This window comes from Ferruginibacter sp., assembly GCF_049840995.1.
In the GTDB taxonomy this organism is placed as follows: Bacteria; Bacteroidota; Bacteroidia; order Chitinophagales; family Chitinophagaceae; genus Ferruginibacter.
Map to the genome: position 1 here is coordinate 56,137 of NZ_JASGIP010000002.1, position 45,263 is coordinate 101,399.

Annotated in this window: 40 protein-coding genes and 1 tRNA gene (1 of these 41 running past the window's edge); 31 read left to right on the top strand and 10 right to left on the bottom strand. The window is 41.7% G+C overall.

Going from position 1 to position 45,263, the window contains the following annotated elements; all coding sequences use genetic code 11:
- The 6 genes from QM738_RS01390 to QM738_RS01415 form a co-directional block, all read right to left on the bottom strand.
- A protein-coding gene (locus QM738_RS01390; RefSeq protein ID WP_462274887.1) for a hypothetical protein crosses the window boundary here: on the bottom strand, position 1 shows a 1-nt sliver of it. It extends 455 nt beyond the left edge of the window; just 1 of its 456 coding nucleotides falls inside the window; only part of the start codon is in view: it crosses the left edge, with 1 base visible at position 1; its stop codon lies off the left edge, out of view.
- A 276-nt stretch (positions 2-277) separates the two neighbouring features.
- Entirely contained in the window at positions 278-802 is a 525-nt protein-coding gene (locus tag QM738_RS01395; RefSeq protein WP_462274888.1) for a hypothetical protein, read from the bottom strand.
- 203 nt (positions 803-1,005) lie between these two features.
- Positions 1,006-1,620 (bottom strand): peptidylprolyl isomerase, encoded by a 615-nt coding sequence (locus QM738_RS01400; protein WP_462274889.1) that lies wholly within the window; start codon positions 1,618-1,620, stop codon positions 1,006-1,008.
- Between the two features lie 391 nt (positions 1,621-2,011).
- Positions 2,012-2,224 carry a hypothetical protein gene (locus QM738_RS01405; protein ID WP_462274890.1) on the bottom strand — a complete coding sequence of 71 codons (213 nt, stop codon included), beginning with the start codon at positions 2,222-2,224 and terminating at the stop codon, positions 2,012-2,014.
- Between the two features lie 168 nt (positions 2,225-2,392).
- Positions 2,393-3,694, bottom strand: a complete 1,302-nt coding sequence (locus tag QM738_RS01410; RefSeq protein WP_462274891.1) for a glycoside hydrolase family 28 protein — start codon at positions 3,692-3,694, stop codon at positions 2,393-2,395.
- A gap of 305 nt (positions 3,695-3,999) precedes the next feature.
- Positions 4,000-4,509: a toxin-antitoxin system YwqK family antitoxin gene (locus QM738_RS01415; protein WP_462274892.1), complete on the bottom strand. Its 510-nt coding sequence runs from the start codon at positions 4,507-4,509 to the stop codon at positions 4,000-4,002.
- Between the two features lie 269 nt (positions 4,510-4,778).
- Here QM738_RS01415 and QM738_RS01420 point away from each other — a divergent pair, with 269 nt between their 5' ends.
- From QM738_RS01420 to QM738_RS01430, 3 genes are all read left to right on the top strand, one after another.
- Positions 4,779-6,002: a multidrug effflux MFS transporter gene (locus QM738_RS01420; RefSeq protein ID WP_462274893.1), complete on the top strand. Its 1,224-nt coding sequence runs from the start codon at positions 4,779-4,781 to the stop codon at positions 6,000-6,002.
- Between the two features lie 131 nt (positions 6,003-6,133).
- Entirely contained in the window at positions 6,134-6,511 is a 378-nt protein-coding gene (locus tag QM738_RS01425) for a hypothetical protein (RefSeq protein ID WP_462274894.1), read from the top strand.
- A gap of 456 nt (positions 6,512-6,967) precedes the next feature.
- A complete protein-coding gene (locus QM738_RS01430) occupies positions 6,968-8,443 on the top strand; it encodes a peroxidase family protein (RefSeq protein ID WP_462274895.1) in 1,476 nt (491 codons plus the stop codon).
- A 435-nt stretch (positions 8,444-8,878) separates the two neighbouring features.
- Here the strand turns inward: QM738_RS01430 and QM738_RS01435 are convergent.
- Positions 8,879-8,950: transfer RNA gene (locus QM738_RS01435), tRNA-Cys, on the bottom strand.
- Between the two features lie 130 nt (positions 8,951-9,080).
- On the opposite strand from QM738_RS01435, the gene QM738_RS01440 reads away from it, so the two are divergent.
- From QM738_RS01440 to QM738_RS01495, 12 genes are all read left to right on the top strand, one after another.
- Positions 9,081-9,959: a nucleoside phosphorylase gene (locus tag QM738_RS01440; RefSeq protein WP_462274896.1), complete on the top strand. Its 879-nt coding sequence runs from the start codon at positions 9,081-9,083 to the stop codon at positions 9,957-9,959.
- Between the two features lie 2 nt (positions 9,960-9,961).
- Positions 9,962-10,744: a diaminopimelate epimerase gene (gene dapF / locus QM738_RS01445; RefSeq protein WP_462274897.1), complete on the top strand. Its 783-nt coding sequence runs from the start codon at positions 9,962-9,964 to the stop codon at positions 10,742-10,744.
- A gap of 69 nt (positions 10,745-10,813) precedes the next feature.
- Positions 10,814-11,752 (top strand): magnesium transporter CorA family protein, encoded by a 939-nt coding sequence (locus QM738_RS01450; RefSeq protein WP_462274898.1) that lies wholly within the window; start codon positions 10,814-10,816, stop codon positions 11,750-11,752.
- 2 nt (positions 11,753-11,754) lie between these two features.
- The gene (locus QM738_RS01455; protein WP_462274899.1) at positions 11,755-12,213 is read left to right on the top strand and encodes an NUDIX domain-containing protein; all 459 of its coding nucleotides are present in this window, start codon (positions 11,755-11,757) and stop codon (positions 12,211-12,213) included.
- Between the two features lie 7 nt (positions 12,214-12,220).
- Positions 12,221-12,823 carry a GNAT family N-acetyltransferase gene (locus tag QM738_RS01460; RefSeq protein WP_462274900.1) on the top strand — a complete coding sequence of 201 codons (603 nt, stop codon included), beginning with the start codon at positions 12,221-12,223 and terminating at the stop codon, positions 12,821-12,823.
- 204 nt (positions 12,824-13,027) lie between these two features.
- On the top strand, positions 13,028-16,864 hold the full coding sequence (locus QM738_RS01465; RefSeq protein ID WP_462274901.1) for a PAS domain S-box protein: 3,837 nt from the start codon (positions 13,028-13,030) through the stop codon (positions 16,862-16,864).
- A gap of 78 nt (positions 16,865-16,942) precedes the next feature.
- Positions 16,943-17,389 (top strand): hypothetical protein, encoded by a 447-nt coding sequence (locus tag QM738_RS01470; RefSeq protein WP_462274902.1) that lies wholly within the window; start codon positions 16,943-16,945, stop codon positions 17,387-17,389.
- A gap of 17 nt (positions 17,390-17,406) precedes the next feature.
- Entirely contained in the window at positions 17,407-17,790 is a 384-nt protein-coding gene (locus tag QM738_RS01475; protein ID WP_462274903.1) for a hypothetical protein, read from the top strand.
- 201 nt (positions 17,791-17,991) lie between these two features.
- Positions 17,992-18,351 carry a response regulator gene (locus tag QM738_RS01480; protein WP_462274904.1) on the top strand — a complete coding sequence of 120 codons (360 nt, stop codon included), beginning with the start codon at positions 17,992-17,994 and terminating at the stop codon, positions 18,349-18,351.
- Positions 18,352-18,395: 44 nt separating this feature from the next.
- Complete coding sequence (locus QM738_RS01485; RefSeq protein WP_462274905.1) at positions 18,396-18,971, top strand: biliverdin-producing heme oxygenase; 576 nt, start codon at positions 18,396-18,398, stop codon at positions 18,969-18,971.
- Positions 18,955-21,204, top strand: coding sequence for an ATP-binding protein (locus QM738_RS01490; protein WP_462274906.1), 2,250 nt, complete (start codon positions 18,955-18,957; stop codon positions 21,202-21,204). The genes QM738_RS01485 and QM738_RS01490 overlap by 17 nt, the downstream gene beginning before the upstream one ends.
- Positions 21,205-21,214: 10 nt before the next feature.
- Positions 21,215-21,640, top strand: coding sequence for a response regulator (locus QM738_RS01495; RefSeq protein WP_462274907.1), 426 nt, complete (start codon positions 21,215-21,217; stop codon positions 21,638-21,640).
- An 11-nt stretch (positions 21,641-21,651) separates the two neighbouring features.
- Here QM738_RS01495 and QM738_RS01500 read toward each other — a convergent pair whose 3' ends face one another.
- Together QM738_RS01500 and QM738_RS01505 are read right to left on the bottom strand one after the other, a co-directional pair.
- Positions 21,652-22,266, bottom strand: coding sequence for a response regulator (locus tag QM738_RS01500; protein ID WP_462274908.1), 615 nt, complete (start codon positions 22,264-22,266; stop codon positions 21,652-21,654).
- Complete coding sequence (locus tag QM738_RS01505) at positions 22,263-24,209, bottom strand: ATP-binding protein (protein WP_462274909.1); 1,947 nt, start codon at positions 24,207-24,209, stop codon at positions 22,263-22,265. Before QM738_RS01505 ends, QM738_RS01500 begins: the two co-directional genes overlap by 4 nt.
- 163 nt (positions 24,210-24,372) lie before the next feature.
- On the opposite strand from QM738_RS01505, the gene QM738_RS01510 reads away from it, so the two are divergent.
- From QM738_RS01510 to QM738_RS01565, 12 genes are all read left to right on the top strand, one after another.
- Positions 24,373-26,046 (top strand): hypothetical protein, encoded by a 1,674-nt coding sequence (locus QM738_RS01510; protein ID WP_462274910.1) that lies wholly within the window; start codon positions 24,373-24,375, stop codon positions 26,044-26,046.
- Positions 26,047-26,057: 11 nt separating this feature from the next.
- Positions 26,058-26,453, top strand: coding sequence for a hypothetical protein (locus tag QM738_RS01515; protein WP_462274911.1), 396 nt, complete (start codon positions 26,058-26,060; stop codon positions 26,451-26,453).
- 140 nt (positions 26,454-26,593) lie between these two features.
- Positions 26,594-27,973: a hypothetical protein gene (locus QM738_RS01520; RefSeq protein WP_462274912.1), complete on the top strand. Its 1,380-nt coding sequence runs from the start codon at positions 26,594-26,596 to the stop codon at positions 27,971-27,973.
- Between the two features lie 69 nt (positions 27,974-28,042).
- Complete coding sequence (locus tag QM738_RS01525) at positions 28,043-31,906, top strand: tetratricopeptide repeat protein (protein WP_462274913.1); 3,864 nt, start codon at positions 28,043-28,045, stop codon at positions 31,904-31,906.
- A gap of 68 nt (positions 31,907-31,974) precedes the next feature.
- A complete protein-coding gene (locus QM738_RS01530; RefSeq protein ID WP_462274914.1) occupies positions 31,975-33,054 on the top strand; it encodes a hypothetical protein in 1,080 nt (359 codons plus the stop codon).
- A gap of 31 nt (positions 33,055-33,085) precedes the next feature.
- Positions 33,086-35,182 carry a tetratricopeptide repeat protein gene (locus QM738_RS01535; protein WP_462274915.1) on the top strand — a complete coding sequence of 699 codons (2,097 nt, stop codon included), beginning with the start codon at positions 33,086-33,088 and terminating at the stop codon, positions 35,180-35,182.
- Between the two features lie 25 nt (positions 35,183-35,207).
- Entirely contained in the window at positions 35,208-35,741 is a 534-nt protein-coding gene (locus tag QM738_RS01540; protein WP_462274916.1) for a hypothetical protein, read from the top strand.
- A 175-nt stretch (positions 35,742-35,916) separates the two neighbouring features.
- Positions 35,917-37,098 carry a hypothetical protein gene (locus tag QM738_RS01545; RefSeq protein ID WP_462274917.1) on the top strand — a complete coding sequence of 394 codons (1,182 nt, stop codon included), beginning with the start codon at positions 35,917-35,919 and terminating at the stop codon, positions 37,096-37,098.
- Between the two features lie 129 nt (positions 37,099-37,227).
- Positions 37,228-38,163 (top strand): hypothetical protein, encoded by a 936-nt coding sequence (locus QM738_RS01550; protein ID WP_462274918.1) that lies wholly within the window; start codon positions 37,228-37,230, stop codon positions 38,161-38,163.
- 53 nt (positions 38,164-38,216) lie between these two features.
- Complete coding sequence (locus QM738_RS01555) at positions 38,217-39,431, top strand: hypothetical protein (protein WP_462274919.1); 1,215 nt, start codon at positions 38,217-38,219, stop codon at positions 39,429-39,431.
- A 77-nt stretch (positions 39,432-39,508) separates the two neighbouring features.
- Positions 39,509-40,294: a hypothetical protein gene (locus tag QM738_RS01560; protein WP_462274920.1), complete on the top strand. Its 786-nt coding sequence runs from the start codon at positions 39,509-39,511 to the stop codon at positions 40,292-40,294.
- A gap of 9 nt (positions 40,295-40,303) precedes the next feature.
- Positions 40,304-41,959: a lipocalin-like domain-containing protein gene (locus QM738_RS01565; RefSeq protein WP_462274921.1), complete on the top strand. Its 1,656-nt coding sequence runs from the start codon at positions 40,304-40,306 to the stop codon at positions 41,957-41,959.
- A gap of 12 nt (positions 41,960-41,971) precedes the next feature.
- Here the strand turns inward: QM738_RS01565 and QM738_RS01570 are convergent, their stop codons facing one another.
- Positions 41,972-42,307 (bottom strand): winged helix-turn-helix transcriptional regulator, encoded by a 336-nt coding sequence (locus QM738_RS01570; RefSeq protein WP_462274922.1) that lies wholly within the window; start codon positions 42,305-42,307, stop codon positions 41,972-41,974.
- A 90-nt stretch (positions 42,308-42,397) separates the two neighbouring features.
- On the opposite strand from QM738_RS01570, the gene QM738_RS01575 reads away from it, so the two are divergent.
- The 4 genes from QM738_RS01575 (at position 42,398) to QM738_RS01590 (ending at position 45,152) form a co-directional block, all read left to right on the top strand.
- Complete coding sequence (locus QM738_RS01575; protein WP_462274923.1) at positions 42,398-42,961, top strand: hypothetical protein; 564 nt, start codon at positions 42,398-42,400, stop codon at positions 42,959-42,961.
- A gap of 107 nt (positions 42,962-43,068) precedes the next feature.
- Positions 43,069-44,052, top strand: a complete 984-nt coding sequence (locus tag QM738_RS01580; protein WP_462274924.1) for a WD40/YVTN/BNR-like repeat-containing protein — start codon at positions 43,069-43,071, stop codon at positions 44,050-44,052.
- A gap of 171 nt (positions 44,053-44,223) precedes the next feature.
- Positions 44,224-44,439 (top strand): hypothetical protein, encoded by a 216-nt coding sequence (locus tag QM738_RS01585; protein WP_462274925.1) that lies wholly within the window; start codon positions 44,224-44,226, stop codon positions 44,437-44,439.
- Positions 44,440-44,666: 227 nt separating this feature from the next.
- Positions 44,667-45,152: a hypothetical protein gene (locus QM738_RS01590; protein ID WP_462274926.1), complete on the top strand. Its 486-nt coding sequence runs from the start codon at positions 44,667-44,669 to the stop codon at positions 45,150-45,152.
- The last annotated feature ends 111 nt before the right edge of the window (positions 45,153-45,263 follow it).

Genomic DNA, 45,263 nt, shown 5'->3' on the forward strand with positions numbered 1-45,263 from the left:
TTATCTTATAATTGAGCCTAAAGTTGAGGACCCGCTGCTGTGCTGGTATTTTATAACGTCCAGCCCGGAACCACTACCTGCTTTTTTATAAAGTTAAATATTAACAACGAAAGTGGGGTTTTAAGGTTAAGTATATGAAGATGGCGGAGGAGAAATTGGCCGCATTACTTTTGATCTGGTAAAGTTTTAATGATGGTGGCATTCGCCGTTTGTCGAAGCCAAGACGGCGGCAAAAAGACCAGACGGCGGCGAATTCTCACTGAGGCAAAATCCCATGTTATGTGCCGGCAGTCGAATTGTTTTTTGAATAGTAGGCCGGTTTAAGTAATTCTATGATTTGGATATTTCTTAAACGATTTTCCTTGTCAGAATAAAATTTTGAGTCTTTATTTACTTTGAGCCATGCAGACTTAAACGATGATAAAAATTTTTCCCGATCTTGCTTGGCCACAAAGAAATAAACAGTGTCCACTTTAAATAAATAAAAAATAGATTTCTTTTTCCTGCAATTAATAAGCGTAATATAATTTTTATTGTTATACCATTTTCCGCTATCAAAAAAACTACTGCCAAAGCAACCAGAGTGATATCTTCTAAATTTCATATTTGAGTCGAAGTAATAACTACCACTTAAAACATCTGCAAATACAAACGAAAATTTTCCAATTGCATCTCGGGATAAAATTGAATCGCAAAACCTTGGCTGACTTAAAGATGAGTTAAAGGTGTCTTTTAAAGGATTAATTTGACATTTGGCCAAAAAGGAAAGAAGAATGAATAATATGGTAGGTACACTTTTCATCTTAGAAAATGTTTCGAACGCTGGCACATAAAGTTAAACCATTGGCGATGTGGCGGTATTCTATGTTCCGTGTGCCCGGTTCCGCTGCTGATTAAAGATACAAAAGCTGATTGTAATTCTGTTGCTTGGCGTTATTCATCTGCCGAAGCCGAATAGCGAACCAAAGTTGATGCTTACAACGTCAAGCACAAATTGCAGCAAACCTAATTTTGGTTGCTGCTCTTCATTTTCAACAAAGTAACTTTCTTAATGTATGTATCGTCAAATGTCTTTAGTACAACGTGATACCAGTTTTGTTCGGGTGTGTCAACTGTGAAGATTTCATTTTTCTTATGATTTCTAACAGCTTGTTCAAAATTTTTAACCATCATATTCTCTGTAAACCATTTCGTGTCACCTGTAAAATTACCATCCATATTATACTGCTGAACAAGGTCAAAAAAGCTTGTACCAGTTTTAAATTTTGAAATTATTTCCTGCCTTAAGCTGTCAAGTTGCAGTTTGGAAAATTTGTCACCATTTAAATAAATATAGTTTACTCTAAATGATAAAGTAGAGTCTATACTTAAAATTTTAAAAGCGATATTATCTATGTAAAAAGTAAAGCCAATTTTTTTGTTATAAAGGGGCATAAGAATTTCTGTCGTGTCATTACTTGATTCTATTGTAAAAAGTTTACTGCCTGTTTGGGGATTTTTTGATATAAATGCTTCTGCTTCAGAAACTGTTTTAATCTTTGAAATATCATTTCCTTTCGATTGTCCAAAAGTGAAAGAGTAAAATAAAAATAGTATTGTTGTAATAATAAGTCTTGTCATTTTATGTTGCTATAGGTTTTGTGTCAGAGTATCAGCCAACACCAGGATTGCTGTTATTACACGCAATTCATCAAACCAAATATACGCTGGTAATCAACAAGCTAGTAGTATATATTTTAAATTGTTTATAGCAGCAATGGTATTTACGATTACTTACCAATGCTTAATTGTATAAAATCGTAATGGGGAAGCTTTAGCTTTATCAGGTGCGCCAAAGTAATCATTTTATTTACAAAATAAAATACGGGAAACCCGCAATTTTGCGGCTTAAGCCAGCATCAGGCAGCCCTGCATTGAAGGTTGCGATGTGTACGCCGTTGGTCGTACTTTGACGAGGCTCAGCACCCAGGCGGTGGCGAGGAATAATATTTTCCCTATGTTTTCTATGTGCCTATGTGGGTTTAATAGTTTGCTCCGTTGCTGCAGGTGCTTTTTCCTTTTGCAGTTTCAGCAACCGTAACGGTATCCACACCGTTTTCTTTTCGTTCTTTTTATTCAATCCTTCGCAAAGCGCTTCGCCCTTTACTTCATCTACCTGGATGATCTTTTTGTCATTTAATTTTTTAAATGCCACAGCATCGCCAACCTTGAATTTTCCTTCCATGTTTTTTTGATTACAATATAGTGAATTAAATGTTGCCGTTTGATGGTTCAGACCGCTCCCGCCTGGGGCGAGACAGGTTAGGGCCCCGACCGGGAGGAGATGGTTCAGGCCGCAGGAGCGTCCCGACCCACGATGATGGTTCAGGCCGCAGGAGCGGTCCCGACCCAATTACTGCTTTCCATCCAGCAGTACTTCGGCATTTACTGTGGCCAGTTTATTCACACCTTCTTTTGTAATGAATTTACAATGCTGCAGGGTAATGTTTTTAGCAAAGAAGATTCCGAAAGGATTGTCGGCGGTGATGTTTACATTCTCTAAAGAAATATTGGCAATGGCAGCTTCGGGCAGTCCCCAGATAAGGCCGGCACGCCTGCCGGCTTCGGCAGTGGCGGTAATGTTCTCAAATTTTATGTTGCTGTAAATGGGTGTTAAGTCGGTTACCGGTGCAGCTGGATAAGTCGATGCAATTTCGGGCGTAAGTTTTTGCAGGTTCCTGTATTGTTTATCGGGCGCCATATAAGTGGCATACATTAAAATGGGAATGCCCACGTTCGTCATGGTAAGATTGCGGTAGGTGAGGTTCTGCACCTGGCCGCCCCGGTCACGGTCGGATTTGATGCGGATGCCGCATTCGGTATTGGTAAAGCTGCAGTCTTCTATTAAAAAATTCGATACGCCTCCTTTGGTATAACTGCCAATAGATAAACCATGTCCGTAACCATATTTGCAGTGCATGATGTGTACATTAAAAGTGCCGCCGCCACAGGTAAAATTATCATCGCCGGTACTGATGTCGCAGTTCTTGATCAGGATATCTTTACCGGAAACATCGCAGGCATCGGTATTGTGGCTGGGATTCACCGGATCGGTGGAGGCAGGCGCACGGACTATTACACCACTTACCGTAACATTGTTCGACCTGCTGATGGCAATATGAAACATCGGTGAGTTCATCAAGGTTACATTCTCGATCAACAGTTTTTCACAATCCTTCAGCGAGATCATGCGGGGGCGTTTGGCATCTTTTTCTTTCGCGAAGGGCCACCAGGGCGATCCTTGCCCGTCGATGGTGCCTTTACCGGTAATGGCCACATCGTGCAGTTTGGTGCCGCTGATAAAATCGGTACCCGTTGTGGTGCCACCGGGATATTTATCGATCGGTAATAATTTTAGCAGTGCACCGGAATCCAGTTGAAAATTGAGGTTGTTCACAAACTGCAAAGGGCCGCAGAGAAAAACGCCTGCAGGCACCACCACTTTTCCGCCACCGGCGGTATTGGCTGCATCAATTGCTTTTTGAATAGCACTGGTATTGTCTGTTTGTGCATCGGCTGCTGCACCAAAATCTTTTATGTTGAATGTTTTATTGGGAATTACTGGGAGCGCCGGTGTTACCAATGCTGTCTGTGCCTGTAGTTGTTGTAATGCGAGGAAACTGATCATTGCGATAACGCTGCAACGTATTTTCATGCTGTTTGAATTTTAGCTGGTACAATGTAAACATTAATTGAAGGACTGACTTTGATTGGGTGCTAAAGTTTGTTAATGGGGAGTTATTGGAGATTGGAATAAGTCGCCTGCGGCGTCTTTTATGGGAACGCAGATTTTTATGATGGTGATGATATGTTATGATCTATCTGTGTAGATCATGATCATCTTAATGATCCGTGTTTCGTTATTTATCATCGATGATGATAGGAAATATGTCGTTTGTTGTACTTCGACGAAGCTCAGTGTCAAGACGGCGGCGGAGGTTATGAAATCCATTTTGGAATTTATTTTTTACCTTCTTCCCGGACGAAGTGCCCATTTTTATCAAAAAACTTTGCATCAATAACTTGGCCGCTGTCATTAAATAAAAGTGAGGACTTTATAATACCCAGTGAATCTTCCCAATAGTCTGCACCATAACTCACTTCTTTATCCATTCTGAAATATCTATGCCCGTTTAAAGTTCCGGTAGTATCATAAAAATAATAAGCATTTCCCCCGGCCAATCCATTTTGTACGGGTATTTTCCTGTCTAAAATACCATCATTATAAAACCATAATTGCTCGCCTTGAAATTGCCCTTCCTGGTTAAGTCTATGTATTTCCTTGACCTCTCCATTTTCGTAAAACGAGAGTTCAATCCGCAATTTATCTGTACCTGCGTTGTTGATAATGACAGATTTTATTTTGCCATTTTCATAATACGTGATTTGTTTGGATGATCTGCCAGCGCAGCTGCAAAATATTAATGCGAGTACTAACACGAGAAGTACCGGATAATTTGAATGCTTCATATTATATTGTTTTTATTGACTGGCCGCTGACGAAGATAGGTTAGATTTTATTTTGAAGGGGGATTGTTGTGTGATAGAGGAATACGCCGTTTGTCGGAGCCAAGACGGCGGCGAGTGTTTAATAACAATCAACATAATCGTACCTTTGCCGTTTAACAGGAGTTATAGTTGAAACGGATGGATACTGCTTTTAATAGTCGATACATTTTTTCCTATTGAGATAATTGCCTGGAAATGATTTTTTTAAAACTGTTTAACTATTAATTTCTATGGATGTTGTTCTCCCCTCTCCATCACCAGGTAAAAATTATGTACAACGCAGCAGGTGGCAAAACATCCTGCTGATCACCATCATTGGTTTACTCAATACGCTTACGCCGTTCTCTATTGATATGTACCTGCCCGCTTTTCCAAAAATTGCGCAGGAACTGCATACCGGTATTGGTAATGTGGCATTATCCGTCTCTACTTATTTTTTGGGATTTGCCCTTGGGCAAATACTATATGGACCTTTACTCGATCGCTTTGGAAGAAAGCGGCCTCTCTACATCGGGCTGTTTTTTTATATGATCGCAACCATTGGTTGTACGCTTTGTAACACGATCGAAATTTTCTGGGTCGCCCGTTTTTTACAGGCACTCAGCGGTTGCGTGGCTTCTGTTGCCGCCATGGCAATGGTACTCGATTTTTTTCCACCGGAAAAAAGTGCCCGGATCATCTCTTTGCTGATATTGATACTGGGTATATCGCCACTGCTGGCGCCTACAGTGGGCAGCCTTATTATTGCAAGCTGGCACTGGCATCTTGTTTTTGTTACGCTGGCAATTTTTGCGTTGCTGATGTTCTTAGTGTCTTTTTTCCTGTTGCCGGAAGGGCAGGAGCCTGATCTTTCCGTTTCATTGATGCCCCGGCCGATCATCAATAGTTTTAGACAGATATTGACTGACCGGCAATTTTATGTACATGCACTGGCAGGTACTTTTTCGTTTGCAGGCCTGTTTGTATACGTGGCAGGTTCACCGGCTATTTTTATGGATGAGTTCCAGATGTCGCCCAAGATCTATGGCGCCATATTCGCCGGGCTTTCAATAGGCTTTATCGGCAGCAGCCAGTTGAACCATTTTCTTACCCAACGTTTTACTGGAAAACAAATATTGCAAACGGTGTTGATCATCCAGTCTTTAACCGGGATCATTTTTTTTATTACTGTTTTTAGTGGATGGTATACTATGAGCTCAACGATCTTTTTTATATTTATTGTATTGGCCTGCTCCGGCCTTACTTATCCCAATGCTGCTGCACTTGCCATGACGCCCTTTACTAAAAATGCGGGAACTGCTGCTGCTTTATTAGGCTTCATCCAGATCGGTATCGGCGGGCTTATTTCTGCAGGCGTGGGCATGCTGCATTTTAAGGGCAGCTTTTCTGTTGCATTGATCATGGCAGTATCGGCATCTATTGCGTTGCTGATCTTTTTAAAGGGGAAGAAGTGAGGCAATAGTTTGTTTTTGTGTGTTGTGTAAACGGGGCACTTCTATTATAATTTGTTTTACACCCAATACATTGTTGAATAAATCCATGAAGCCTGGCAATACTTATATCAGCCAGGTTGCGTAAATAAAAAATGAACAAAAAATATCTGATTTTTTTCCTGCTGGTGTGCGCTGTGTTTTTTAACGCCTGTAACCGGTATTATGTAAGCAGTATGTACCCCATCCCGGCAAAAAAATTATATAAACGCTCCGTGAAATATAAAGAGCGGTATGGAAAAATAACCTATGCTGCAGATACCATACTCATTAAAAGGAATTTTTGCAGGATCTATAAAAAAGGACAGCTTGTAAGTGCGGGCAAATTAAATAATGGCAGGCCAACAAGCTATTGGATCACTTTTGATGATGCATTAGAGCTGGAATATATCATATCATATAAAGAGTTTAAAACAGATTCTTTTTTTCATCCCTTCGCAATAATAAATCAAAACTGGGGAAATGCTTTATAATAGGTATTATCCTGGATATTCATTCATTAACCGATTACGGATTTTATTTTAACCGGGGATTGTTGTGCGATTGAGGATACGCCGTTTGTCAAAGCCAAGACGGCGACGGAAGCCAGCATATTCTGCCTGCCTTAACAGTACTACTACGTACCAAAATCACGTAATACCCGAATTGCAGAAGTAAAAGATCAATTATATTTTTATCTGTCACCCCCAGATCTTTCAATATCCCCCGATTGATCCATCGCCGCTGAGATTTAACTGCACTGAGAGGAACCCTTGTATTGATAGTATAACCTGAACCTGGCTATAACCGGGCTGTATACCTTTTTTTCTGCTACAGGCTGGATACCCCTGCACCCGGGTTACACTACCTCTTCATTTCTACCTGGTCCAAAGTTTAAAACCGGAGTTTGCTGAAAATCCGACAAAGAGTAGGCATAAAACAACCACATTATGAGTAACAATCAAGCAGGGCGCCACGGTATAGTTCGTGGGCTCGATTCCGTTGCACGGTCATCGAGTTTTGAAGGCCGTTTTGGAAGAATGTTCCGCACCTTACCCGCCGCAACATGGCCAGAGGATGCATTAAAAAAACTGGCAGCTGCCATGAGCGCAGATGCAGAAGAAAGTCCAACCCCCGAAAATAAATCCGATGATGAAGAAAATTCGGGTATCAGTGCCGGGTACACGTATTTTGGTCAATTCATTGATCACGACATTACCTTTGACCCCAACAGTTCGTTGCAGAAAGATAATGATGTGAACGGCCTGGTTGATTTCCGTACGCCAAGGCTGGACCTGGATAATGTATATGGCAGGGGACCGGATGACCAACCCTATATGTATGATAATACCGGTATGAAATTTTTACTGGGTAGGCAACTTACCGGTGCCGAAGCATTTGCCCATAACGTAAAAGATCTGCAAAGGATCACAACCGAGCCTAAGCGTGCCATCATCGGCGATCCACGAAACGATGAAAATGTGATTGTTTCGCAACTGCAGGGAGCGTTCCTGCGTTTTCACAATTACTTGGTGGAAACGATGCCCGGTAGTAGCTTTTCTGATGTACAAAGGGAAGTGCGTTTTCATTATCAATGGGCGGTGCTGCACGATTTTCTGCCAACGATCATTGGCCAGAAGATGGTGGATGATATACTCTCCGGCGGTTTAAAATTTTATAAACCACGCAAAGAGGCTTACATGCCGGTGGAATTTTCGGTGGCAGCATACCGGTTTGGGCACAGCATGGTGCGACCCATATACCGCCTTAGCCAAACCATTCCCCGCTTTGCTATTTTTTCAAATGACCCGGGCAGTAGCCTGACCGGTTTCCGGGAATTCCCTTCCAACTGGGCCATCGACTGGCGGTTGTTTTTCAACTTCGGTAATAACCCGAATCCACTTTCGCCGGAACGTATTCAACCGGCGTATAAGATCGACACCTCGCTGGTGAATCCATTGGCCAACCTGCCTGCAAGTGTGGGAGGTAACATACCAAGCCTTCCATTCAGAAATTTATTGCGGGGGCTTCGTATGGGATTGCCCTGCGGCCAGGATGTGGCCTGTAAAATGAATGTAACCCCGATACCGGACAAAAATTTAAAAGTGGGCAAGGCTACAGAAGGGGATACGGCAACAAATAAAAGTATTGTGGATATAGATCCATCATTCAAAGGAAAGGCACCATTGTGGTTCTATATTCTTGCAGAAGCGCAGCAGCAATTTAAAAAGAATAATACGCCCATCAGGCTCGGCGAGGTTGGAGGAAGAATTGTGGGCGAAGTGCTGATCGGTTTATTACTGAATGACAGCCATTCGTATCTCAGCATGGCCCCCTGCTGGCAGCCCCGGCACGACCTGTTGCTCAATGGTAAATTCAGTATCGCCGCTTTAATTGCTGCCGCAGGCAAGAGCAGCAATGTCTGAGACCTGCTCTGTAATGTAAAACATGCAGCATGCGATCCGTTCTTGTTTGGAATGGATCGTATGCTTATTTTTTATACATAATATCTTTTTGTTGGAGTTAGTCTGTGTAATGACTTTGTTGATCGAGTGTAGTAGTGTTGGTTGTAAAAAGCGTGTATTCTTAATAGTTATAAATAAAAGTATTTGTGGTAAGTTGGGTGGCAATGGAGGTTAGTGGTATATTAGTTTGATCTGCTACCGTTTTATGATGGTGGGGTACGCCGTTTATCATACTTCGACAACGCTCAGTACCAAGACGGCGGCGGAGAAAGTTTGATTCTTAACTATTTTATGATGGTGGAGTGCGCCGTTTGCCGTGCTTCGACAAGGCTCCGTACCAGGACGGCGACGGCGAAAAATAAAAAAGGAACACCATCAATAGTGTTCCCGTATCGGAGGTCCCTAGCGGATTCGAACCGCTGTAGAAGCTTTTGCAGAGCTTTGCCTGAGCCACTCGGCCAAAGGACCGTATATAATTTTCTCAAAATAAATACTTTACAGTTTAGAGTTTCTTAGTAAAGTACTTTTTTAGTGTTGCAAAAATAGGGTATTTTTAGGCAAAATTACGCTTCTCACTAAATCTGTTATTAAAAATATCATGACCAGTATTGCTGCTTCCGAATTAATTATCAACAGCCGGGGCGCTGTTTATCATCTTGATTGCCTTGCCGAAGAAATTGCATCCACTATTATTACCGTAGGCGACCCCGACAGGGTAGCCGCTGTGAGCAAACATTTTGATACGGTGGAAGTAAAGAACCAGCACCGCGAATTTGTAACGCATACAGGCTATATCGGTAAAAAACGCATCAGTGTTGTAAGCACGGGCATTGGTACGGATAATATTGATATTGTGCTGAATGAACTGGATGCACTGGCGAATATCGATTTCGCTACCAGGACGATCAAAGAAAATCTTACCGCACTTAATATCATCCGCGTAGGCACTTCGGGTTCGTTGCAGCGGGATATACCGGTGGATAGTTATGTGGTGAGCACCCATGGCCTGGGCATTGATAACCTGCTGAATTTTTACCGGCACAACAGCAATGAAGAAGAAAAACAACTGGTGCAGTCTTTTATTACACAAACACAATTAAATAATAATTTTGCACAGCCCTATATCAGCAGTGCCAGCGGCGCCCTGATAAAGCATTTTGTAGATGGTTTTCACCAGGGTATCACCGTTACCTGTCCCGGCTTTTATGGTCCGCAGGGCAGGGTGTTACGACTGGGACTTGCCAACCCGGCGCTGATCGATAACCTTACTGCATTTACATTCGGGCAGCACCGCATTACCAATTTTGAAATGGAAACAGCGGGCATTTACGGGCTGGGTAATTTGCTGGGGCATCACTGCCTTTCCATCAGCGCTATTGTGGCCAACCGTATCTCCAAAGAGTTCAGTAAAGATGGCGGCGCAGTAGTGGAAAGCCTGATCAAAAAAACACTGGAGATCATCTCCGACAACATATAAACATGAAGATCGATTTTTATAAATACCAGGGAACCGGCAACGATTTTGTCATACTGGATAACAGGGATAATAAATACGAAAAACTTTCCACCAAAGTGGTGAAACATATTTGCGACAGGCGGTTTGGCATAGGTGCAGATGGATTGATGTTGCTGACATTGAAGAGCGGTTACGACTTTGAGATGATCTATTTTAATGCTGATGGTAATGAAAGCAGCATGTGTGGTAATGGGGGCAGATGCCTGGTAAAATTTGCGTACCATATGGGCATTCATAAAAGCACCTATCATTTTATTGCTACTGATGGCGAGCATTATGCGGATATCAATACCGATCAAACGGTTCGTTTAAAAATGAAAGATGTGGAAGAAGTAGATGAACATTCTACTTATGCGATACTGAATACCGGTTCGCCGCATTTTGTAAAATTTGCCAATAATGTAAAAGATATCGATGTGCTGGAAACAGGCCGTGAGATCCGCTACAGCAAAGAATTCAAGCAGGAAGGTATTAATGTGAATTTTGTGGAATCGATTGACGAAGATGGTATTTATGTACGTACCTACGAAAGAGGCGTAGAGGATGAGACCTACAGCTGCGGCACCGGCGTTACTGCTGCTGCATTGATGAGCGCCCACAACGATAATGGTTTTAACCGTGTGGAAGTGGATACACCCGGCGGCCACCTGAGCGTGGAGTTTGAAAAGATAGACGATGAACATTTTACCAATATATGGTTGTGCGGCCCCGCCGAATTTGTATATAAAGGCGAAATAGAAGTATAACAAATACATAAAGCCGTTGGTATTTCATTACGGCATTATCCAATTAATTTTGCAGCAGCTGCATATTATATGATACAGTATTTTAAGATCATAGAACATCAAACCATTGCCATCGACAAGCCCGAAGTGGGCAGTTGGGTGAATGTGCTGCCGCCTTTAAAGCAGGAAGAGTTCAATGAACTGAGTGAAACGCTGGATATACCCATCGACTTTTTAAAAGACTCGCTGGATATTGATGAACGCAGCCGTTACGAAATTGACGACAATGTAAAACTGGTGGTAATAAAAACACCTACCGAGAATAATTCCTTCAACGACAGCGATGCTTTTTATATCACCATTCCTATCTGTATCATTCTAACGCATAACCAGATCGTAACGGTGAATTCCTTCGAGAATGAGGCCATCAAAAAATTCCTGAACAGTTTTCAGAACCGTCATCCCGATAAAAAGAATATGATGGTACTGAAGATATTTGAAAAGATCACCGCCAATTTCCAGGAATACCTGAAGGAGATCAACCAGCGCAGGAATATACTGGAGCAGAAATTATATGATGCCAACCGTAATGAAGAATTGCTGCAACTGATGCGGATACAGAAAAGCCTGGTGTATTTTATTACCGCACTGCGCAGCAACGAATTGCTGATGATGAAGCTGGCACGTACCAATGTGATGCAACTGAATGATGATGAGAAGGATTTTTTAGATGATCTTATAGTGGAAACATCACAGGCATTGGAAACTGCCAATACTTATACTAACATACTCAGCTCTTCGCTGGATGCTTTTGCAAGCATCATCAGCAATAACCAGAACGAAGTGCTGAAAAGGCTCACCACGCTCACCATCTTTTTAAGTGTGCCGGTATTGATCGCCAGTATTTATGGTATGAATGTGCCTATTCCTTATAAAGATACTCACTACGCCTTCTGGGTACCCGTGATATTATCATTGGGTATATTAGGTGTGGTGATGTGGAACTATTTAAAACGGTTTAAAAGATAATTATGTTCTCAGTAAGGGTATACGGCATTTTGATGAATGATAAAAAACAGGTGCTGGTAAGTGATGAATTAATAAGGGGCATGCGGATTACCAAATTTCCCGGTGGCGGGCTGGAATTTGGCGAAGGCACCCGGGATTGCCTTAAAAGAGAGTTCATGGAAGAAATGCAGTTAGCAGTTTCCATCGGCGATCATATCTACACCACCGATTTTTACCAGATGAGTGCTTTTGACAGCAGCAAACAGATCATCTCCATTTATTATTTTGCAACAGCGCTGGAAGAAATTAAAGCGCCACTTCGTACTACCGAATTTGATTTTGACGCACAACAGCTACGCATATACGAAACAACCGGTGAGACAGAAACCTTCCGCTTTGTGGACTGGAATGATTTTTCGGGCGCTTCTGTAACATTACCTATTGACAAGATCGTAGCCGATCTTTTAAAAGAAAAATATTAACCGGCAAATGAACCAGGAGAGTTTTTTTGATCAGCATATTATTTTAGAAGATGCACTGGTGCGGCTGGAACCGCTGGAAGAAAGGCATTACGATGCACTACTGCCTGTGGCACTGCATAAGGACCTGTGGCTATACACCGGCGCCAAAGTAAATTCGGAAGCTGATTTTAAAAGATATTTTGATAACGCTTTACTGGAAAAGAAAAATAAGAAAGCCTATCCTTTTGCATATTATCATAAACAACAAAACAAGATAGTAGGCTGTACCCGTTTTGGTAATATCGATCTTGCCAATAAAAGATTGGAAATAGGCTGGACCTGGCTGGATCCTTCCCTGCACGGTACCGGTTTTAATAAACATTGCAAGTTCCTGCTCATCAGTTATGGTTTTGAACAACTGCAGCTGAACCGGGTTGAATTAAAGACCAGCCACCTTAACCTGCGCTCACAAAAAGCCATGCGCAAGATCGGTGCTGTAGAAGAAGGCACACTCCGCCGCCACAGCATCAACGAAGATGGCCTGGTAAGGGATACGGTGTATTTTAGTTTTATTGCGGAAGAATGGCCTGCAATAAAAGCCCGTATATTTGACGACCTCATAAACTCATAACTCCCTCATTTTCATACCCAATTGCGTTGTATTCCCGGGTGCTCCCGGTTGGTTTCCCGGCAATCGGTTTTCAAATTATAATGCCTGTCATATAATACCCAGAGCCTGGTTTATCCATGTTTTTGTAGTAATATATATGATACATTTCATATTAATTAGTCTACAGCTTTTATAGCCTTTTGTGTATTTATTTGTGGCCTGTTTATGAACCCAGGTAATACTTCACATAAAACACCGACCAGCGCTGATCTTGGGATGATCTTTGAAAATCTCCCGGGGTTATATCTTGTGCTATATCCCGATCTTACTATTGCCGCGGTGAGCAATAGTTACCTGCGTGCCACGCTTACCTGCAGGGAGCAGATCGTGGGCCGTCATCTCTTTGATGTTTTTCCTGATAATCCTGCTGACCTGCATGCAGATGGTGTTTCAAAATTGCAGGCTTCGCTTGATGTTGTAATTGCAAAAGGCATTCCTCATAAAATGGCCGATCAGCAATATGATGTGCGCAGGCCCGATGGTGTTTTTGAAGAAAAATACTGGCGACCATTGAACACACCAGTTTTTAACGAACAAAAAGAATTGATCTATATCATTCACCAGGCAGAAGATGTAACGGTAGAGAAAAAAACAGAAAAGAAATTACTGCAGAGCCAGAAAGATTTTCAACGGCTGGTGAGTGGTGTAAAGGATTATGCAATATTTCTATTGGACATTAATGGAAAAGTGGCGAGCTGGAATAGTGGTGCAGAAGTGATCAAGGGATACCGGCAGCAAGAGATCGTAGACCGGCACATGGAAGTATTTTATACTGAGGCCGACCGGCAAATTGGTATCCCTGCCGAAAATCTCCGTAAGGCAATACAATGGGGGCGTTATGAGTCGGAAGGATGGAGAAGAAGAAATGATGGTTCAGAATTTTTTGCCAATACAGTTATTACTGCGTTGAAAGATGATGCAGGAGATCTGTATGGTTTTTCCAATATCACCAGGGATATTACCGAAAGAAAAAAGATCTACCTGCAGCTGGATTTTCTTTCCAGGCAGGTGAACCAGTCGAACGATGCGATCTGTACCATTGATACCACGCTCCGTATCAACAACTGGAACAGGGGCGCTGAAAAACTGTATGGCGTTAGTGCTGCTGAGGCTATAGGCAAACAGCCCGGTGAATTATTCCGTACTTCCCTTACGGCAGCAGAATTCAATGCGGTCATACAAAAAGCGGAACAGGACGGCTATTGGTCGGGCGAGTATACCATAAAAGACCGCAAGGGCGCTGATATTTTTGTACGCTCTTCGCTTACGGGTGTAAAAGATGATGTTGGAAATATTCGTGGATACATCTCCGTTAGTTTTGATGTAACTGCAGAAAAGCAATTACAGCAGCAAGTGAATCATCTTGCTAATATTGTAGAGCAATCTGATGAAGCTATCTTCTCCCGTGGGCTCGACCGCAGGATCATCAGCTGGAACAGTGGTGCAGAAAAATTGCTGGGCTACAGTAAAGAAGAAGCCATTGGCAAAACAGGTGCAGAATTAGGTATGGCAAAAATATCAGAAGAAGAGATACGGGGGATAGAAAATACTTTGTTTAAAAATGGCAGCTGGAAATCGCAGCGAAACTATTTTCATAAAAAGGGCCGCAGCTTTACTGCCGAGGTAACGGGCACCGCGGTAAAGAACGAAGCAGGGGAGATCAATTCCATGGTATTTATCATCAAGGATATCAGCCTGCGCCTGGCGCTGGAACAGCAATTGCTGCATGCCAACGAAATGCTGGAACAAAAAGTAGTGGCAAGGGCCGAACAGATCATCAAAACAGAAAGCAGGTACCAGGCGATCATTGAAAACAGCGGCGAGATATTTTTCCTGATGAATGATGAATTGAAAGTGATCTACCGAAGTTCATCGGCAGCGAGGATCACCGGCTGGAAGAATGAAGAGTTACTGCAAAAGAATGGTATGCTGAAAGTGCACCCCGATGATAAACAGAATTTGGAAGCTACAATACGGGAGCTGGTTGCAAACCCCGGAAGGTTGATCCATTGCAGGTTCAGGAAACGCCATAAAGAAGGACACTATCTTTGGCTGGAAGGCACCGTGATCAACCTGCTGCACGAAAAAAATGTGAATGCGATGGTTTTTAATTTGCGGGATGTAAGTGCAAAAATAGTGGCAGAACAAAAGCTGCGGCATTCGGAAGAGAACCTGAAAGCCATTTTTGACAATGCCTCACAGAGTTTTGTGCTGATCACTAAAGAAGGGATCATTAAATCATATAATAAAAGAGCGGAACGTACCATTTTCCGCAATAGCAGCGGTGTCATCACCGAGGGTAAAAGCATCTTCAGCCTGGTGGAAGGACCGGCGGAAGATTTTTTTAATAACCTGTTGCAAAAAGTAGCTGCCGGCGAAACAGTGCAATACGAACGCTCCTTTACACATGCAGGCGGATCAGTGACCTGGATGCATTTTTCCTATTGCCCGGTGCTGAAAGAAAATGGGGATGTTGACATATGCATTACCGGTAGTGATATCACGGAAAAAAAGCTGGCCGAACAACAAAAGGATTTTGACAGCAATAACCTGAGCGCCCTTATCAATAATACCACCGACCTGATATGGAGTGTGGACAGGGAATATAAATTGATCGCTTTCAATGAAGCGTTTCATGATATCGTAAGCAGGATCACCGGTAAAACACCCGAGAAAGAATACAGTATCCTGTTCCATGAATTCAGCCCCGAGCAAATAGAACGGTATAAAAAATATTATGACCGTGCATTTGAAGGAGAAGTATTTACGGTGATAGAAAAAGATGAGACGGTGCCGCGTTTATGGTCCGAATTGTCTTTTTACCCGATCTATGAAAAAGATATCGTTATAGGCACCGCCTGTTTTTCCCGTGATATTTCTGAAAAGATGCAGGCGCAGGAAGCGCTTAAGAAAAGCCTGGCAGAAAAGCAGGCATTGGGTGAAAGGATGTCGGTTATCCTTAACAGTCTGCCTGCCACCATTGCGTTGCTGGATAGTAAAGGTGTGATTGTGGAAGTGAACGAGGCCTGGAAAAGATCTGCCGATGCAAATGCAGTGACATCGATACATTGCAGCGTTGGCAGTAATTACCTGGATGATACAGTGGATATCAATTGCCCTTTGCAAAAAGATGCCGGGCGTGCCCGCAGAGGTATCAGGCAGGTGTTGCAGGGTAAAAGAAACGAGTTTGTAATGGAATATTCCTGTGATCGGCAGGAGCAGGAACGATGGTTCCGTATGGTGGTTACTCCTTTAAAAGAAAAAGCTTATGAAGGTGTGGTGGTGATGTACGTGGATATTTCCGAACTGCGCAGGCTGGAAAAAGAACGTTTGCAAAGTAAACTGGATGAACAAAAGAAGATCACCAAGGCCATGATAACAGGGCAGGAGAATGAACGCAATCATATTGGTAAAGAGTTGCACGATAATATCAACCAGTTACTGGCGGGCACCAGGTTGTACCTGAATGTTGCCGGCAGAAAAGATGAGATATTGAATGAGCTGATCCGTTACCCGATGGAGTTGCTGGATCATACTATTGCAGAGATCAGGGCATTGTGTGCTAAAATGGTTACGCCATTAAAAGATATTCAGCTGCAAACATTACTGCAGGAACTGCTGTACAAAGTAGACCAGGCCAGCGGTATGGGTACCGATCTGATCTATGATGTACCCGGCGGCTTATTATCAGATGATCTTAAACTCAATATTTACCGCATCATACAGGAGCAGGTAAACAATATTTTAAAACATGCTGCTGCACGCAATGTAATTATTACTGTTAGCAGCAACGATCGTTGTATATCTATATCCATTAAAGATGATGGTAAAGGTTTTGATACAAAGGTCAAACGCAACGGCATTGGTATCTCCAATATCATCAACCGGGCGCAGACTTTTAACGGGCAGGCGATTGTTGTAAGCAGCCCGGGTAAAGGTTGTAGTTTAAAAATTGAGATACCAGTAGTAGCACCACCTGTTGCTGTAATTGCAGGTGAATAGAAAAGAACAGTATTCCTTCATTCAATTTTATAAACGGGATTGCTTAACTTGTAATGCTGTTGCATTAAAAGTACCTGTATGCGATCTTTCTTCCTTAGTCTATTGGCTTTTTTCTTATTCTCCTGTAAAGAAGAGAAGAAGCTGGATTACAACAATCGTCAATCATTATATAATGAGACTGTTACCTGTTTACTTCAAAAAAGGGAGGGGATATTAAAACTGCAGGATAGTTCGCTGCAAGCCATTTCTATTTACCAGGAAGACCTTGAAAGATTGAATTTATGCAAACAGGTGGATGCTCTTTTCCGGGCAGAGCCCTTAAGTTTTATTTTCATGGAAAAAGATGGTACTGTATCTTTTTATGCAACAATAAGAGGTAATACCCTGCGGGCAAAGCAATTTATTGTAATGCGCTTAAAAGATACCGGCCTGCTTTCACATAAAATAACCAGTGATATGAAAGTGAAAAAGATCAGTGATGATGGATGGTATGAATTGGAAAGATCAATAAGTATAGCAAATTGAGTAAACAGGAAAATGCAATGAAGTACATAAGACCATTCTTTATATTGATGCTGTTGATCTATTCCGGGTGTGACTCATTTTATGCTGAAGAAAAAACAGTTGTGGGAAATATTATTTTAATAAATGACCATGTGCAAAAGGATAATGGTTTCAGGCTAAATCATTACACAGGTAGTTTCAACGATAACCTGATACAGGATTACGTAGTGTCTTTATATGGTAATGACACTGTTTTATTTGTAAAAACCAGGGATACCATTACCGGCCACAGGTATTTTGAGGTAAAGCATAACAAAGGAAATGAACCTATAAGGGTAAAGGAACTGGATAGTGCTGCAGTGATCTATAATTCATATTCCAGGCAGATCGATCATAAGTATAGTTTTGAAGAAAAAAAATAGCGCTGTATCAGACAGTATATCCCTTTTTTAATGCGGTTTTAATTTTTTTTAAGCAGCTGTTTATCAGTAGATTTGAATTGCTTTGCCAGCACGGCATAATAATTGAATAAATCCTGTATTACTTGAAATATTCCGGATCATTTTACTGTAAGGTAAATGGTCTGCAATAAGCTTAATATTTTAACCAATCAGTAATTAAGGATGAAAAAAATACTGGCGCTGGATGATAATGAAGATATACTGGAGATGCTGCAACTCATCCTCGGGAAAAAATACGAGGTGCACTGCATCACAGAACCAGACAGGTTTGAACCGCTGATGCATACCCTGCAACCTGACCTGGTGATCATCGATCATTTTATTGGCAATTATACTTCCGGTTCGGTAGTGGAAGATATTGGCAGGAACAACAGCCGTCGTACTTTTCCTTTTATACTTTTTTCAGGCTCACATGATGTTGAAAAGAAAGCTGCCGAATTGGGCGCTGCCGGTTTTATTACCAAACCAAGCAGTATTGGTTATATACGGGATTATATCGACCAGTTTTTTAATCCTGCCTGAGTATAGCTGTTATTGATAATTTACCACTAATAAACCTTATTCTTTTGATCATTGATACTTTAAGAACCGCCACCAAAAAAGCACACCAGGACCTGGATCATTATATTTTTCCTATCATACGGAAAATAGACGATAATGAGGAATATGCAAAACTGCTGAAAGTGTTTTTCGGGTATTTTAAACCGGTATATAACCAGTTGGATAAATACCTTACAGATGATAATGTGCAGCTGTACAGCAGTCGTCGTAAACCGGAACGCATTATCGAAGACCTTACAGCATTGGGTATGCAGGAAGAAGGATTTTTATTATGTGATAGTTGTCCATTGATCGATACAACAGCCAAAGCCTTTGGCGCTTTTTACGTGTTGGAAGGGTCAACTATGGGAGGTAATATCATTGTGCGCAACCTCATGGGACAGTTAAAAAAAGCGCCACCGGCAAGTTTCAGTTTCTTTTCCGGTTATGCAGACCAGAACCTCCAGATGTGGAATTTTTTCCTCACTGATCTGGAAAATAATACGCAACCGGCAGCAGTGGACGAACTGGTGCATACCGCTTCAGCAACTTTTTTAACATTCGCTAACTGGATAAAAAATAATTATGAGTCTGCAGATTAACAGTACCGGCCTGGAGGAAGTAAATTTATCCAATTGTGATAAAGAGCCGATCCATATCCCCGGTAAGGTACAGGAACATGGATTTTTACTGGCAGTAAACCGTTCTGCATGGACGATCGCTTATGCCAGCGATAATGTTACTGCCTATACGGGCATTGCATTGCCTGCTGTTTTTAATACAGGCATCGAAGATTTTATCAGCGCTACCGGCATGAAGGCCGGTAATGCCAATGTATTTGAGCTGATAAAATATGCTGCAGCAAAAGAAGCGGAAGACCTGAATTATATTACTGTCTACATCAAAGAAAAAGCGTTTAACCTTATTGTTAATCACTCCGGAGAATATCTATTGCTTGAATTTGAAGTGGCCGACCCGGAGATCGATAAAGCTTTGCAGCAGGTAATGGGCATGTCGCTTTCCAAGATACTGAATGCACAATCGATCACGGAAACACTTAATTTTTCTGCGCAGCAGATAAAAGAGATCATTCACTACGATCGTGTAATGGTATATAAATTCTGGGAGGATGATCATGGTGAAGTGGTGGCAGAAGAAAAGAATGATGACCTGGAACCCTTCCTGGGGCTGCATTACCCGGCATCGGATATCCCGAGGCAGGCAAGGGAATTATATAAGATCAACCTGGTGCGTATCATTGCAGATGTATTCAGCACACCATCCTCTTTATTTGCTGCAGATGAGCAACTGGCAGTGCAGGCGCTTGATCTTACACATTCCACTTTAAGAGCTGTATCACCCATTCATATCGAGTACTTAAAAAATATGGGCGTGGCATCCAGCTTCAGTATCTCGATCGTTATTAAAGATCGTTTATGGGGTTTGATCGCCTGTCATAATTATTCGCCCCGCTTTATCGATTACAAAGCACGCAACAGTTGCAAGCTTATCTGTAAAGTACTTTCTTCGGCGCTTGAATACAGGGAAGAACAGGAAAGAAAAGAAACTTCGGCAGGTTTTGAATCGGTGATACAGGACATTATAAAAAAGTTCCGCAGGCAATGGAATATCACCGAAAGTTTATTGAGCAGCCCTTCCGATTTTTTATCGGTCACCAATGCAACCGGTGCTGCATTATTATTCGAGAACCAGTTATACACGCTGGGTGAAACTCCTGATCATACTGCCATTAATAATTTGTTCCAGTGGATCAAGAACCACAACCGTTTCAATATTTATCATACCGATAATTTATCCCGTCAATATCCTCCTGCTGCTGATTATATGACGCAGGCGAGTGGCTTATTAGGGTTCCCGCTTTCCTGGGAAATGGATGAATATATCATGTGGTTCAAACCTGCCATTAAAAAAAGTGTACGCTGGGCCGGTAATCCCGATAAGCCGGTGGAAGTGGATAAGAACGGGCAACAACTTATTTCGCCCCGCCGCTCTTTTGCAGAATGGTCGCAGGAAGTTACGGGCAGTGCAGCGCCCTGGGCTGCTGCCGAGATCAATGCAGTAATGAAATTGCGGGAAGAGATTATTTATGCGATCAATGAAAAAGCCAATATTGTAAGAAGGCTGAATGAAGAACTGAATAAGGCTTACGAAGAACTGGATACTTTCAGTTACACCATTTCGCACGACCTTAAAACGCCGTTGGCATCTATAAAAAATTACACGGAAATTTTACTGGAAGACAATGAGAGCCTTGATCCGGAAGTAAAAAAGATACTGGGCAAAGTGGTACGCAATGCAGATAAGATGAATTTCCTTATCACCGAGATCCTTTCTTATTCACGTATTGGTAAGCAGGAATTGCGTACACAGCACCTGGATATGGAACAGATGCTGGCGGGTATCAGGAACGAAGTGTTATCAGCTTATAAAGACAGTACTGCCCAGGTGATCATTGAAGGCAGCCCGCCGATAGATGGTGATGGTATCATGATATCGCAGGTATTTACCAACCTTATTGATAATGCGGTAAAGTATTCTCAAAAAACAACAGCACCCAAAGTAGTGATACGTGGGCAAGAAAAAGACGGCGAGATCGTTTATACAATACAGGACAATGGTATTGGTATTGATGCAGCTTCCGGTGACCAGGTATTTGAATTATTCAAACGACTGGAAAATGTACGGGGATATGATGGCACGGGTGTTGGTCTTGCAATTGTGAAACGCATTGTGGAACGGCACAAAGCAAAGATCTGGTATGAAAGCGAACCCGGTAAAGGCACTGTTTTTTACCTGGTATTCAATAAAAAATAAAAGTATGGTTATGAATAATAAAATAGACCTGTTATTTGTAGAAGACAATGAAGATTACATTGAATTTGTAAAGCGTGCCTTGAATAATATCAATAAAGAGATCGTGCTGGATTATGTAACAGATGGTAAGGACGCTATTGAATATTTTGAAAAGAAAGCTGCACAACCACAGGGCACTGCAAAGCTTATTATCATGGATATTAACCTGCCCGGTATGAATGGTATACAGGTGCTGCGTAAGATCAGGACCATTCCTCAACTCAAATATGTTCCTGTGGTGATGTTCTCTTCTTCTTCCAATGCAGATGATATAAAAAAATCGTACGATTGCGGCGCCAATGGTTACATAGTAAAACCATTAGGCCTGCGGCCGCTTACAGAAACTTTACAATCGATCGTTGATTTTTGGCTGGCGCGTAATTATTGCTGCAATTAAAAGCAAGGCAATTATATCAATCCCATTCTTATCGCCTTGCCAATAAGCGTGGCGGTATTCTTTACATCAAATTTTTCGAGCAGGCTTTTGCGGTGGGTATTTACTGTAGGTACGCTGATAAAAAGTTTTTCAGATATCTCGCCATTAGTAAGGCCATCTGCTATCAATTGCAACACTTCTTTTTCCCGGCGGGTAATAAGGGGTTGATCGGAAGCATTGCTTTTAAGCGTTTGCACCGCTTCGGAACTGAAGTACGTATTCCCTTTCAATACGGCGTTGATCGCTTCCAGCAATTCTTCGCGGCTGGCATTCTTTAAAACATAACCTGCTGCACCATTGTCCATCATATTGCGGATGATGGCATGCTGGTTAAAAGTACTGAGGCCCAACACCAATACGGCGGGATACAATTGTTTCACTTCTTTACAAAGATCGATGCCGCTTTTATCGGGCAGGTTCACATCCATTAAAATAATATCGGGTTGCTGTTGTTTTAAAAAAGCCAGGCAGGAAGCCGCCGTAGTGGCATGACCCAGCCATTCCACATCTTTTTCGTTCTGCAACAGCGAACGGATGCCTTCTATCACCATATAATGATCATCCACTATAAAAATGCCTGTCTTCATCCAATATTTATTTCGATCATTACGGAAGTGCCTTTTCCCGGGGTGGATTGAAGATCCAGTTTCCCTTTTAAAAATTCAACGCGGTTCTGAATATTCTTCCAGCCCATACCTTCTTTTTGGGACAATGTTGCAGTGTCAAATCCTTTGCCGTCATCTTCTACCGTTATGGCCAGCGATCTTTCCTGCACCGATACATGCGCCTGCACCAACACCGTTTTAGCAGCGGCATGTTTAATAGCATTGTTCACCAGTTCCTGCACAATGCGGTAAATGGTTACCGCATTGGTTTGCGGTAGCTCCACTTCGCCCATGTTCATGGAAAGATAGTTGGCGTGTATCACACCACTGTGATCTATCTCGTTGCAGAATTCTTTCAATGCAGTATCCAGCCCGTATTTTACCAATATCTCCGGCATCATATTATGTGCCACCCTGCGCATTTCACGGATAGAACTGTCCAGCATATCAATGCTGCGTTCAAAAGCCTGAGCATTATCAGGCGTCATGATTAAATTTCCTTTCATATTGCTTAAAGAATATTTTATGCCACTCAGCATTCCTCCAAGGCCATCGTGCAGGTCTTTTGCAAGCCTGGTGCGTTCCTGTTCTTCGCCTTTCAATACTGCTTCTGTAGCGGTGAGTTGTTTTTCGGTTTCCAGTTCATTTATTTTTTGCTGCTGTATGATCTGGCGGTGCCTGTAGCTGCGATACACAAGCAGCAGTATGATCAATAATGCTGCAGCGCCGCCAATAAGAAAATAATTCAGGACGGATTTTTGTTTCAGCTGCACTTGTTGCAGTTTTATCTGTGCTTCTTTTTTTTCTGTTTCGTATTTTGTTTCCAGGTCTTCGGTATAAAAATTCAGTTCTTTAATATTTTCAGTAGTCACCACCGAATCATATTTATAAGAATAATTCATGCCCTCTTTTATTTTGCCCTGCATATAATTTAATATAGCATAATCCTGGTACAGGTTTTCCAATGGGTCCGGGTTGTTATTTCTTAAAGTGATACTGATGCCACTGTCCAGCTCAACTTTTGCCTGGTCAAATTTACGTTGTGCCATTAAGTTTAATGCCAATGCATTATGTATGTCGGCTACAGTCTTATCGTCAGGAAAATCTTTACTATACTTTACTAATTCATTAGCATAATTCTGCAGGGACCTGGTGTCACCGGTCTTAAAATAATCATTACAAAGATTGACCAATGCAAAATTGATGTTCACGATATCTTCTTCTTCTTTGGCCAATTCTAATTGCCGTAAATTGGTTGCGATACCGCTGTCGAGCATATTTAACCCGGAATAACCGGCTGACATGTTATTCAATCCCATCATTACGGCAAAAGAATTATTGAATTGCTTTCCATAATCAATCGCTTTTTTTGCATAGTCGATGCACTTGTCGTATTGCTTCAGGTTAAAATAGGTATTGGATGCGGTAAGATTACGAACAGGGAAACTGGCGCTGTCCTTGGTTTTTTCAGAAATATCCAGGCATTTTAAGATGCAATCAATAGCGGATTTATACTGGCCAAAGTGATTGTAGACCGCTGCCAGGTTATTATAGGTTTTGGCCAGTAATTTCATATCATCACCTTTTTCCGCGATCGCTTTATTCTTAAGTGCATAGTCCAATGATTTTTTATAATCATTGTTGTAATAATAGTATTCTACATAACCCACGTTAATAAAAAAATCCAGTTTGTCTGTTTTCAATTTCTCTGACAGCTTGGTTGCTTTATCCAGGTAATAATAGGAACTGTCGTAGTTTTTGGTGGCATATTGTTTCTGTATATACAATATCAGCCTTATGGTTGACGTATCTTCTTTGGCAGTCTGCAGTAAACGGAGCAGGCTGTCTTTATTCATGGTGGTTTGCGCCATTGCGGCCTGAGCCCCCATCCAAAAACAAACAGTATATAAAAATAATTTCCTCATAAAGAGTAATTTACTGGTTTTAGCAATTGCAAAGTAAGTATTCAGCAATTTTTTTTGCATCATCTTTTTTAATGATTTTTTATAATGGGTCCTAAAAATCATCTTTTTTAATGATTTCACCTCCCAATACCTTCTGATAGTTTTGTTACATAAAAAATCACCAATGAAAAAAATAATTTTGGCTGCATCCTGTATTTGTTATGCAGGCATATCAATTGCCCAGGTAAAACCTATTAGTACCGATGTAAAAAATAAAGCGCTTATTGGTACTACGGCTGAATTTAAGCTTCAACGCCTCAAGGATTATTCGGCTTCATTTGCCCCGGCTGTGGTTACCAGGAATATAAACGGGATAAATATCAAATACACGGCAGTAAAAAACCCGGCAACCAACACTGATGTAACCATCAATACACAAACGCCTTCCAGCCAAAGCCAAAATGGCTTTCTCTGTACCACCACTTATGAAACGGTTTCTGCCAATACCAGTATATTCAGCAGTGTGAATATGGGCGGGCAGGGCATTTACCCAGGGGCTATTTATAATTTCAACGATTTTATGGTGGGCAATACCAGCAAGCCTGTGGGAGAAGGTAAAAGAAATCCTATCATGCTCACCACCGATAATAATAATACATCAGGCGATGTAAGTGTTTTAGTGTCTAACATAACTTCATCGGAAGCCAATATAAATTCGGCCAAACAAAATATTGTAAAAAACTTTTCAACTACTTTCACGGCAGCGGATGCACAATCCCACTATTATTACCTGGAAAGCACGGCTGCACAGCTTTTACGCATGTCGGGCGGTGGTGCTATAGGCGGTTTCTCTGCGGGGGGCGGTTTCACCAACCAAAAAGAAGACCATCATTTTTACGTTACATACGATTGGATCGTCCCGATGTACACTATTTCGACAGCAATTCCTGCTACTGGATTTTTTACCGATGCGGCGCTGGAGAAATCCCCCGACCTGGTATGGATTAAAAGTATTACCTATGGTACACGTATCCTGGCTACTATCAATATTGATGAGAACAGCCTTGCAAATACTTCCTTTGCTAATTTTAAATATGGTGACAAACTAAATAATTCGCTCAATGTAGATATGAATTACCTACAGCAAAATAAAAATGCAAAATATTCTATCGATACTTACGTAATAGGCACCAGTACACAGGCATTGGCAAATGCCACCTCCATACCAGGGCTGAATAACTTTGTCAACTCCATACTTTCGCACCTTTCTAATCAAACCGCTAAACCCATAAGCTATGAGCTTTGTGATATGGCTGGAAATACTGTAGGTATAAAAACCGTTACCGATCCTTATCCTGTAAACAATTGCGTAAAACAAAACTCATCATTCAGGTTGCAATCAGCCGAAGTAGAGGTATGGACAGGTAATGATAATAAGGTAGCCGGCTCTAATGCAATAGTAGAAATATATACTAATACAAACAACCCGGGAGGAAGCCTCAGCGGCAAATTTGTTGGTAAAACCATGTCCAATGCAGAGTTTCAGCGGGGAAAAAATAATTGGCTGAACATTTCTCCCGATCCCAATGCCAAACTGGGTTTGCTTTCAGATTTTCAATCCGGCATGAACCGGCTGGATGTTTTCTTTGAGCCTAAAACACCCGATCTTATTCTGGATGAATGGGATGTGGCCACAGTAAAAATAAAACTGCATTTTGTTGACATGTATGGAGGTGAATACAAACCTGAATATTCATTTGAAATGAATAATGCCAAAGCCCATTTGCTGAAAAATAAACAACGGCTCAGTTGTTATTTTGACGGAACTCTCAATCCAACAACTTCTATACAACCATAAAAATTCTTTCAATGAATAAGTTTATTTATTGTATCCTGCTGGTATTTACATCCGGCATATTACATGCACAGGAACCGCTGCCGCCGGTCAAACAACCGATAAATATTAAAACACCCACATTACCGGCTAAAGGTAATATTGATCCTAAAGAATTGCCAACCAAGCCTAATACATTGGCATTTATGCTTACTTCTCACACCTGGAGCTTTATCCGCTGGTGGGTTACAGGATCAGTGGGGCATTCAATAACGGACCCGGCATTCAAATTTCTTTCGGGCAATGTTATAAATTGCAGCCTTACAACACCGGAAGCAAAAATTGCATTGCAGTCAGGTACTTACAGTATCAATGGAAATAATGTTACCATCATCCTTAAAAAAGAATCCGAATGTAACGATGACGTGTAACCTGTTATACAACAGCACAAACCAAATACTTACCGGCACCTATAGCCTGGTAGTATTGCCGATAGCAAATCCGCCTGCCGGCTATACGGCCGGAACTGTTACTGGAGATATGAAACTGGAATTGAAACCATAATTTAAAAATGATGAAAAAACTAACCAACCTTCTTGCCTTTATAATAATGGCTGTTTCCTGTTTTGCTCAAAAGCAAACTTTTGATGTAGTGAATTATACGCTGCCCAAAGGCTGGGATAAAACGGAAATGCCGGGCGGCATACAGCTTTCTGCCAAAAACGATGGTAAAGGAAACTATGCCACCGTTGTTATTTTACGTTCGGCAGTAACCACGGCATCAGCAAACGACAACTTTAACAGCAGTTGGGAACAACTGGTGAAAAGTACCGTAACTGTTGCTGGTGAACCAACCATGCAGGAGCCGGCTGTTGAAAAAGGCTGGAATGTAATTTCCGGGCAATCCACCTACACCGAGGGCGCTAATAAAGGATCGGCAACGTTGATAACTGCTACAGGAAACAGCAAGATGGCGAATGTGGTGATCATGACCAACACCAGTAAATATCAAACCCAAATACTCGATTTTATAAAAAGCCTGGACCTGAACGAAACGGCAACTGCACAAAGCAACAATACAAGCCCAGCTTCTACAACAAATGCTGTAACAGGTTCCGGAAACAAAAATATTTATTCCATCACTGTGCCACCTACATGGAATTTAAATGCCGGAGGGAATAGTTTAACGTTAGAAAAAAATACAACCACGGGAAAAAGAATTATTGAGTTCATGAGTATGGTAAAATCATCGGGCAGTTTAGAAAAGGATATGGAACATATTTTTTTCGAGGTTTTTGATGGCTGGAGTCTGTACAACAGTCCCAACAACCTTTTATTTGAAAAAGGGGACCATGAAAAAGGAGTTACCTGCCAGGGCCTGCCTTATTATATGCTGAGCAATAGCATCAGGCAAAACGGTTCGGGCAATGGTGATGTAATAAAAGGTACTGTATTGCTTATACAGGTTGGATCTAACGTGGCTATTATCAATACGGCTGATAAAATATTGGGCAGCGATGCAGAAATGGCTGTGAATTTTCTTTTATTCACCCTAAAAATAAATGGTGCTGCCGAAAAAAATGTGGATTATAAAAATCAGCTGATCGGTACATGGGCATCAGGCAGTGGGGTATACGGCAATAGTTTGATCACAGCCACCAGTTACACTGCAGAAGGAAAATGTTATGTGCTGGCACAATCCTCTTATACTGTTGGGTATGATTATTATAATGACCTGATCAAGAAAAAACAATTTAAAAGCGAGGGCACATTTGCATTCAAGGGGAATGTATTGGAAAGAAAAACGGGTTCAGTTGCCGGAGCAAAATACTTTACAAGATTTTATTCAAGAAAATATGGCAATAATCAGTGGTCAGATCTAATGGGTTTGTATCTGTATGACTATGATAAGAACAAAATAGAATCACTTATTCCTTTTCATAAGATTTGATTACCATGATATATCTCAACAATGAAAAAGATACATCTCCTTATTCTTCTTTCACTTCTATTACATTTAATGCCATGCAAAGCACAGAGCGACCAGGAGTTGAACAGGGATTCTGTTATTGGCTGGCAATATATTGTTAATCCAATCAATGCAAAAGCCGCTTATAAACCCATCAAAAGCCAGTATGCCAATAATGCTACTTACACAGTAGGGCAGCAACAGGCTTCGGATATGCTCATCAACTGGATACAGCAATCCTACCTGCCCCGTGGTATCGTGATGCGTACCATTGCAAAAAATGACGAACGCTGGTACGTGGATGGTAATGGCCCGCTGCAGAGTTACGGGGTGAATTTTTTAGGGTATGCGGCATCGTTTGCACATGGAAAAATTGATCTGCGCTGCTGCGAACAGGGGCAAAGATTGCAGGCCGGGTTCAATGATTTTCCGGGTGTGTGTATCAAAGGATTTAACCCCGGCGGATTGTATTTTTTTGCAGAGCAGGCTCCCTTTACAAGCGGTGATGATGATGCACAACTATCTAAAGAAGGAATAGATAAAAAGATACAATCCGGTCTGTATAACTACCGCACTTATTTTGATCATTACCACGATAATGGGCAACAGGTTTTCAGGATCGGTGTAGTGGTTCCAAAAAACGGCGACTGGCCTTTTAAACCTGTATTGGTAAAAGATGCTGTGGCTTATATACAGCAGCAGATGGCCGCATACCCGGGCATCATGCAAAAAAATCCTTACTCTGCCGAGCCGGTAAAAAAAGCTTTGGAAAGATTACAGCCTTATTACAATGAAGTAGTGAAATTAAATGCGAACTATAATTACAGCACCGCTATCAATGATGATAATGGCCATTACCTGCTGAACCCGGAAGCTATTTTAAACGGGAAACCCATTAATAAGACATTCCCTGAATACAATATTCTTGTCATTACTACCCAGCAAACCATTGACCAGACAAAAACAGATGATCCGTTGTGGATGTACCTTAACTTAACACCAAGCAGCGTAACCCTGCAGGGCAATCCTGCAAAATTCGATACAAAGTTTGGTACAGGCGTAGCGCACATGGTGTATTCATTGCTGAACAATTTCAACTTTGATTATGTGGCCAAATGGCTGGCACAACCTGCCGCAAGAAAATCGATGGCCTATGCACCTGCAAAGATGCCTGCGAAAGTAGCGGGGAATGTTGCTGTTGTACCTGTTGCAGTTTCCGCAACAGCATCTGCAAAAAATAAAGATCCTTACACCATTTTATACGAGGATTTTGAAGGTTATCCTGCCGGTGAAATATCGGCCAAAAAATGGCATACTGCAGGATATGGTTTCGCCAATGCTTCTTTAATCACGGTGAACGGGCAAAATGGCAAATGGGTGATGATCCCCGAAAAATTCACTTTTTATCCTGACCTTGATATCCCGCTTACAGCAAATTATACGGTAAGTTATGATGTATATTTTGGTGCCGGCATTACGAACAAAAGGGTGTCGCACTATTGCAGGCTCGATGCTTATGATCCTAAAGACAAATATCCGCAACCTATGAATATGGCCAGTGCCATTGATAAAGGAATGGACTTTGCCATTGCCATGAGTGGGGAAGGCACAATAGAATGTAAATTCAGGAAAGGGCAGTATAAAGAAATGTTTGAGAATATAAAACTTCCTGCATTTAAAGAAAAAGACATAGCGCACGTAAGCGTATCCGTAAGCGGTACTGCGGTTGCTGTTTCGGTAAATGGTAAAGAAGTTATCAGGAACGACAATGCTATGCCCGTTGAGCTGCCGTATAAAAGAGTGGGTTGGTATTGCAGCAATCCCAATATGCTGTTGGGGAATATTTTTATAAAAAGTAATACTGCTGTTCAAAATAATACTCCAAAAGAATCGGCATTTGCAGGAGTAGTAAAAGAGAAAACACCTGCTTCCATTTCCGATGCCGCTACTTTTGAAACATCAGATTATTCATTCAAGCCGTTGCAAAGAATAGATAACATGCCGCCGCTGAGTTATCCTGCAGGATTTAAAAGCACTGCAGCTATTCCGGCGCAACCCGAAGGAAGCAATAAAGCAGTGGCGAGTTTGCCCACATTCAAAACACCCGCCCGCTCTGCACTGCTGGATGCATTGCCCAATGCCGCCATGAGCAGTACAGCATTTAAAAAAATCATTGATGACCTGAAAGGAACGGTTGCTGCAAAACTCAATGCAGATAATGCGGGCAAGATCGATGCTTACCTGAAAACAAAAAAAATAACCAGTTCCAATGCTATAACAAACGAAGCTGTTACTGTATGGATAAAAGGCAAGCCTACTGCGGCTTTGTATTTATTCTGCAAAGCACTGCAGTCTGACTACAATGATATGAATACGGCGAACAACCTGGCAGCATTGCTCAATACATACGGGTATGCAGAAAAAGCCATTGCGGTATTGCAGTATGTCAATTCAAGAGTGAATGGATCACCAGATGTGCTGGCCAATTTAGCTGTTGCCTATTACAATTTAGGAGATATGGATAATGCGTTGCTGTATGCCGGTAAAAGTATAGATAAGGACAGCCTGAATACCAATGCCAATAAAGTAGCTGCTTTTGTTCATTTAAACAAAGCATCGCAAAGCAATAACAAAGCTGAAGCAGATAAAGCCATCGGTTGTTTAAAAAGATCTTTAAAAAGTCATTATGACCCGGAATCATCCGAACTGCTGAACAAAATTGAAGATAAACATCAGAAACAAAATGATTTTATCAATACCAATTTCAATGAGTTCCCCATGTTGCGGCGTTTGGAATTGCCTGCTATGACAGAAGACCTGGCACAGGCTCAATCTTTCAACCGGTTTTTAGAAAAAGAAAAAAGCGCCTTGTTACAAACAGCAGACGATATCAGGGCAACCTTGAAAAAAATTCCTGCACAGGATATGAAACAGGTGATGGACAATATCAACCAGCACAGAGGAACAGCTATGCTGATGATAAAAGCAGCTGGTATTATAAATCAAACTGCGGCCTGGTATATGAAAATGAAAGGCGACCTGGAGCAGCTTTTTACACAGGATAAAACGGCACTGACAACTGCGTACAATAAAAAAATAAGCGCTATCAGTAAAAAATATAGTGAGCGCTTAAATAAACTGGAAGGCGGTGAAGGCAAAGGGGATGAAGAAGAAGAGATAGAACGTTTAAAAAAAGCACGTTGCGAAGAATACAATAAAGAAAGTGCCCAATACCTTGCAGATGTGGCCAAACTCACCAACCAGTTTGCACAAAAAAGCGAACTGGTAAGCCGCACTTATTTCAGGGATTATGCCAACTGGATGCCTGTGCAGTTAAATGATACCAGTATCCGCTACCTGCTGGATGCACAGGCCAAGTATATTAGTGATGTGAGTAAAATTCTTTCCTTGTATACTGCAGTTGAGCCTTGTATCTATCCATCGCAGCAAATCAAGAATGACAATACCAAGGGTAAACCCAAACAATGGGATGATAAATACTGCCCGGCCATACTGAACCAGGAATTAAATGGGGGAGCGGTAAGCGTGCGATCTACCTGCACTTCTTTTAGTGTGGAGGGCGGCGAAGGATTGCTGGGTGAACTGACGATGAATTATAATGAGGACGGCACTTTTAAAGATATCACCATTGGTGTAGGTATAGGTGCCGAAGCGAATGTTGGTATTAAGGGAGCTTCTGTATCTGCCGGTGCATCGGCAAAGGAATATATCACGATAAGTGCATCGCAGGGTGGCCCCGAGGTATCAGACTGGGGAGTGAAAGCAGGTGTGAATGCAGGAGCTAATGCAGGCCCTGCAAGCGGTGAAGTAAATATTGCTTCCACCAATATTTCGGCGAACGGTGGGGTTACGGCAGGTGGTGTGTTATCCAATGCACTGGGCTTGCCAAAGTGATAAATCATCTTTTTTAATGATTGCCCTGGTCATTGCATCCGGCTACTTTTACAATACAAATTTTGTGCATGAAAAAACTGATCTTCCTTGCAATGAACATGATGCTTGCTGCAACTGCTTTCAGTCAGAAACAAACCTATGATATTGTTACTTACACCACGCCAAAAGACTGGACGGAAAAACAGGCTGATGGTAATATTTCTTATGCAAAAATTGATGGCGGCAGCTGGGCGCAGATAGCGATCTACCAGCACCGCAACAGCGAAGGCGATATACAGGCTGATTTTGATAAGGACTGGAATGAACTGGTGGCAACCGGTAAAACAATTTCCGCTCCTGAAAAAACCGAACCTAAAACTGCCGAAGGCTTTAGCGTAATGAGCGGTAGTGCTGTGTGGCAATACAATGGCGCCAATGTGGCAACGATTCTTACGGTATACACCAACCAGAAAATCTGTATTGCGTTGTTGTGCAATTCCACGGCGATGCCTTACCTGAAAGAGTATCAAAAACTCATCGGGTCGCTGGATATCAATGCCGGCGATGCTGCTGCAACTCCCGTAATTGCTGCAACAGAAAGCAATACTTCTACTCAATCCAATACAACAACTACTACTGATAAAGGGAGTGTTTCCATTGTTGGTTTATGGATAGACTATATGCTGGAGACCAACGGAAATTATATCAATGGTCAGCCACAATACACTGCCGGGTACCTGCGAAAAGAATATCTTTTTAATGCCGATGGCACTTATATTTTCCGCAACAAACAATGGCTTACAAAAACCAAAGACATCACATTTATATACGAATCCGGGACCTATGAAGTGAAGGGTGATCAACTGACCATTACACCCAAAAACGGCAAAAGTGGTTTTTGGGAAAAAGCTGCAACCACTAAAGGATGGGGTAAAATGCTGAAGGCATCTGATCACAAACTGGAAAAAACAACCTACAGTTTTGAAATAAAATATTTTTCAGCATCCGATAGCTACAGCCTCAATCTTGTTGCAGGCAAACCTACCGAGAGAGATAGTGGCCGGTTTAATGCGGCCAATGATCCATACGTTTTTCATTATAATTTACGGAAACTGGAGTCGTTGGTTGATAATCCACCAGGTTTCAAAACGGGTTTTGAAAATAAATAATTATTATTACTGAAATATCACCACACAGTCAATGAAAAAAATAGTATACACGCTGGTCATCCTTTTTTTTGCTATAGCAGCATTTGCTCAAAAACCTTCCAAAGAACAAATGGAAGCCGATAGAAAAAAAATGGCAGAGGCTCAGAAAAAATTAGATGAACAATTGTCGAAAATGAGCCCCGCGGCCAGGAAAAATTATGACAGCATGATGAATGCTATGGGCATGGGGCAAAAAATGAATAATGCTATTAACCAGGTAAACAGCAATCAGTCTGCTGCCCCGGGCAGCGGTGTTGCCAATGGTCTTATCCCTGCAAAAAATGCCAAAGGCATTGCTGGTATTGCCGCCACACCTTCCAATGCGAATATGAGTGGATTTATTGGCACCACGGGTAATGCAGCATTTGCTGCTGTACTGCCTGCTGCAAAAAATAAAGCCAATGATATTTATAAAGACCTGAAAAATAAGGGAGCGACTGCTGATGAAATGGGTAATGCTGCAGCGGCTTTATGGATGGCCGGGCGTACGCAGATATCATTGAGCTTGATGGCACAGGTATGTAAAGACGATCCTAACAACACCGATAACCTGAATAATTATGCGGCTATGTTAACCATGATGGGCGCACCTGAAATGGCGATACCCATTCTCAATAACCTGAATGGCCGTTTTAAAAAGAACAGTACCATACTTAATAACCTGGGCCAGGCATGGTTCGCACTGGGCGATGCAGACAAGGCCCAGAAATATTTAGATACCACGCTTGCATTGGCTGCATCACATCCTCAGGCCAATCAAACCATGTGTATGATCGCTGAAGGCAAAGGCAATAAAACAGCCGCAACTGCCGCAGCTAAAACCGCTCTCAAACAAGGATATAGCAGTACAAGGATAGACCTGCTGAAAAAACTCGGGTACGCACCCGGCGCCGACGATTACAACAATTTTCCACCTGCTAATAAAAGCGATGACCTGCTCAACCTGGGTGGTTTTGCAATGCCCGCCTTTCCAAAATCGGTTGCAGAATGCAAAGCATTAGACCCGGTATGGAAACAATTTCGTGCAGATATTGATCAACGTTTAAAACCATTACAGAAAGCCACCGAGGAATCCAGTAAACAAATGCTGAAACAAATGGAGGAACAACAAAAGCAATTTATGGATGCCATGAATAAAACCATGGCAAATCCTGGTTCGGTAAGCCAAAGTGAAGCAATGAAAACAGTAGGAGTGCCTATGTATTCAGAGAAAATGAATGCAAGAGAGAACATTGTATTGCAAAACCTGCAGCGGAAAAAGCTGGCTGCTGCGCAAAGCATCAGGGATTATATAAATGGTGAAGGCGGCGCTTTAAAGAAAAAATATGATGATGCCATTGTTGCCATTAATAAAAAAATGGCCGATGTGGGAGAGGGTGGACACACCACACTGGGCATGATCTGCAATGAATCTGTAAAAGCATCCGACGCATTTTTAAAACCCTACAATACAAAATTAGAAGGACTGTATAATGATTACCTCGCTGCAGAAAAGCAATGGATAAATGAAATGGCTTACTCATCGCTTTATACTACGTATCCTAAATTATTACCTGCCATCAATGCCGGTTTGCAGGCACAATGGCTGAAGGACCTGAGCTTAACGCAAAACGGTTTCAACTTTGCCAACATTACAAAATACGAATGTGTGGATGATGCAGAAGGTAAAAGCGGCCGCCTTACACAGTTTAAAGATCCTAACTGTACGATCAACAGCGAATTTGGCAGCGCTAAGCTGGGCTTTACGATGACGCTTACCTGCAGCGGTATGACCACCACTATTAATGCAGGTGTGATCAGCGGTACCTTAAACCAGGATATGGATCATGCCGGCTTTGGTGATTCTTTTAAAAACTGTACCATAAGCATTGGACCTAAAGTAAGCGCCGGTGGTAAATTAGGACCATTGCAGGCCAGTGTAAGCGCAGGCGTGGGGGCTGATATTGAAATTGACAGGAGCGGTGTGACCGATGTGGTGGTAGTTGCCGGTGCAGAAGCAGCCGTAGGCCCCGGAAGTGCAGGCGTGGAAGGAAGAATGAGCCTTAATAGCGGTGCCACTTCATTAAATGGTACCGGTATTTTTAAATGATCTTCAAAAAAGTAAAACTATACTTATGAAAAAAATAGTTCTCTTAGTTATTGGCTTTTGTTTTTTAGGGCTGGTAAATGCACAGGTGAAGCCCATAACCACCCCTGTTGTAAAACAAACACAAATTGTAAAGTTGGATTCCAATAGCGGCAATAACCAAAAGATACCTATAGCTGCCTCCATCAAACAGGCATTGCCTACTACGGTAAAAGAGAATTTGGTTCTTTATAAATGGAAAGCAACCCGCTGGATGGAGAACGCTCTGTGGAAGGGTGAACTATCAGCCCCGAATCTTACGTTTAATGGCAACGGAACGGTAAGTTGTGGCAGCTCGATCTTTTCTTCAGGCGACAACCAATTAGTAAACGGAACGTATACAGTAAATGGCAATAATGTGATCATTGTTCTTAAAAAAGATACCAGTGCGATCCTGACCGGTAATCTTGTGTATGACAGCAACAGCAAAAAATGTAACGGTTCCTATAATTTGCAGGTATTGAAAGGATATGCAGCGGGTAATAGCGCACAATCCTGGATGAAATTGGAAATAAACCCATAGTAATTTTAAAGAAATAAGCAAAACAAAAAAAATCTTTCATCAAATATTAAATACTGTGAAACGCAATATCATCTTACTATTTTTTCTGTTGCCCGCAATCGTATGTTTTTCTCAGGGAACAAAAAAAATAACTGACCCTTTAACGCCCTGTGGTTCACGTGCTGAAGTTGATGCGATGCCCGGCATTTATACCGATCATAATAATACAAAATATGGATTTGCATTAAAAGGCACTGCTGCCGAAAAGGCTGCCATGATGAAAAACCTCATCGCCATAGAAAAAATGGAAGAAGCCAGCCGTAAGGATTATAAACTGACGGGATGTGCCGCCAGGGTGAGTTTTGCCAGGAGTGGCAGCAACAATTACGGTAAAAACGTGTATGCCAGCTACGGGTATGGTTTAAGCGTATATGCTTTCGCTTGCAATATACCTCAACGGGCCACCAAAATAGTAGATGAATACAGGACGGTTTTCAGGGTTGACTTCAATCCATATATAATGCCGGGGGGCGTGCATGCCGTAGGTACGGGTGAGTTTTCTATGAAATATGGCAACCCGGTTTACGACATTCCTGTAGATGCGAAAGCAGGACCCAATTTTGAAAAAGAAAAAACGAATAATCCCAGTCATGTATCACAATATATTTCAGAAGCAACGCTGCGGGTGGCCCGCTCTGATAACTATAAAGATTTTCATGGTGATTTTTTAAAACTCAATAACGGTAACGGATATGTGGAACATTGGGAAATGGGCGCCAGGTATGATAAACACGGCCCTGATTCTTATCAATGGATAGATCGCCGCTATTTTATCACTAAGCCCGGTGTGCCATTGCTGGTACCCGTTAGCCGCAAGCAATACCTGCAGGATATGCTGGAATATTTTGAAATAGAGAAAGCCAATTTTGAATATGACAATGCTCAAAAAATAAAAAATATTGGCAATAATACTTCTGAATCTGCAAAAAGAACACTGGCTGCTTTGGAAGCTGATAAACTGGCCTATCCTAAATTTTATGAAGCCAAAAAAGCAAAAGTAAACGAACTGTTAGCTAAACAAAAACCCGAGTGGCTACAAAAGCCGGCAGTGATAGACCAGGATAAATTGCTGAAAGATGCTGATAAGATATTGGATGCTTTGGGCAGGTTTTATGATGCTGAAGGAGAATATAAATGCGCCCTGTATGTTTTAAATCCTGCCTATTTTGTATCCAACAACGGGCAGACTACAAAACCTTTGCTGATAGAAGTACAGTTCCGTTACGAGATCACGAAAGATTATGCCTACTCTTCAAAATTGTTTAGTAACTGGGAGCAGCACTTTGATGTGGAGGCGTTGCGCAAAATGTTGGAATAACTATAAAATCCTCTTTTTTAATGATACCACGGCTGGAGCCAGGCGCTTAGTTTTACAGTAATAATTCTTAAAAATATTATTATGAAAAAAATAAGCTTCATACTTCTCTTCATTACCAGTGGAATAACAATGCAAGCACAAACAGGAACATTGCCGGTTAAAACAACCGTCAATGTAGCTCCAACTTCGGTGATAAGAAATGTACCCACTCAAACGATTAAATTAAATCCCATTCCTCCCGCAAATCCACTCCCGGATATTATTATTACCAACATCAGCTTTACGCCCAATACGGCCAATACTTACTATGTAAATTATACTTTAAAAAATACAGGCACCTCAGCTGTAAAAAAAGGCTTATTGTCTTTGCAAACTTATATAAACGGAGGGGCTTCAGGTGGTGGCAGCGCCACCTCGCTGGGGACAGAAATAAACCAGTTACTAAATCCCGGTGAATCTTTCAGCAGTAAAAATACATTCAGCACTACCGGTATTGTAGTAGGACAAAATTATGCATTTCAACTTTGTGTAAATGGAATGAAAGCAAATGCAGGTATGCCAACCGAAACATGGGTTGGCCAGCAGTTCACCGAATCGAATTATACCAATAATACAATGCAGTCAACATTTACTATTCCACCACCACCACCGGCGCCTGCAGATATATTGGTTACTATTACCAGCATAGATAAAAGCCCGACTGATACTGCATTTGTTAGGATCAATTATACGTTGAAGAACATCGGCGCAACAGCGATCCCGCAAACTGCATCTTTATCCATTCAAAGCAGTGTTGAAGATACTGATAATAATCCCGCAACTTTTTTGGGTACAGGCTGCTGTGGCCAGCCTACTGGTGGAAACACTTTAAATACGGGAGATATTCCATTTGCACCGGGAGCTGTAACAACATTGTACTACGATGCCAGGGTAGCGGGGGGTTACTATCCTTCATTGCCTAAAATGGTACTCTATAAATTCAATGTTGTCATCAGTAATAATGGCAGCTTTACAGAAAGCAACAGCGCAAATAATAAGGGCAGTCTTACTTATTTGCTTAAATAAGATCCGTATTGCATAAGTACTTTTGGAAAATAAGTATAATATTAAATCAATCAGTGAAAAAAATAATTCTTTTTAAATCCTTGATTGCTCTTTTACTGGTGCAAGAGGTTATTGCACAGGATTGCAAAACCAACACCGACCTGGATGCAACACCCGGTAAATACCTCACCGCAGCGCAATATCCATGGCCTGCCGTAAGAGCGGAGTATTATAATAAAATGACCGGTGCGGCTGATAAAGCAACAGCCAAACAAATACTTACACAGTTAGAAAAAATTGAACAACAAAGCCGCAATGGTTTTACACTTACCGGCGGTAATTGGGAAAATTATTACTCCACCGAAGGGTATAATTGTGCAGGAGCAGTGAAATTAGGGCAGTATACCTTTCAATCAGCCCTGTACGAATATTTTTGTGTCAAAGGAAAATCGGTAAGGAACAGCGAGTACAGTACAGTATTGCGGATGTATGCGAACAATGTTCAACTAAATACACTCGAGCCCTATTTAACCAATCCTTTTGGCAGCAGCATGGGAGGTACTTATGACCTGGGCTTTCAGTATATGGACTGGAAGAATCATAAACTATCCGAACCTAATGCGCAACTGATCAGCCTGTTCACGTACCTGTCCTGCAATAGTGCATCACTGGTTGATGCGATCAATTCCGGGAAAAATTATTTCCAGGATGTGGCCGAAAAAGATATCCGTCCCAACAACCGCAGTAATTATGTTTACCGTTATTGGTTTATCAAAAATAAAGCTATACCTGTTTTAATACCTGTAACCCGCAAAGAATATTTGCAAAGCCTGCTGGAATATTATGAAAGGGAAAAACTGTATTTCCCGAAACTGGTGACGAAACTTACGGATGAACATGACAATGGCGTAAAACAATACAGCAATTGGCAAGCTGATGTAGAAGGTAAAATAGCCGTTGTAAAAAAAGTATTGAGTGAGCAAAAAGAAGACTGGCTGAATGCACAGGCAGTAATAAACCGTATTGAAGATGGTTCAAAAAATTATAAAGCCGGGTTAACTGAAAAGACAAACTACAACCGTTTCTGGACTTTTTACGGTAGTGAAAATAAAAGCGTACCGCTTTATAAATACAACCCGGAATATTTTAAAACCATTACACAAAACCCTGCAAAACCACAGATCATCACCATAGCATTCCGGTATATAACAGTACCATCATCACTCAGGCTATTAAACAACTTTACTGAAAATTTTGATTTTGAAGCAGTGAAAAAATTGGTTCAATGATCCTGAAAAATCCTCTTTTTGCAGGATGCTTTCGTTTAAGCGGCCAATGTAGTTTTGAGGATATAAAATTAAAAAACATGCAAAAGCAATTATTAGTGGCTTTCTTCCTGGTCCTGTCATTGGCGCTCAATGCTCAAATAAAGGGGGATACATCCAGGATCATTAAAAAAGCTGTTATCACTACAACAGTACCTGTAAAAACGGTTGTTACACCAACAGTAAATTCCGGTAATGGCACTGCCACACAAACAAAGCCACAAAGCGGACCTGCAACCACACCACCTGCGCAACCTACATTAACTGATGCGGATTATTTTCTGGCAGGGGCAGTTATAAAAGTCACCACCGGCAGCGATAATAAAGAAGCGAATACTTCCACCGCTTTTTTCTATATACGCCCAAGAAAAGCGGGTGGGGCTGTGGCCTATAAATTAGCTGACTACGCTGCTGAATTAAAAGCAAACCAGTCAATAGACCTCAGGCTCGACAGGGCAACTACATTGAACACTGCGCAAAACTCATTGCAATACTTTAAACAGAATGGGCTTTCTGTAGTGGTAGCCTACTGTAATAAAAATTTTTGTACAGATGCCTGGAAAATAAATGGTATCTCCATAACACTGGAATTTAAAGATGTGAACGGAAATCCTGCTCCTTCCGGTTATGGCTCCAAAACGATTAATTTCCCGGTATCGAGCGGTACACTCGGTTTTATAGCGGGTTGCAATCCTTTCTGGGTAACTGATGGCAAAACCTGCATGGGGTACAGTGACCAGATGTCGAAAATGCTGTTGAAAACAGATGAATACCTTAATGCTTTGCCTGCAAAATTGTTGAACTGGTTTGCAGACGATGTTAACTAAATAAAAAATATGCAGTTGAGATCTTTTTCACTGGTAAAATGGTTGTTCGTAACAGCTATGGTTTTTAATAACGTTACCGGTTATGCGCAAAAACAAACATTTGATGTTGTTTCGTATACAATGCCCAAAGGCTGGCAGCAACAGCAAAATGAAGGTGGCATCCAGTTGTCTGCCAGTGATAAAAAGACCGGAGGATATGCCATAGCGATCATTACCAAAGCAGTGGCCTCAACTGCATCGCCCAGTGAAAATTTCAATAACGACTGGACAAGGCTCGTTAAAAGTACTGTGCAGGTGAACGGGGAGCCTGCTATGCAGGCACCGGAAAAAGAAAATGGATGGGATATTGTTTCCGGCAGCGCCGGTTACATTGACGGTGCCAATAAAGGTACGGCAACACTAATAACTGCTACCAGTGGTGGGCAATCAGTAAGTGTGGTGATGGTGACCAATACACAGCAATACCAAAATGAATTACTGGCATTCATCAATTCGCTGGAGCTTCCAAAGGTTACCGAAAAAACAAATGCTACTATACCTGCAACCAACAACACCAATTCATCCATTGTAGGTTTATGGGTGCGTTACAATGTTGAATCCAATGGGTATTCCAACGGCTTCCCGGTAGTTACAGGTGGGTATTTCAGGAGGGAATATTTTTTTTATGCGGATGGCACTTACCTGTTTCGTGTAAAGGACTGGGGTGTTTTTATGGCAGATATATTGTTCGTGTATGAAACGGGTACCTGGAAAGTAAATGGCAACCAGCTTACCCTTACACCCAGGCAGGGACGTGGAGAATGGTGGGGCAAAGCAGCCAGTGGTAAAACCAACGAATGGGGCAGCCGCAAAAAAGCATCCGATTATAAACTGGAAACGGTAACATACAATTTTGACTTTCATTATTATTCAGGTTCAAAAGAAACGGTACTTGTACTATCAACCAATAAAGCTACCCAGCGGGATGCAACAGGAAAAGCAGAACAAAACAATAAATGGGAATATAGCCCAAGAGCATTCGACAAATCATTGATCGATAATCCACCGGGTGTAACAACCGGTTTTGAAAATAAAAAACTGGCTGCTGCTGCACCAGCAACTCCAGCCAATGCAACAACAGGCAATACCGGTAATGCAACGCTCGCAGGAAAAATATGGGAAGGCAGTACGGCAGAAAAATTCACCACCGGTACAATGAATGGTTATAGCACCGGCGGTTTTTTTAAATGGCAATACCGCTTTAATGCAGATGGCACTTATAAGTTTGCATACGTTGGTGCTTCTGCTTATATCGATCCTAATATACTGCAATACGAAACAGGCACCTATTCCATTACCGGCAACCAGCTCACCATTACACCGGCAACTGGTACCAATGAAGAATGGAGTGTAGTGGGTGGACCCGTTAAACTTTCCGGCATGAGCGATGTGCAGATCAGGAATATTAAAGAACACTGGGGTAAAAAAATCAAAACAGAAAAAAGAAAACTGGAACCGGTTACTTATACTTTCAGAACAGCATACCAGCAAGGCAATAAAGCCAATGCTTTAATAGTAGAATACACCGGCGGTCATACAGAAAGGGAAGGCAACGGCAATACCGCTTATTATTTTGATACACCGGCAGAAAAAGCAATGCAGTTGCCGGCAGGCGTTAAACTATAAATGCAGCAATAGTTATTTTTTCATATCCGCCAGTCCCCATTGCTGGATACGCTTAATTAAAGGCAAAATCGTTTTACCATACTTCGAAACACTATATTCCACCCGTGGTGGAATTTCTGCAAATACTTTTCTTTCAATGATCTTATCTTCCTCCAGTTCCCGCAGCTGGTTGATCAGCATTTGTTTGCTGATCTGCGGAATAGCTTTTTGCAAAGTGCTGAAACGGTTGTATCCCATATTGATACCATGGATCACCAGCACTTTCCATTTACCACCCACCTTGTTTAAAAAATGCGTAACACCGCAATTATAAGGATTGAAATCTTTTGTTTTTCTTTTTGTCGCCATTGGTCTATAAAATTGTACTATAGATAAAAAATGATACTACTAGCAGCCTGCAGACAAAGCTACTAACTTAGCGTTTCAAATCTATCAAATATGACCATAGAAAATATCAAACAACAGGCCACAGGCCATTGGCAAAGTATTACACCGGAAATAAGGCCCAGCAGTACAAAGAATGCAGACGGCACACTAAAACCATTTTACCTGGCCCGTAAATTTTCTTATTCAGCCGATGACAGTTTTGAACTGGAAGTAACCAATTTTGCCGACCCGTTTGGAAAAATACCGCTCGCAAAAATGTTCATCAAAGGACAGGTGGAATGGAAAGGAGAACATCCCATTGCAGCAGGCGCACAAAAAGTAGACTTTATTGCAAACACCGAATACACCGTTACACCACTGGCGCAGGGCTTTGCGGATGTACTCAATAAATTTACCAGCGGCTTCAACGAATGGAAACCGGGGGCAACACAAAGTATTTTAAAAAAAGCGTTTGCTCCATTCGGATTGAAAGAAGGTGACCTATTCAAAGAATACGATCTTATGTACCTGCACCAGGGCATGCTTTTTTGGGGCGCCAGGAATATAGATGGCCGTGGTTTTGATACAGAAGAGAACAGGCCCACCAATCTGCAGATACCGATGGTGAGGATTTAATAGTAAAAGTTTGCGGGAAGGATGATCTAAATAAATTACTTTTATATATAATAGAAGGAATTGCTTATCTTTAAGTATCCATTTTACCTTACAATAAAAATAACTTTATGAAAAGATCCGCCTTAACCGGTTTTGCCGCAGTTTTATTTATCCTCTCCATCTTTACCAGTTCGTGCAGTAAAAGTAATGACGTAAATACAGGCCCGGTAACTGAAGCTCCTGATACACTTTCAGCAGGCTGGTCCAAAGTATCGGTGACGAATGAAGTTTTAGCGGATGTTTTTTTTCAGAATAATTCAGTTGGATATGCACTTGGTAAAAGCCTTTATAAAACCACCGATGGTGGGAATAGCTGGACAAAATTAAATGCAAAGTTCAGCTATTATTCTAATCTTGCTGTAACAAACGATGGAAAGATTTTTGTTGCCGGTGGCACAGATACTATTTACAGGTCGGCAGACGGCGGGGCCAATTTTACTTTCATCAAACTGGCTTATACCGGTATTTTTGATGTACTGTTCATTGATAATAATAATGGTTATGCCCCGTATTCAGGTGGGTTATTGCAAACTGCAGATGGCGGTGTTACGTGGACACCAGTATCTCCTGTTACAGGACTAAACTTCACAACTTCTATCTACCGGACCGGCAGCTTTATAAGCAACACGGCAGCATGGATTGCAGATGGCAGCAATATTTTTAAAGCCAATGGAAATACCAATACATGGGTAAAAGCAAATCTTTCAGGTGTTCCGGCCTCTACTCCTGCAAGCATTTATGCGGCTTCCGCATCCGTGGTCTATGCAAGCTTTAGTACCGGACAGATTTTCAAATCAGTTGATGGCGGTGCTAATTTTTCGCAGATAGCAAACTACGGCAGTAACCTTTCTGGTTTTGCCGACCTGCATTTTATTGATGCTAACAATGGTTATCTAAGCTTTGGCAGAAAATTGTTTAAAACATCTGATGGCGGTACTACATGGCAGGCCGTAGTTTCGCTGGCAACAGCTAATTTTTCGGAGATACATTTTACAGATGCAACGCACGGCTGGGCTTGCACCAGTAATGGCAATATTATAAAACTCAATTAATTTTCTACTGTTACGCAAAAGGTTTGCGGTATGTTTCCAGTGCTTCCGGCAATTGGTAAACCATCTGTAATGGATCATAGCCGCTCATAATAGAAGGATAGATTTTCGCATTCTTCTCCCAACCAAATTTCCCGCAACCGCATCTGTACCCCTGCATATTAAATGTAGCAGATGAAAAAACTGATGATGCGGTTCAATACCGAAAACAAAGGAAATCTCTTCTGGCGGGTGATCATTGAAGGGGAGGAGCACCTGGCAGATAATGTACAGTTCCGGGTGCAGACCTTTACCTCCAGGGATATGCTGCCCAACGGGGTGATGAAGTGGCATATCAGCGCCTTTTATGAACAGCTGGTTTGGGAAGGAACGGAACTCACCGTTTCCTGAATTATATCAATAGTAAATGCAGTGCTGCCTGAGGCAACAGGGTTCATGCGTTATTAAAAATGCGTGTACCCGTTTACGGTAGCCGCTCTCTGCTATATAAAAACTCCGGGAGGTTGTCCCCGGAGTTTGTTTTTATTGGAATTTTGTAGTAAGCTACAGGCTGTTTTTTCAATGCTTGTAAATTGCAGGCGCAGTTTGTATTTTTACAGCCACTAAAACCAGTACACATGTTCGCCGAATGGAGCAACTTCTTCGTGGCATCGGCAGGTGCTGCAGCCGCTTTAACCGGATTGCTGTTTGTAGGCATATCCATCAATCTTAAACAAATATTGGGTCACCAGGCATTGCCGGCAAGGGCAGCAGAAGCGCTGATACTTTTAGTATCTATCCTGGCCTTCTCCATTATATCGCTTATGCCGAGGGAGAAGATCAGTTTTACAGGTTATGTTTTTCTTTTCCTGGGCCTTTTGGTATGGCTCATCATTACCCGTGCGGATATTGCGGTATATAAACGCACCGTGCAACAATATAAACGCATCATGGCCTACAACATATTGTTCAACCAGGCAGCCGTAATTCCTTATTTTGTGGGCGGTATATGGATAATATGTTGTGGAGAACAGGGCTTATACTGCATCGGGCTGGCCTTTATCATATCATTCATTAAAGCTGTGCTGGATGCCTGGGTATTACTCATCGAGATCATGCGCTGATCGGTATAACCATTAAATAACTATCATGAAAAACCCGTCATATTTTTTTGAATCATTGTATAAAAAACTGGGACTGCAGTTGCTCGCTGCCGATACATGCGGGGAAGGTAA

What these genes read in the sequence shown, in the direction of transcription:
- QM738_RS01545 (WP_462274917.1), top strand. Translation starts at nt 35,917, where the DNA reads ATGCCCGGCATTTATACCGATCATAATAATACAAAATATGGATTTGCA.
- dapF (WP_462274897.1), top strand. Translation starts at nt 9,962, where the DNA reads ATGAAGATCGATTTTTATAAATACCAGGGAACCGGCAACGATTTTGTC.
- QM738_RS01565 (WP_462274921.1), top strand. Translation starts at nt 40,304, where the DNA reads ATGCAGTTGAGATCTTTTTCACTGGTAAAATGGTTGTTCGTAACAGCT.
- QM738_RS01425 (WP_462274894.1), top strand. Translation starts at nt 6,134, where the DNA reads ATGAACAAAAAATATCTGATTTTTTTCCTGCTGGTGTGCGCTGTGTTT.
- QM738_RS01410 (WP_462274891.1), bottom strand. Translation starts at nt 3,694, where the DNA reads ATGAAAATACGTTGCAGCGTTATCGCAATGATCAGTTTCCTCGCATTA.
- QM738_RS01505 (WP_462274909.1), bottom strand. Translation starts at nt 24,209, where the DNA reads ATGAGGAAATTATTTTTATATACTGTTTGTTTTTGGATGGGGGCTCAG.
- QM738_RS01510 (WP_462274910.1), top strand. Translation starts at nt 24,373, where the DNA reads ATGAAAAAAATAATTTTGGCTGCATCCTGTATTTGTTATGCAGGCATA.
- QM738_RS01515 (WP_462274911.1), top strand. Translation starts at nt 26,058, where the DNA reads ATGAATAAGTTTATTTATTGTATCCTGCTGGTATTTACATCCGGCATA.
- QM738_RS01560 (WP_462274920.1), top strand. Translation starts at nt 39,509, where the DNA reads ATGCAAAAGCAATTATTAGTGGCTTTCTTCCTGGTCCTGTCATTGGCG.
- QM738_RS01405 (WP_462274890.1), bottom strand. Translation starts at nt 2,224, where the DNA reads ATGGAAGGAAAATTCAAGGTTGGCGATGCTGTGGCATTTAAAAAATTA.
- QM738_RS01420 (WP_462274893.1), top strand. Translation starts at nt 4,779, where the DNA reads ATGGATGTTGTTCTCCCCTCTCCATCACCAGGTAAAAATTATGTACAA.
- QM738_RS01550 (WP_462274918.1), top strand. Translation starts at nt 37,228, where the DNA reads ATGCAAGCACAAACAGGAACATTGCCGGTTAAAACAACCGTCAATGTA.
- QM738_RS01465 (WP_462274901.1), top strand. Translation starts at nt 13,028, where the DNA reads ATGAACCCAGGTAATACTTCACATAAAACACCGACCAGCGCTGATCTT.
- QM738_RS01500 (WP_462274908.1), bottom strand. Translation starts at nt 22,266, where the DNA reads ATGAAGACAGGCATTTTTATAGTGGATGATCATTATATGGTGATAGAA.
- QM738_RS01530 (WP_462274914.1), top strand. Translation starts at nt 31,975, where the DNA reads ATGAAAAAACTGATCTTCCTTGCAATGAACATGATGCTTGCTGCAACT.
- QM738_RS01480 (WP_462274904.1), top strand. Translation starts at nt 17,992, where the DNA reads ATGAAAAAAATACTGGCGCTGGATGATAATGAAGATATACTGGAGATG.
- QM738_RS01495 (WP_462274907.1), top strand. Translation starts at nt 21,215, where the DNA reads ATGAATAATAAAATAGACCTGTTATTTGTAGAAGACAATGAAGATTAC.
- QM738_RS01450 (WP_462274898.1), top strand. Translation starts at nt 10,814, where the DNA reads ATGATACAGTATTTTAAGATCATAGAACATCAAACCATTGCCATCGAC.
- QM738_RS01460 (WP_462274900.1), top strand. Translation starts at nt 12,221, where the DNA reads ATGAACCAGGAGAGTTTTTTTGATCAGCATATTATTTTAGAAGATGCA.
- QM738_RS01535 (WP_462274915.1), top strand. Translation starts at nt 33,086, where the DNA reads ATGAAAAAAATAGTATACACGCTGGTCATCCTTTTTTTTGCTATAGCA.
- QM738_RS01570 (WP_462274922.1), bottom strand. Translation starts at nt 42,307, where the DNA reads ATGGCGACAAAAAGAAAAACAAAAGATTTCAATCCTTATAATTGCGGT.
- QM738_RS01520 (WP_462274912.1), top strand. Translation starts at nt 26,594, where the DNA reads ATGATGAAAAAACTAACCAACCTTCTTGCCTTTATAATAATGGCTGTT.
- QM738_RS01470 (WP_462274902.1), top strand. Translation starts at nt 16,943, where the DNA reads ATGCGATCTTTCTTCCTTAGTCTATTGGCTTTTTTCTTATTCTCCTGT.
- QM738_RS01585 (WP_462274925.1), top strand. Translation starts at nt 44,224, where the DNA reads ATGAAAAAACTGATGATGCGGTTCAATACCGAAAACAAAGGAAATCTC.
- QM738_RS01540 (WP_462274916.1), top strand. Translation starts at nt 35,208, where the DNA reads ATGAAAAAAATAGTTCTCTTAGTTATTGGCTTTTGTTTTTTAGGGCTG.
- QM738_RS01580 (WP_462274924.1), top strand. Translation starts at nt 43,069, where the DNA reads ATGAAAAGATCCGCCTTAACCGGTTTTGCCGCAGTTTTATTTATCCTC.
- QM738_RS01590 (WP_462274926.1), top strand. Translation starts at nt 44,667, where the DNA reads ATGTTCGCCGAATGGAGCAACTTCTTCGTGGCATCGGCAGGTGCTGCA.
- QM738_RS01415 (WP_462274892.1), bottom strand. Translation starts at nt 4,509, where the DNA reads ATGAAGCATTCAAATTATCCGGTACTTCTCGTGTTAGTACTCGCATTA.
- QM738_RS01525 (WP_462274913.1), top strand. Translation starts at nt 28,043, where the DNA reads ATGCCATGCAAAGCACAGAGCGACCAGGAGTTGAACAGGGATTCTGTT.
- QM738_RS01490 (WP_462274906.1), top strand. Translation starts at nt 18,955, where the DNA reads ATGAGTCTGCAGATTAACAGTACCGGCCTGGAGGAAGTAAATTTATCC.
- QM738_RS01475 (WP_462274903.1), top strand. Translation starts at nt 17,407, where the DNA reads ATGAAGTACATAAGACCATTCTTTATATTGATGCTGTTGATCTATTCC.
- QM738_RS01400 (WP_462274889.1), bottom strand. Translation starts at nt 1,620, where the DNA reads ATGACAAGACTTATTATTACAACAATACTATTTTTATTTTACTCTTTC.
- QM738_RS01575 (WP_462274923.1), top strand. Translation starts at nt 42,398, where the DNA reads ATGACCATAGAAAATATCAAACAACAGGCCACAGGCCATTGGCAAAGT.
- QM738_RS01455 (WP_462274899.1), top strand. Translation starts at nt 11,755, where the DNA reads ATGTTCTCAGTAAGGGTATACGGCATTTTGATGAATGATAAAAAACAG.
- QM738_RS01430 (WP_462274895.1), top strand. Translation starts at nt 6,968, where the DNA reads ATGAGTAACAATCAAGCAGGGCGCCACGGTATAGTTCGTGGGCTCGAT.
- QM738_RS01395 (WP_462274888.1), bottom strand. Translation starts at nt 802, where the DNA reads ATGAAAAGTGTACCTACCATATTATTCATTCTTCTTTCCTTTTTGGCC.
- QM738_RS01440 (WP_462274896.1), top strand. Translation starts at nt 9,081, where the DNA reads ATGACCAGTATTGCTGCTTCCGAATTAATTATCAACAGCCGGGGCGCT.